Origin of the sequence: Streptomyces sp. NPDC047982 (genome assembly GCF_043204165.1) — a bacterium.
Lineage (GTDB): Bacteria > Actinomycetota > Actinomycetes > Streptomycetales > Streptomycetaceae > Streptomyces.
Genome location: NZ_JBIDBS010000003.1, coordinates 389154 through 444988, shown reverse-complemented (window position 1 = coordinate 444988; position 55835 = coordinate 389154). Strand labels below are relative to the sequence as shown.

The 55835-nt window shown below is 72.4% G+C and carries 48 protein-coding genes and 3 pseudogenes; 25 read left to right on the top strand and 26 right to left on the bottom strand.

What is annotated here, in order from left to right; all coding sequences use genetic code 11:
* Nucleotides 1-624, bottom strand: a 624-nt coding sequence (locus ACGF2V_RS05555; RefSeq protein ID WP_392910858.1) for an RNA-guided endonuclease InsQ/TnpB family protein, incomplete at its 3' end; no start/stop codon positions are given.
* A gap of 152 nt (nt 625-776) precedes the next feature.
* On the opposite strand from ACGF2V_RS05555, the gene ACGF2V_RS05550 reads away from it, so the two are divergent.
* The 13 genes from ACGF2V_RS05550 to ACGF2V_RS05490 all read left to right on the top strand — a co-directional run bounded on the left by ACGF2V_RS05550 (nt 777) and on the right by ACGF2V_RS05490 (nt 11519).
* Entirely contained in the window at nt 777-1421 is a 645-nt protein-coding gene (locus tag ACGF2V_RS05550) for a GNAT family N-acetyltransferase (protein ID WP_362627917.1), read from the top strand.
* A gap of 197 nt (nt 1422-1618) precedes the next feature.
* On the top strand, nt 1619-1702 hold the full coding sequence (locus ACGF2V_RS05545) for a putative leader peptide (protein WP_362628009.1): 84 nt from the start codon (nt 1619-1621) through the stop codon (nt 1700-1702).
* 134 nt (nt 1703-1836) lie between these two features.
* The gene (locus tag ACGF2V_RS05540) at nt 1837-3534 is read left to right on the top strand and encodes a nitrite/sulfite reductase (RefSeq protein ID WP_362710363.1); all 1698 of its coding nucleotides are present in this window, start codon (nt 1837-1839) and stop codon (nt 3532-3534) included.
* Nucleotides 3531-3710, top strand: a complete 180-nt coding sequence (locus ACGF2V_RS05535; RefSeq protein ID WP_362627923.1) for a hypothetical protein — start codon at nt 3531-3533, stop codon at nt 3708-3710. The genes ACGF2V_RS05540 and ACGF2V_RS05535 overlap by 4 nt, the downstream gene beginning before the upstream one ends.
* Nucleotides 3707-4513: a phosphoadenylyl-sulfate reductase gene (locus tag ACGF2V_RS05530; RefSeq protein WP_362710365.1), complete on the top strand. Its 807-nt coding sequence runs from the start codon at nt 3707-3709 to the stop codon at nt 4511-4513. The genes ACGF2V_RS05535 and ACGF2V_RS05530 overlap by 4 nt, the downstream gene beginning before the upstream one ends.
* 95 nt (nt 4514-4608) lie before the next feature.
* A complete protein-coding gene (gene cysC, locus ACGF2V_RS05525; protein WP_362627928.1) occupies nt 4609-5154 on the top strand; it encodes an adenylyl-sulfate kinase in 546 nt (181 codons plus the stop codon).
* Nucleotides 5151-6086 carry a sulfate adenylyltransferase subunit CysD gene (gene cysD, locus ACGF2V_RS05520; RefSeq protein WP_362627931.1) on the top strand — a complete coding sequence of 312 codons (936 nt, stop codon included), beginning with the start codon at nt 5151-5153 and terminating at the stop codon, nt 6084-6086. Before cysC ends, cysD begins: the two co-directional genes overlap by 4 nt.
* Before the next feature lies 1 nt (nt 6087).
* On the top strand, nt 6088-7437 hold the full coding sequence (locus tag ACGF2V_RS05515; protein WP_362627934.1) for a GTP-binding protein: 1350 nt from the start codon (nt 6088-6090) through the stop codon (nt 7435-7437).
* On the top strand, nt 7437-7616 hold the full coding sequence (locus tag ACGF2V_RS05510; protein ID WP_362710424.1) for a hypothetical protein: 180 nt from the start codon (nt 7437-7439) through the stop codon (nt 7614-7616). The genes ACGF2V_RS05515 and ACGF2V_RS05510 overlap by 1 nt, the downstream gene beginning before the upstream one ends.
* Before the next feature lie 203 nt (nt 7617-7819).
* Nucleotides 7820-8932, top strand: coding sequence for an aliphatic sulfonate ABC transporter substrate-binding protein (locus ACGF2V_RS05505; RefSeq protein WP_362710368.1), 1113 nt, complete (start codon nt 7820-7822; stop codon nt 8930-8932).
* Nucleotides 8933-9008: 76 nt separating this feature from the next.
* Nucleotides 9009-9797, top strand: a complete 789-nt coding sequence (locus ACGF2V_RS05500) for an ABC transporter ATP-binding protein (protein ID WP_362627940.1) — start codon at nt 9009-9011, stop codon at nt 9795-9797.
* Entirely contained in the window at nt 9784-10665 is an 882-nt protein-coding gene (locus ACGF2V_RS05495) for an ABC transporter permease (protein WP_362627943.1), read from the top strand. The genes ACGF2V_RS05500 and ACGF2V_RS05495 overlap by 14 nt, the downstream gene beginning before the upstream one ends.
* An 8-nt stretch (nt 10666-10673) precedes the next feature.
* Nucleotides 10674-11519: a CbiX/SirB N-terminal domain-containing protein gene (locus tag ACGF2V_RS05490; protein WP_362627946.1), complete on the top strand. Its 846-nt coding sequence runs from the start codon at nt 10674-10676 to the stop codon at nt 11517-11519.
* Between the two features lie 339 nt (nt 11520-11858).
* Here ACGF2V_RS05490 and ACGF2V_RS05485 read toward each other — a convergent pair whose 3' ends face one another.
* The 9 genes from ACGF2V_RS05485 to ACGF2V_RS05445 all read right to left on the bottom strand — a co-directional run bounded on the left by ACGF2V_RS05485 (nt 11859) and on the right by ACGF2V_RS05445 (nt 20671).
* The gene (locus ACGF2V_RS05485; RefSeq protein WP_362710371.1) at nt 11859-12401 is read right to left on the bottom strand and encodes a GNAT family N-acetyltransferase; all 543 of its coding nucleotides are present in this window, start codon (nt 12399-12401) and stop codon (nt 11859-11861) included.
* A 211-nt stretch (nt 12402-12612) separates the two neighbouring features.
* Nucleotides 12613-14190: a long-chain fatty acid--CoA ligase gene (locus ACGF2V_RS05480; RefSeq protein WP_362627951.1), complete on the bottom strand. Its 1578-nt coding sequence runs from the start codon at nt 14188-14190 to the stop codon at nt 12613-12615.
* 91 nt (nt 14191-14281) lie between these two features.
* The gene (gene hcaB, locus ACGF2V_RS05475) at nt 14282-15154 is read right to left on the bottom strand and encodes a 3-(cis-5,6-dihydroxycyclohexa-1,3-dien-1-yl)propanoate dehydrogenase (RefSeq protein ID WP_362627954.1); all 873 of its coding nucleotides are present in this window, start codon (nt 15152-15154) and stop codon (nt 14282-14284) included.
* Between the two features lie 3 nt (nt 15155-15157).
* Nucleotides 15158-16033, bottom strand: a complete 876-nt coding sequence (locus tag ACGF2V_RS05470) for an alpha/beta fold hydrolase (RefSeq protein ID WP_362627957.1) — start codon at nt 16031-16033, stop codon at nt 15158-15160.
* Nucleotides 16034-16163: 130 nt separating this feature from the next.
* Nucleotides 16164-16727, bottom strand: coding sequence for a 3-phenylpropionate/cinnamic acid dioxygenase subunit beta (locus ACGF2V_RS05465; protein ID WP_362627960.1), 564 nt, complete (start codon nt 16725-16727; stop codon nt 16164-16166).
* A 143-nt stretch (nt 16728-16870) separates the two neighbouring features.
* Complete coding sequence (locus ACGF2V_RS05460) at nt 16871-18091, bottom strand: FAD-dependent oxidoreductase (RefSeq protein ID WP_362627963.1); 1221 nt, start codon at nt 18089-18091, stop codon at nt 16871-16873.
* On the bottom strand, nt 18088-18435 hold the full coding sequence (locus ACGF2V_RS05455) for a bifunctional 3-phenylpropionate/cinnamic acid dioxygenase ferredoxin subunit (RefSeq protein ID WP_362627966.1): 348 nt from the start codon (nt 18433-18435) through the stop codon (nt 18088-18090). Before ACGF2V_RS05455 ends, ACGF2V_RS05460 begins: the two co-directional genes overlap by 4 nt.
* Nucleotides 18432-19739: an aromatic ring-hydroxylating dioxygenase subunit alpha gene (locus ACGF2V_RS05450; RefSeq protein WP_362710375.1), complete on the bottom strand. Its 1308-nt coding sequence runs from the start codon at nt 19737-19739 to the stop codon at nt 18432-18434. Before ACGF2V_RS05450 ends, ACGF2V_RS05455 begins: the two co-directional genes overlap by 4 nt.
* Nucleotides 19736-20671, bottom strand: a complete 936-nt coding sequence (locus ACGF2V_RS05445) for a VOC family protein (RefSeq protein WP_362710378.1) — start codon at nt 20669-20671, stop codon at nt 19736-19738. The genes ACGF2V_RS05450 and ACGF2V_RS05445 overlap by 4 nt, the downstream gene beginning before the upstream one ends.
* Nucleotides 20672-20962: 291 nt before the next feature.
* Between ACGF2V_RS05445 and ACGF2V_RS05440 the strand changes: the two genes are divergently transcribed.
* Nucleotides 20963-21931: a zinc-binding dehydrogenase gene (locus tag ACGF2V_RS05440; protein WP_362710381.1), complete on the top strand. Its 969-nt coding sequence runs from the start codon at nt 20963-20965 to the stop codon at nt 21929-21931.
* A gap of 238 nt (nt 21932-22169) precedes the next feature.
* Nucleotides 22170-23018 (top strand): IclR family transcriptional regulator, encoded by an 849-nt coding sequence (locus ACGF2V_RS05435; protein ID WP_362627978.1) that lies wholly within the window; start codon nt 22170-22172, stop codon nt 23016-23018.
* 84 nt (nt 23019-23102) lie between these two features.
* On the opposite strand, the gene ACGF2V_RS05430 is transcribed toward ACGF2V_RS05435, so the two are convergent.
* From ACGF2V_RS05430 to ACGF2V_RS05420, 3 genes are all read right to left on the bottom strand, one after another.
* The gene (locus ACGF2V_RS05430; protein ID WP_362710384.1) at nt 23103-23708 is read right to left on the bottom strand and encodes an XRE family transcriptional regulator; all 606 of its coding nucleotides are present in this window, start codon (nt 23706-23708) and stop codon (nt 23103-23105) included.
* A gap of 285 nt (nt 23709-23993) precedes the next feature.
* A complete protein-coding gene (locus ACGF2V_RS05425; protein WP_362627984.1) occupies nt 23994-24572 on the bottom strand; it encodes a DUF1697 domain-containing protein in 579 nt (192 codons plus the stop codon).
* A gap of 122 nt (nt 24573-24694) precedes the next feature.
* Nucleotides 24695-25897 (bottom strand): S8 family serine peptidase, encoded by a 1203-nt coding sequence (locus ACGF2V_RS05420; RefSeq protein ID WP_362710387.1) that lies wholly within the window; start codon nt 25895-25897, stop codon nt 24695-24697.
* 584 nt (nt 25898-26481) lie between these two features.
* Between ACGF2V_RS05420 and ACGF2V_RS05415 the strand changes: the two genes are divergently transcribed.
* Complete coding sequence (locus tag ACGF2V_RS05415; RefSeq protein WP_362710390.1) at nt 26482-27348, top strand: aminoglycoside phosphotransferase family protein; 867 nt, start codon at nt 26482-26484, stop codon at nt 27346-27348.
* A 106-nt stretch (nt 27349-27454) separates the two neighbouring features.
* Here ACGF2V_RS05415 and ACGF2V_RS05410 read toward each other — a convergent pair whose 3' ends face one another.
* Together ACGF2V_RS05410 and ACGF2V_RS05405 are read right to left on the bottom strand one after the other, a co-directional pair.
* A complete protein-coding gene (locus ACGF2V_RS05410; RefSeq protein WP_362627993.1) occupies nt 27455-28183 on the bottom strand; it encodes a 3'-5' exonuclease in 729 nt (242 codons plus the stop codon).
* A gap of 76 nt (nt 28184-28259) precedes the next feature.
* Complete coding sequence (locus ACGF2V_RS05405) at nt 28260-29492, bottom strand: SAV2148 family HEPN domain-containing protein (protein WP_362627995.1); 1233 nt, start codon at nt 29490-29492, stop codon at nt 28260-28262.
* Between the two features lie 398 nt (nt 29493-29890).
* Between ACGF2V_RS05405 and glgX the strand changes: the two genes are divergently transcribed.
* Both glgX and treY read left to right on the top strand, forming a co-directional pair.
* Entirely contained in the window at nt 29891-32098 is a 2208-nt protein-coding gene (gene glgX, locus ACGF2V_RS05400) for a glycogen debranching protein GlgX (protein WP_362627998.1), read from the top strand.
* Between the two features lie 442 nt (nt 32099-32540).
* Nucleotides 32541-34982, top strand: coding sequence for a malto-oligosyltrehalose synthase (treY, locus tag ACGF2V_RS05395; RefSeq protein ID WP_362710393.1), 2442 nt, complete (start codon nt 32541-32543; stop codon nt 34980-34982).
* Between the two features lie 256 nt (nt 34983-35238).
* Here treY and ACGF2V_RS05390 read toward each other — a convergent pair whose 3' ends face one another.
* Nucleotides 35239-35808 (bottom strand): DUF1707 and FHA domain-containing protein, encoded by a 570-nt coding sequence (locus ACGF2V_RS05390; protein ID WP_362628003.1) that lies wholly within the window; start codon nt 35806-35808, stop codon nt 35239-35241.
* 186 nt (nt 35809-35994) lie between these two features.
* Here ACGF2V_RS05390 and ACGF2V_RS05385 point away from each other — a divergent pair, with 186 nt between their 5' ends.
* Entirely contained in the window at nt 35995-36963 is a 969-nt protein-coding gene (locus ACGF2V_RS05385; protein WP_362710396.1) for a GNAT family N-acetyltransferase, read from the top strand.
* A gap of 74 nt (nt 36964-37037) precedes the next feature.
* On the opposite strand, the pseudogene ACGF2V_RS05380 reads toward ACGF2V_RS05385, so the two are convergent.
* Nucleotides 37038-37235, bottom strand: a pseudogene (locus ACGF2V_RS05380) (alpha-L-fucosidase); the annotation flags it as partial.
* A gap of 19 nt (nt 37236-37254) precedes the next feature.
* Nucleotides 37255-37761 (bottom strand): annotated as a pseudogene (locus ACGF2V_RS05375) (RNA-guided endonuclease InsQ/TnpB family protein); the annotation flags it as partial.
* A 296-nt stretch (nt 37762-38057) separates the two neighbouring features.
* Here ACGF2V_RS05375 and treZ point away from each other — a divergent pair.
* On the top strand, nt 38058-39908 hold the full coding sequence (treZ, locus tag ACGF2V_RS05370) for a malto-oligosyltrehalose trehalohydrolase (protein ID WP_362710402.1): 1851 nt from the start codon (nt 38058-38060) through the stop codon (nt 39906-39908).
* Nucleotides 39909-40161: 253 nt separating this feature from the next.
* Here the strand turns inward: treZ and ACGF2V_RS05365 are convergent, their stop codons facing one another.
* Entirely contained in the window at nt 40162-41289 is a 1128-nt protein-coding gene (locus ACGF2V_RS05365) for an aminopeptidase P family protein (protein ID WP_362630148.1), read from the bottom strand.
* Nucleotides 41290-41418: 129 nt separating this feature from the next.
* On the opposite strand from ACGF2V_RS05365, the pseudogene fecE reads away from it, so the two are divergent.
* Nucleotides 41419-41511: pseudogene (gene fecE / locus ACGF2V_RS05360) on the top strand (Fe(3+) dicitrate ABC transporter ATP-binding protein FecE); the annotation flags it as partial.
* 80 nt (nt 41512-41591) lie between these two features.
* On the opposite strand, the gene ACGF2V_RS05355 reads toward fecE, so the two are convergent.
* Both ACGF2V_RS05355 and ACGF2V_RS05350 read right to left on the bottom strand, forming a co-directional pair.
* Nucleotides 41592-42251 (bottom strand): response regulator transcription factor, encoded by a 660-nt coding sequence (locus ACGF2V_RS05355; protein WP_362630150.1) that lies wholly within the window; start codon nt 42249-42251, stop codon nt 41592-41594.
* Nucleotides 42239-43468 (bottom strand): sensor histidine kinase, encoded by a 1230-nt coding sequence (locus tag ACGF2V_RS05350; protein ID WP_362710405.1) that lies wholly within the window; start codon nt 43466-43468, stop codon nt 42239-42241. Before ACGF2V_RS05350 ends, ACGF2V_RS05355 begins: the two co-directional genes overlap by 13 nt.
* Nucleotides 43469-43616: 148 nt before the next feature.
* Between ACGF2V_RS05350 and ACGF2V_RS05345 the strand changes: the two genes are divergently transcribed.
* A complete protein-coding gene (locus ACGF2V_RS05345; protein ID WP_392910835.1) occupies nt 43617-44360 on the top strand; it encodes an ABC transporter ATP-binding protein in 744 nt (247 codons plus the stop codon).
* A 170-nt stretch (nt 44361-44530) separates the two neighbouring features.
* Nucleotides 44531-47110, top strand: coding sequence for an FtsX-like permease family protein (locus tag ACGF2V_RS05340; RefSeq protein ID WP_362710408.1), 2580 nt, complete (start codon nt 44531-44533; stop codon nt 47108-47110).
* Nucleotides 47111-47139: 29 nt separating this feature from the next.
* On the opposite strand, the gene ACGF2V_RS05335 is transcribed toward ACGF2V_RS05340, so the two are convergent.
* From ACGF2V_RS05335 to ACGF2V_RS05320, 4 genes are all read right to left on the bottom strand, one after another.
* On the bottom strand, nt 47140-48072 hold the full coding sequence (locus tag ACGF2V_RS05335) for a LysR family transcriptional regulator (RefSeq protein WP_362630161.1): 933 nt from the start codon (nt 48070-48072) through the stop codon (nt 47140-47142).
* 96 nt (nt 48073-48168) lie between these two features.
* Nucleotides 48169-49371: a glycine C-acetyltransferase gene (locus ACGF2V_RS05330; protein WP_362710411.1), complete on the bottom strand. Its 1203-nt coding sequence runs from the start codon at nt 49369-49371 to the stop codon at nt 48169-48171.
* Nucleotides 49372-49496: 125 nt separating this feature from the next.
* Complete coding sequence (tdh, locus tag ACGF2V_RS05325) at nt 49497-50525, bottom strand: L-threonine 3-dehydrogenase (protein WP_362630167.1); 1029 nt, start codon at nt 50523-50525, stop codon at nt 49497-49499.
* A gap of 609 nt (nt 50526-51134) precedes the next feature.
* On the bottom strand, nt 51135-52139 hold the full coding sequence (locus ACGF2V_RS05320; RefSeq protein ID WP_362630179.1) for a hypothetical protein: 1005 nt from the start codon (nt 52137-52139) through the stop codon (nt 51135-51137).
* On the opposite strand from ACGF2V_RS05320, the gene ACGF2V_RS05315 reads away from it, so the two are divergent.
* Together ACGF2V_RS05315 and ACGF2V_RS05310 are read left to right on the top strand one after the other, a co-directional pair.
* Nucleotides 52066-52224, top strand: a complete 159-nt coding sequence (locus ACGF2V_RS05315) for a hypothetical protein (protein WP_362710414.1) — start codon at nt 52066-52068, stop codon at nt 52222-52224. The genes ACGF2V_RS05320 and ACGF2V_RS05315 overlap by 74 nt on opposite strands.
* Nucleotides 52225-52344: 120 nt before the next feature.
* The gene (locus tag ACGF2V_RS05310) at nt 52345-55140 is read left to right on the top strand and encodes an AAA family ATPase (protein ID WP_362710418.1); all 2796 of its coding nucleotides are present in this window, start codon (nt 52345-52347) and stop codon (nt 55138-55140) included.
* A gap of 43 nt (nt 55141-55183) precedes the next feature.
* On the opposite strand, the gene ACGF2V_RS05305 is transcribed toward ACGF2V_RS05310, so the two are convergent.
* Nucleotides 55184-55618 carry a TIGR03668 family PPOX class F420-dependent oxidoreductase gene (locus ACGF2V_RS05305; protein WP_362710421.1) on the bottom strand — a complete coding sequence of 145 codons (435 nt, stop codon included), beginning with the start codon at nt 55616-55618 and terminating at the stop codon, nt 55184-55186.
* Nucleotides 55619-55835: the final 217 nt, after the last annotated feature.

Genomic DNA, 55835 nt, shown 5'->3' with positions numbered 1-55835 from the left:
CCTCGGGTTGGCGATCTTCTCACCGGTGGAAAGCGTCAGGAGGTGGTCCAGACCGACATCGACACCGACCGCCGCATCCGTGGCGGGGAGCGGCTTGACGGTGGGGTCGTCGCACAGCATGGAGACGAACCAGCGGCCGGCGCTGTCCTGGGAGACCGTCACGGTGGACGGCTTCGCCCCTTCCGGGAGCGGGCGCGACCACACGATGTCCAGCGGCTCGGCCATCTTCGCCAGGGTCAGCCTGCCGTCCCGGAAGCGGAAACCGCTGGTGGTGTACTCGGCGGACTTGCGGGACTTCTTGCGGGATTTGAAGCGCGGGTACTTGGCCCGCTTGGCGAAGAAGTTGGTGAACGCGGTCTGCAAGTGCCGCAGCGTCTGCTGCAACGGCACCGACGACACGTCGTTGAGGAAGGCCAGTTCCTCGGTTTTCTTCCACGCCGTCAGCAGGGCCGAGGTCTGGTTGTAATTGATCCGCTCCTGCCGTGTCCACGCCTCCGTGCGGGCCGCGAGCGCCAGGTTGTAGACCTTCCGCACACACCCGAACGTGCGCGACAGCTCCGCTGCCTGCGCATCGGTCGGACAGAAGCGGTACTTGAACGCCCGCTTCACACGGCTCACGGTCACGCTCACAAACTAATGCACCCACACGTGAAGATCAAACCTGCTGGTCAGAGCACTACGATCCGCCCCTGGCGGCGAATCGCAGCCCTTGCCCTGCTCCACAGGAGTCCGTTTCCTCTCCGCCCTGAAGGGCGGAGTATCCACGGAGGAATCAGATGAACAACCCCGCACGCACCGCCGCCTCCGACGACCCCGCCGGCTCCGGCGTCTCCCCCGGCGCCGATGGCTCTCCCGCCACCGCCGAGGTCACCATCTGGTCCCTGGAGCAGACCTCCCCGGACGATCTGCGCCCCGCCGCGCTCCCCGAGGGCGACGTGCGGATCGTGCGGTCCGAGCTGCCGCTGCCCGAGTTCAGCCGGTTCCTGTACACGGCGGTCGGCGGCGACATCCAGTGGACGGACCGGCTGCCGATGACGTACGCGCAGTGGCAGGAGGCCCTGGAGCGTCCCGGGGCGGAGACCTGGGTGGCGTACGAGAACGGGACCCCCGCCGGGTACATCGAGCTGGACCCGCAGGACGACGGCGTGGTCGAGATCATGTACTTCGGGCTGATACCCGCCTTCCGGGGGCGCCGGATCGGCGGTCACCTGCTCTCCTACGGGGTCGCCCGCGCCTGGGACCTGGCGGAGCGCTGGCCCGAGCGGACTCCGACGAAGCGGGTGTGGCTGCACACCTGTTCCAAGGACGGTCCGCACGCCATGGACAACTACCTGCGGCGGGGATTCCGGCTCTTCGACACGAAGGTGGACCTGGAACCCGTGGTGGACACTCCCGGCCCGTGGCCGGGCGCGGAGCGCTGAGAGCTTCGACGGAATCGGTGGCGGGGCGGTGGCACGACGGCACGGGCCCGCAGGGGTGGGCGTCGGGGCCAGTCATGGCCGTAACACCTCGCGCGTGCGGAGTGGCGCAAGGCGCACCATCTCGCATAGCAGAACTTTTTGGTCCGCATCATGGACGGTAGTGGACTGGCCGGAGCGAGGCGTGCCAGGCTGCCGTCATGCCCGGATCTGGAATCGCCCTGGTGAGTCGACGCCACGTCGACCTGGGCCGTATGTCCAGCGCCATCTGTCCGGTGAGCTGAGAGTCCCAGCACCGCCGCGCTCTCCCGTTCTTCCCCTTTTTCTTCCCCTCTGCGATCCCCCGCGCACCGCCGCGCCTCGATGCGAGTGTGCAGGTCAGAGCCGCCCTCCTGCTGTCCCGAAGGACGTATTTGTCATGGCCGCCACCCCGGATCAGCCCGCGACCACCACGCCCCGCCGCAAGGCCGGACGCCACCGTGGCGAGGGTCAGTGGGCCGTGGGGCACCACACTCCGCTCAACGGCAACGAGCAGTTCAAGAAGGACGACGACGGTCTCCATGTGCGGACACGCATTGAGACGATCTATGCCAAGCGCGGGTTCGACTCGATCGACCCCGACGACCTGCGCGGGCGCATGCGTTGGTGGGGCCTGTACACCCAGCGCAAGCCCGGGATCGACGGCGGCAAGACCGCGATCCTGAAGCCGGAGGAGCTGGACGACCGGTACTTCATGCTGCGGGTCAGGATCGACGGCGGCCGGCTGACCACCGCGCAGCTGCGGGTGATCGGTGAGGTCTCGCGGGAATACGCCCGCGGCACCGCGGACATCACCGACCGGCAGAACATCCAGCTGCACTGGATCCGCATCGAGGACGTCCCGGCGATCTGGGAGAAGCTGGAGGCCGTCGGGCTCTCCACCACCGAGGCGTGCGGCGACTGCCCCCGCGTGATCATCGGTTCTCCCGTGGCGGGCATCGCCGACGACGAGATCGTCGACGGCACCCCGGCGGTCGAGGAGATCCACGACCGCTACATCGGCGACAAGGAATTCTCCAACCTGCCGCGCAAGTTCAAGACCGCGGTCTCCGGTTCGCCGGTGCAGGACGTGGTGCACGAGATCAACGACATCGCGTTCGTCGGTGTGGTCCATCCCGAGCACGGCCCGGGCTTCGACGTGTGGGTCGGCGGCGGACTCTCCACCAACCCGCGGCTCGCCGAACGGCTGGGCGCCTGGGTGCCGCTGGACGAGGTCCCCGACGTCTGGGCCGGGGTCGTCGGCATCTTCCGCGACTACGGCTACCGGCGGCTGCGCAACCGCGCCCGGCTGAAATTCCTGGTGGCCGACTGGGGCCCCGCGAAGTTCCGTCAGGTGCTGGAGGACGAGTACCTGAAGCGCCCGTTGATCGACGGGCCCGCGCCCGAGCAGCCCAGCAGGCGCTGGCGCGACCACATCGGTGTGCACCGGCAGCGGGACGGCCGCTTCTACGTCGGCTTCGCCCCCCGGGTCGGCCGCGTGGACGGCTCCACGCTGGCCAAGATCGCCGACCTGGCTGCCGCGCACGGCTCGGACCGGCTGCGCACCACCGTCGAGCAGAAGATGCTCGTCCTCGACGTGGCAGAGGACCGGGTGGACTCGCTGGTCGCCGGACTGGAGGCGCTGGACTTCCAGGTGAGGCCGTCGCCGTTCCGGCGCGGCACGATGGCCTGCACCGGCATCGAGTTCTGCAAGCTGGCGATCGTCGAGACGAAGGCGCGCGGCGCCTCGCTGATCGACGAACTGGAGCGCAGGCTCCCGGACTTCGACGAACCGCTCACCATCAACCTCAACGGCTGCCCCAACGCCTGCGCCCGCATCCAGACCGCGGACATCGGCCTCAAGGGCCAGTTGGTCCTGGACGCCGACGGCAACCAGGTGGAGGGCTACCAGGTCCACCTCGGCGGCGCCCTCGGCCTGGAGGCCGGGTTCGGCCGCAAGGTCCGCGGCCTGAAGGTCACTTCGGCCGAACTGCCTGACTACGTCGAGCGCGTGCTCGTCCGTTTCCAGGAGGAGCGCGAGGAAGGCGAGCGGTTCGCGACCTGGGCGGCGCGAGCGAGCGCGGAGTCGCTGTCATGAGCGGGCGTGCCGTGCCGTTCCACTGCCCGTACTGCGGCGACGAGGACCTGCGCCCGCACGAGAGCGGACACGGCGCCTGGGAATGCGCCTCCTGCAACCGCGCTTTCCAGCTCAGGTTCCTGGGTCTGCTGACCCGGGGGCTGCGAAGCAATGACGGTGAAGAGGACGGGACATGACGAAAGATCAGCAGGACGCTCGCGTCGCGTCCGACGGTCTCCTCAAGACCGACGGCGTCCGCACGGCCGAGGACGGCGAGCACATCGGGAACGGTGACATCGGGAACCAGGACGCCGGGACCGACGGTCTCAGGGCCCTGGCCGAGCGGGCGGGCCGGGAGCTGGAGGACGCCTCCGCGCAGGAGATCCTGAAGTGGGCCGCCGACACCTTCGGCGAGAAGTTCTGCGTCACCTCCTCGATGGAGGACGCGGTCGTCGCCCACCTCGCCTCGCGCGTCCGCCCCGGCGTCGACGTGGTGTTCCTCGACACGGGCTATCACTTCCCCGAGACGATCGGCACCCGCGACGCGGTCGAGGCGGTGATGGACGTCAACGTCGTCACGCTCACCCCGCGGCAGACGGTGGCCGAGCAGGACGCCGCGTACGGGCCGGGGCTGCACGACCGCGACCCCGACCTGTGCTGCCGGCTGCGGAAGGTCCAGCCCCTCCAGGAGGGCCTGACCGGGTACACGGCCTGGGCGACGGGGCTGCGCCGCGACGAGTCCCCCACCCGGGCGAACACTCCGGTGGTCGGCTGGGACGAGAAGCGGCGCAAGGTCAAGATCTCCCCGATCGCCCGCTGGACGCAGAACGACGTGGACGCCTACGTGGTGGAGCACGGCGTCCTCACCAACCCGCTGCTGAGGGACGGCTACGCCTCCGTCGGCTGCGCACCCTGCACGCGCAGGGTGCCGGCGGGCGAGGACGCCCGCGCCGGACGCTGGGCCGGCCGGGGCAAGACCGAGTGCGGACTGCACGACTGATGACGGCCGGCGAACAGCCCGCCGAGGGACGACGGACGACGGCCGCGGGACGGCCGGCTGTGGGACGACTGATGACGACTGATCGGGAGACTTCGATGAGCGTGACGGAGACGGGAGCCACCATCTGGCTCACCGGTCTGCCGAGCGCGGGCAAGACCACCATCGCGTACGAGCTCGCCGGGCGGCTGCGCGGCGAGGGCCACCGCGTGGAGGTCCTCGACGGCGACGAGATCCGGGAGTTCCTCTCCGCCGGTCTCGGTTTCTCCCGCGAGGACCGCCACACCAACGTGCAGCGGATCGGTTTCGTCGCGGAGCTGCTGGCGGCCAACGGGGTCAAGGTACTGGTCCCGGTCATCGCCCCGTACGCGGACAGCCGCGACGCGGTGCGAAAGCGCCACCAGGCGGAGGGCACCCCGTATCTGGAGGTGCACGTCGCCACGCCGGTCGAGGTCTGCTCGGAGCGCGACGTGAAGGGGCTCTACGCCCAACAGGCCGCGGGCGAGATCAGCGGGCTGACCGGCGTCGACGACCCCTACGAGGAGCCCGAGGCGCCGGACCTGAGGATCGAGTCGCACCGGCAGACCGTGCAGGAGTCGGCGGCGGAGCTGTACGCGCTGCTGAGCGAGAGGGGTGCGGCATGAGAGCCGTCGCGAACGTGTCGGAGGGCACCGACAGCCCGTACGCAGTCAGTCACCTGGACTCCCTGGAGTCGGAGGCAGTGCACATCTTCCGCGAGGTGGCGGGCGAGTTCGAGCGACCGGTGGTCCTGTTCTCCGGTGGCAAGGACTCCATCGTGATGCTGCACCTGGCGCTCAAGGCGTTCACGCCGGCGCCGGTGCCGTTCGCGCTGCTGCACGTCGACACCGGGCACAACTTCCCCGAGGTGCTGGAGTACCGCGACCGCACCGTGGCCCGGCACGGGCTGCGGCTGCACGTCGCCTCGGTGCAGGAGTACATCGACGCGGGGACGCTCCGCGAACGACCGGACGGCACCCGCAACCCGCTCCAGACGGTGCCGCTGACCGACGCCATTCAGCAGAACCGTTTCGACGCGGTGTTCGGCGGCGGGCGCCGCGACGAGGAGAAGGCGCGCGCCAAGGAGCGGGTGTTCTCGCTGCGCGACGAGTTCTCCCAGTGGGACCCGCGCCGCCAGCGCCCCGAGCTGTGGCAGCTGTACAACGGCCGGCACGCCCCCGGCGAACACGTCCGGGTCTTCCCGCTCTCCAACTGGACCGAGCTGGACGTCTGGCAGTACATCGCCCGGGAGGGCATCGAGCTGCCGGAGATCTACTTCGCCCATGAGCGCGAGGTCTTCAGCCGTTCCGGGATGTGGCTGACCGAGGGCGACTGGGGCGGCCCCGAGGAGGGGGAGCGAGTCGAGACCCGCCGGGTCCGCTACCGCACGGTCGGCGACATGTCGTGCACCGGCGCGATCGACTCCGACGCCACCACGCTCGACGCCGTGATCGCCGAGATCGCCGCCTCCCGGCTCACCGAGCGGGGCGCGACGCGCGCCGACGACAAGCTGTCCGAGGCCGCGATGGAAGACCGCAAGCGCGAGGGGTACTTCTGAGATGACCACGACCACATCCACCCGGAGCACGGAGCGGCTGTCGGCCACCACCCTGCTGCGGTTCGCCACCGCCGGGTCCGTCGACGACGGCAAGTCCACCCTCGTGGGGCGTCTGCTGCACGACTCCAAGTCGGTCCTGGCCGACCAGCTCGAGGCCGTCGAGCACGCCTCCCGCAACCGCGGCCAGCAGGCCCCCGACCTGGCGCTGCTGACCGACGGGCTGCGGGCCGAGCGCGAGCAGGGCATCACCATCGACGTGGCGTACCGCTACTTCGCGACGCCGCGCCGCCGGTTCGTCCTGGCCGACACCCCGGGGCATGTGCAGTACACCCGGAACATGGTGACGGGCGCCTCGACGGCCGAACTCGCCGTCGTGCTGGTCGACGCCCGCAACGGGGTCGTCGAGCAGACCCGCCGGCACGCCGCGGTCGCCGCGCTGCTGCGCGTGCCGCACGTGGTGCTGGCCGTCAACAAGATGGACCTGGTCGACTACGCGGAACCGGTGTTCGCCACGATCGCCGAGAAGTTCACCGCCTACGCCGCGTCGCTGGGCGTGCCGGAGATCACCGCGATCCCGATCTCGGCGCTGGCCGGTGACAACGTGGTGGAGCCGTCCGCGCACATGGACTGGTACGGCGGGCCGACCGTGCTGGAGCACCTGGAGACGGTGCCGGTCAGCCACGACCTCACCGCCTGCCACGCCCGCTTCCCGGTGCAGTACGTCATCCGGCCGCAGACCGCCGAGCACCCCGACTACCGGGGCTACGCGGGCCGGATAGCGGCGGGCGCGTTCCGGGTCGGCGAGGCCGTGACCGTGCTGCCCTCGGGCCGTACGTCGACCGTCAGCGCCATCGACGCGCTCGGTGAGAGCGTGGACGTCGCCTGGGCGCCTCAGTCCGTGACACTGCGGCTGGCCGACGACATCGACATCTCGCGCGGCGACCTGATCGCGCCGGTCGCCGACGCCCCGGCGGTGACCCAGGACGTCGAGGCGACCGTCTGCCACGTCGCCGACCAGCCGCTCGTCGTCGGACAGCGGGTGCTGCTCAAGCACACCACCCGCACGGTGAAGGCGATCGTCAAGGACATCCCCTCGCGGCTGACCCTGGACGACCTCTCCCAGCACCCGGCGCCGGGCCGCCTCGTCGCCAACGACATCGGCCGGGTGGTGATCCGCACGGCGCAGCCGCTCGCCCTCGACGCGTACGCGGACTCCCGGCGCACCGGCTCCTTCCTGCTGATCGACCCGGCGGACGGTACGACGCTGACGGCCGGGATGGCCGGCACCTCGTTCGCCGCCGCGTCCGGCGACGGGGCCGAGGACACCGCCGACGCCGAATGGGACTTCTGATGGGTATCGACGTCCACGCCACGTCCGGCGACCTGCATCTCGCGTCCGCGGCTGTCCGCGCCACGTTCGCGGACGTCTACTCCACGTTCGCGAAGGAGGGCGGCCGTGTCGGCAGCGGCGCCCTCGGCAGCGGTCAGGGCGGGGTCGCACGATGTGCGCGGTGCGAGCGGTGTGCGTGATGTGCCCGATGACGTACACGCACCGCTCGCGCCGCCGCGCGCACCGACCGCACGGCCGGTTCGTCCGCGCGTACGGTCGATTCATCAGATTCATCCGATTCACCCGGTTTTGCCGGTTCAGACGAAGACCTGCCGACTCCCGGCCGCGTCCCCGTGGATTCCGAGGGACGTGAGCGCCGGGCCGACGAGAGGAAACACCTCCCGTGCCTGCCCTCCGTACCACCGCGCGCCGCCGCCAGGCCGCCGTCGCCGCCCTCCCGCTGCTCGCCGTGGCGCTCACCGCCTGCGGCTACGGCTCCCAGGCGAAGGACGACGGGACGAAGCCGGGCGTCGCCGCAGGCGCGAAGAAGCTCTCCGTGGACACCGTACGGATCGGCTACTTCCCCAACCTCACACACGCCACCGCCCTGGTGGGCGACCAGGAGGGCCTGTTCCAGAAGGAACTGGGCGGCACCGCGCTCAAGACCTCGCAGTTCAACGCGGGCCCGTCCGAGATCGAGGCGCTGAACGCCGAATCGATCGACATCGGCTTCATCGGTCCCTCGCCGTCCATCAACGGATACACCAGGTCCAAGGGCAAGTCCCTGCGGATCATCGGCGGTTCGGCCTCCGGCGGGGTCAAGCTGGTCGTCGACCCGAAGAAGATCAAGACCCTGGACGACCTCAAGGGCAAGAGGATCGCCACCCCGCAGCTCGGCAATACCCAGGACGTGGCCTTCCTCAACTGGATCTCCGGGAAGGGCTGGAAGGTCGACGCCCAGAGCGGCAAGGGCGACGTGTCCGTGGTCCGCACGGACAACAAGGTGACCCCGGACGCCTTCACGTCCGGTTCGGTCGACGGCGCCTGGGTCCCCGAGCCCACCGCGTCCAAGCTGGTCGCCGAGGGCGCGAGAGAACTGCTCGACGAGTCGTCGCTGTGGCCGGGCGACACGTTCGTGATCACCAACATCATCGTGTCGCAGAAGTTCCTGAGTGAACACCCGGACGTCGTCGAGGCGGTGCTGCGCGGCTCGGTGAGGACCAACGAGTGGATCAACGCCGACCCGGACGAGGCGAAGGCGTCCGCGAACGCCGCGCTGAAGAAGCTCACCGGCAAGGCGCTGCCCGCCGAGATCCTCGACCCGGCGTGGAAGTCCATCCGGATCACCGACGACCCGCTGGCCGCAACGCTCGACGCGCAGGCGCGGCACGCGGTGAAGGCCGGACTGCTGGAGAAGCCCGACCTGAACGGCATCTACGACCTGAAGCCGCTGAACAAAGTCCTGAAGGCCGCGGGCAGACCCGAGGTCTCCGACGCCGGTCTCGGCGTCAACTAGCTCCGCCCGAACCCGAATCCGGGACCCGGGACCCGGGACCCGGGACCCGGATTCAGATCCCCAGGAGGTGACGACCATGGCGACCACGCTCACCAGGGCCGAGGACCGTGCTGCGGTCGGGCACGCCGCCCGTATCTCGCACGTCTCCAAGTCCTTCGGCGGACCGGAGGGACCGCAACTCGTCCTGGACGACATCTCGCTCGATGTCGCGCCCGGCGAGTTCGTCACCCTCCTGGGGGCCTCCGGGTGCGGAAAGTCGACGCTGCTCAACCTGGTGGCCGGGCTCGACCGCCCGACGACCGGGGTCATCGAGACGCCCGGCGGGCGGCCGGCCCTGATGTTCCAGGAACACGCGCTGTTCCCGTGGCTGACCGCGGGCCGCAACGTCGAACTGGCGCTGCGGCTGCGCGGCGTGCCCAGGCCCCAGCGGCGGTCGGAGGCGGAGCGGCTGCTCGGACTCGTCCGGCTCGGCGGGGCGTACAAGAAGCGCGTGCACGAGCTCTCGGGCGGCATGCGGCAGCGCGTGGCGATGGCCCGCGCCCTCGCCCAGGACAGCCAACTGTTGCTGATGGACGAGCCGTTCGCCGCACTCGACGCCATCACCCGGGACGTGCTGCACGACGAACTGACCCGGATCTGGCGGGAGACGAACGTCTCGGTCCTCTTCGTCACGCACAACGTGCGCGAGGCGGTGCGGCTCGCCCAGCGGGTCGTCCTGCTGTCGTCCCGCCCCGGCCGGATCGCCCGCGAGTGGACCGTCGGTATCGAGCAGCCGCGCCGGATCGAGGACAACGCGGTCGCGGAACTGTCCGTCGAGATCACCGAACAACTGCGTGGGGAGATCCGCCGCCATGGCCGGCACTGACACCGGGCCCGACGACCTGGCGGCGGGCCTGGAGGCCGGACTCGACGCCCTGGACGCCGTACAGGCGCGCCGCACCCCGGTGCGCGAGGTGCTGCTACGCAAGGCGCTGCCGCCGCTGCTGGCGGTGGGCCTGGTGCTCGTCGTCTGGCACCTCCTCGTCCGGGCCCACGTCACCGACGACTACAAGCTGCCGTCCCCGGCCGCGGTGTGGCGGAGCGCGACCGACATGTGGCTCCGGGGAACCCTCCTGGACGTCATCTGGACCAGCGTCTCGCGCGGTCTGCTCGGCTTCCTGCTGGCCGTGGCGATCGGTACGCCGCTGGGGCTGCTGGTGGCCCGGGTGAAGACCGTACGGGCGGCGATCGGCCCGATCCTGTCCGGGCTGCAGTCCCTGCCGTCGGTCGCCTGGGTGGCGCCCGCCGTGATCTGGCTCGGCCTGAACGACCGGATGATGTACGCGGTGATCCTGCTGGGTGCGGTGCCCTCGGTCGCCAACGGTCTGGTGTCGGGCGTCGACCAGGTGCCACCGCTGTTCCTCAGGGCGGGCCGCACGCTCGGCGCGACGGGGTTGCGCGGGACCCGGCACATCGTGCTGCCCGCCGCTCTGCCGGGTTATCTGGCCGGTCTCAAGCAGGGCTGGGCGTTCTCCTGGCGCTCGCTGATGGCCGCCGAGATCATCGCTTCCTCGCCCGATCTGGGGCTGGGGCTGGGGCAGTTGCTGGAGAACGGCCGCAACAACGCGGACATGCCCGGCATCTTCCTCTCCATCGTCCTGATCCTGTTCGTCGGCATCGCGATCGACCTGCTGATCTTCAGTCCGCTGGAGCGGTGGGTGCTGCGCAGCCGCGGTCTCCTCGTCGAGAACTGAGCCACGCCATGCCCGCCCCGGTCCTCCTCGTCATCGCCCACGGCAGCCGCGACCCGCGGCACGCGGCGACCGTGCACGCGCTCACCGCGCGGGTGCGGTCGCTGCGGCCGGGGCTGCGCGTGGAGACCGGCTTCCTGGACTTCAACGCCCCTTCCGTACCGAGGGTGTTGGAACGCCTCGCGGCACAGGGCGCCGGCCGCGCCGATGACACGGCCGACGTCATCGCGCTGCCGCTGCTGCTGACCCGGGCCTTCCACGCCAAGTCCGACATCCCCACGGTGCTGCGCGAGGCCCGGACCCGGCTGCCCCGGCTGCGCGTCCGCCAGGCCGACGTGCTCGGGCCGTCGCCGCTGCTGAACGCGGCGCTGGAACGACGACTGCACGAGGCCGGAGTCCACCCCGGCGACCGTGCCTCGACCGGTCTCGTCCTGGCCTCGGCGGGCTCCACGGACCCGGAGGCGATCGCAGTGATCGCTGAAATCGCGCGGGAGCTGCGGCACACCGGTTGGTGCGCCGTGCGGCCTGCGTTCGCCTCCGCCGCATCTCCCGCAGGGTTCCCCCGCACCGAGGACGCGCTGCGGGCCCTGCGGGTCGAGGGGGTGCGGCGGGTGGCGGTGGCCCCGTACGTCATCGCCCCCGGCCGACTCCCCGACCGGATAGCGGCGGGCGCGGCCGGGGCGGACGTGCTGGCCGAAGTCCTGGGCCCGGCGGATGAGTTGGCCCGGCTGTTGCTGCACCGGTACGACGAGGCCCGCGCCCCGGCCGGGCGTGGGCGTGCCGCCCCGGCCGCGCGAGCGACGGCGCCGTCCGGGCACGTGGCCGGGTGCGCGCGGACGGCCCCGCTCAGCGCGTAGCCCGGGACCGGACGGTCGCCGGCCGGGCGGGGCCTGTGGCGCGGTCCACGTCCCAGGTGTCCTTGGCCGTCTCCTCGACGTGCCTCGCGTGATCTCGGCAGCGGAAGTGGCCGATCCCCCGAGGTCGGCCTCGCCCTCCCAGACGGCCGGATCGGGCCGGGCGGCACGCGCTGGGCGCCATCCCCGCCCTCTACGGGGAGCGCGAGAAGCACGCACGGGGCCGGGCAACCCGAAACATGCGACGAGACCGACCTGTACCCCGATGCCGGATGTCCGCCAGCGCCTGCGGCAGGCGGGCTGCGCCGCACCTTTCGGGTGGCGGGTTGCCGCTACGGCACGTCAGTGCGGCATGGCGGACAGAGCCGTGGCGATGGTGGTGATCTGCGCGGGCTCGGCCACCATCAGCATGACGGTCCCTTCGCGCACATCGGCCTCGGCCACCGGGCGGAAGCCTCCGGCGGCGTACCGCTCCTGGGCGGCGGTGTCCTCGACGGCCGGGGCCGCTGTGATGCGGCGGCAGGACGGATCGGCCGTGAAGAGGGCCGCGACCAGGGAGTGGAGCAGCCCGGCGGTGTCCTGGCCGCCGTCGGCCGACGCGGTCTGCGTGACGTCCAGCTCCAGCAGCAGATCGTGTGCGCCGACCGGGTAGCAGCCGCGCAGCGGATGGTGCAGCACCCGGTGGATCGTCACGCGGGCGCCCGGCCGGCCGTCGTGCCCGGTGCTCGCCGTGTAGGTGCGGACGGCGCCCGCCGGAGCAGCGCCGAAGGGGGCGGTGGCCCCTGCGGTGGGACTGGACCCGGCAGGGCGCAGGTCCCATCCGGAGACGTGGCCGGGGAGCGTCGGGACGGGCAGCGGGAGGTGGCCGGCGGTGGTGAGCGTCATGGGCGGCGACCCTTCGTGGTGGGGGAACCCGGCATGCGGTGGACCGGGAAGCGCGACGGCCCGAGGTCGGATCGTCGACGGCCCGGGCCGTGAAGCGCGACGGCCCGGGGCCGGTATGCCCGCCCGTCCCCGGCCGGAGGATGAAGGCCCCCGGTCGGAGGGGACGGGCGGCCCGGTGGTGGAGGGGGCCGGGCCGATAGGTGCGTGTCGGTCAGCCGGTGGTCGGCTCGGCCTCGTGGGTGACGAGGTCCCGCACCCGGCCTTTGACCAGCTTGCCGCTTGCGTTGCGCGGCAGTTCGGGAGCGAGGACCACGCGGGTGGGCAGCTTGTAGCGGGCGAGCCGGCCGGACCCGAAGTCGCGCACCTCCTGGAGGGTCGGCTCGACCCCCGGCTCGCAGGTGAGGACGGCGACGACGGTCTCGCCCCACTTCGGGTGGGGGATGCCGACGACCGCCGCCTCGTGGACTCCGGGGAAGGCGCTCAGCACCCGCTCGACCTCGGCGGGGTAGACGTTCTCGCCACCGCTGATGATCATGTCCTTGAGCCGGTCGACGACGTAGTAGTGACCGTCCTCGTCGCGGTATCCGACATCGCCGCTGTGGAACCAGCCCGCGTCGTCGAACGCCTCCCGGGTCGCCTGCTGGTTGTTCCAGTAGCCGGCCACGACGTTCGGGCCGCGCACGCAGATCTCGCCGCGTACATGCGGCTCCTCGATGACGGTGCCCCGGCCCGGGACCATCAGGCAGACCTCGGTGTACGGCATGGGCAGGCCGGCCGACCCGGTCTTCTCCAGCGTGAGCGCGGCGGGCAGGTACGTGGCGAACGGTGCCGTCTCGGTCAGTCCCCATGCCTGCTGCAGCAGCACCCCGTGCGACTCCGCGTAGCCCCGGATGAGCTGAGGGGGCACGGCTGCGCCCGCCACGATCACCGCGCGCAGCGCGGACAGGTCCGCCTCTGCGAAGCCCGGTGCGCGGGTCAGCGCCGAGAACATCGCCGGAACCGCGAAGATGCTGGTGACCCGGTGCGCAACCAGATCGTCCAGGCACTGCTCGGGATCGAAGTGGCGGCGCACGACGACGACACCGCCGCGGGTCAGCGTGCGCAGCGTGAGGGCATTGAGTCCGCCTATGTGGAAGAGCGGTGCCACGGCCAGATTCACGTCGTCGGGCCGGGTGTCGACCATGGTGTCGACGTTCACCGCGTTCCACCAGAGATTGCCGTGGGTGAGCATGACCCCCTTGGGCCGGCCGGTGGTCCCCGACGTGTACATCAGCGCGGCCAGGTCGTCCTCCTGGACCGGTATGGCGGTCTGCGGGTTGGTGTCGGTGGAGAGCACCTCGGACAGCGGGGTCCACACCGCGGGCGGTGCGGGGGCCGCGGGGCAGGACGGGTCGGTGTCCACGAGGACCGATCGGCGGACCGGGACCTCGGAGAGGATCGACTCGGCCAGGGACCGGTGGCCCTCCTCGGCGATCAGCGTGTGCGTACCCGAGTCGGCCAGGATGTGCCGTACCTCGTCGGCGGCCAGCCGGTGGTTGACCGGCACGAACACCGCGCCGAGGTGACTGGCGGCCAGCAGCGTCTCCAGCAGGGTGGCGCTGTTGAGACCCAGGAACGCCACCCGGTCGCCACGCCGCACGCCGAGGGCGGCGAGCCCGGCGGCGAGCCTGCCCGTGGTCGCGGCGAGGGTGCCCGCCGTGATGGTCCGGCCCTCGTAGACGAGGGCCGGGGCGGCTGAGTCGTACCGCGCTCTGCGCTGCACGGCGGCAGCGGGACTGATGTCGACCATGACCCGAGCGGCTCCTTCGGTGGCTGTCGGCTGTGGCGGTGGGGAGACGGGGAGAGCTGTGACGGCGGGGGTGGAGCGTGGCGGCGGCCGGTCAGAGACCGGCGCCGCCGGCCGCGGTGCGGAAGCCGCGTACGGCGATGCCGCCGTCCACGGGGACCACGGCCCCTGTGATGTTGCCACTGTTGCGGCGGGAAGCCAGGAGGACGTACGTCCCGGTGAAGTCCTCCGGCTCCACGCTCGCCTCGTACAGCGGCACGTGCGGGCGTTCGCCCGCGGCCTCGGCACGGGCGAACGAGTCCTCGATCCTGCGCTCGTCGAGACCGAGGCTCTCCGGGCCCCGAAGCTGCGTGCGCATGCCGCCACAGGCGACACCGTTGACCCGGACCTTGGGGGCGAGTTCGTACGCGAACTCCCGGACCAGACCGAGGCAGGCGTGCTTGCTCGCCGTGTAGACGGGGCCGCCGCCGTTGGTGTGGAAGGACGAGTTGGACAGGGTCATGACGATGCTCCCCCGGGTCGCGACCAGCTCGCGCCAAGCCGCCTCCACGGCGAGCAGATAGCCCTTGACGTTGACGGCGAAGACTTCGTCGAACGCCTCTGCCAGCTCCTCGCCGGTGAGCCGGGTGAGACTGCGGTGATAGTCCCAGATCCCGGCGTTGGGAACCAGGACGTCGAGCTTTCCGAACCGCTCGACGGTGGCGGCGACCGCCGCGTGCAGGTCCTGCGTCGAGCGTACGTCACCGGTGACGGCGAGCACCCGGTCCGCGTGCTCTCCCGCGGCCCCGGCCAGGGCCGTCAGCTGCTCGGCGTCCCGGTCGAGGACCGCGACGCGGGCGCCCTCGGCGAGGTAGCGCAGTGCGACGGCCCGCCCGAGGCCGCTGGCGCCGCCGGTGATCAGGGCGACATCGCCGTCGAGCCAGCCGGCGGCCGGTTCCGTGGTGGCGGAGTGTGCCGGGGTGGTCATGGCTCAGCGCTCCTGGAGGAAGTCGGTGACGAGCCGCTCGAACTCGGCCTGTCGCTCCAGTTGCACCCAGTGGCCGCAGCCGCCGAACACGTGGAGTTGGACGTCGCGGATCTGCTTGAGCATGAGCTGGGCGCCGTCGAGTGTGATGGTGCGGTCGTCCCGCCCCCAGAGCAGCAGCGTCGGAGCCTTGATCCGGTGCACGTCGCGCCAGAGCGGATCCATGCCGTGCCGCTTGGCGAAGGCCGCGTTGTAGCGGTGGTAGAACTCGATGTGGCTCGCGTCGAGGGATGCCTCGTACCGGGCCTGGACGGTGTCCTCCCAGCGCTTGGGTTCGGCCGTCATGACGCGGATGAAGTCCCGCATCTTCTTCAGGGTCGGGCCCTCGCCGTTGTAGTAACGGAACATCGCCTTCTGGCCCTCGGTGGGGGTCGGGCCGAACGGCAGCCAGCCGCCGCCGGGGGCCATCAGGACCAGCTTCTCGACCCGGTCGGGCGCCGCGAGAGCGGTGGCGATCGCGGCCGCGCCACCGAGGCTGTTGCCCAGCAGGTGGAACCGGTCGACGCCGAGGGCGTCGAGGGTCTGCAGGAGCGCGTCCACGGTGATCTCGGTGATGGAGCGGGCGTCCAGCTCTTCCTCGGACGGCCGGTAGCTGCCGCCGAAGCCCGGCTGGTCGGGCAGGAGGATCCGGTGATGCGGGGCGAGCGCGGCGAGGTTGTGCCGGTAGTTGGCGAGACCGTCGGCGCCCGGGCCGCCGCCGTGCAGCATGACCAGTACGGGGCCCTGCCCGGCCTCACTGACCGAGATCGTGCCCAGGGACGTCTGGACGGTGTGCTCGGTGATCTCGGGATGTACGGCGTCGTGCGCGCGGACGGACGTCACGGGAACTCCACGGGGATGCGGGACCGGCGGGGCGGGCCTGCCGGTTGGTACGGGGTGGGAAGGGCGGGCGGTCGTTGCCACGGGTGCGGGAGAAAAGGCGAGGAAGGGAGAGGAAAGGAGGGGCGGGCGGTCAGAGGAACGTGCTGATGTTCTTGGCGAGCAGCACGTTCTGATCGAGGAGGATGTGGCGGCGGGCGATCAGCAGCGCCCCGTCCTCGCCTCGGCGCAGCAGGTCCGTGCGGCCGCCCGCGTACACGTCGACCTCGCGTTCCAGCCGGTTGCGGTAGACCAGGAAGTCGGACTCGGCGACGTACGTGCCGGGTTCGTCACCGGGGCTCACGGCGATGTTGGTGATGAGGTGCCGGGTACGTGACGGCGGGTCCTCGGCCCAGGCCATGCCGGAGTCGAACCGCCGGATGCGCCAGGCGAGGCTCGCCTTGGTCTCGTCGAAGACGGCGACCTCGCCCGGGGCGCCGTCGGCGAGCGACTGCTGGCGCCTCAGCCGGTTGGTCCGTACCGGCGCCCAGTAATGCAGGTCGTCGGCGAGCAGCTCCAGCCAGTCGGCGTAGCGGTGCTGGTCGAGCAGACGGGCTTCCAGCGTGTAGAGGCGCTGCACCTCGAAGTGGAGCAGCATGTCGTCCAGCGCCGCACCACCGGTGGGGGCGGCGACGGAGTCCTGGGTGTGGATGCTCATGGATCCTCCTTGAGGGCCGCGCTGCGTCGGCTATCCCATCGCACGGCGGCGGGTGCGGGGAGCGGGTGTGCCGGTCTGCGGCACGGGACCGGCGGTGGAGCGCGGCCGGCTGCCGGACAGCGGGGGAACGGTCGTGACCGGGGTCAGCCGCGCAACAGGCCGCGCAGCTCCACGGACTCGTCGGCGAGCCGTTGCGAGGGGACGGCGACGGCGCGGGCGATGAGCCGCTGGGCGGCCTTGATGTCCTTGGGCCGGTCGATCGCCGCGGCGGCGACCACCTGTCCCGCCCGCAGCCCGAACACGCTGAACGCGCCGGACCCCGCATCGCCGCGGCGTACGGTCTCCTCGGCGTCGGCCATCGAGCCGACCGCCTCCAGGCGGCTGCCGTAGCGGTCGGACCAGAACCAGGAGGCCGGTTCGCCGGGCGCGTCCGTCCCCAGCAGTCCGGCGGCCGCGGCCTGGCCGCCGCGCTGCGCGGCGTCCCAGTGCTCGTGGCGCACCGGGTGGTCGGCCCGGCGGGCGACGTCCCCGACCGCGTGGACCCTCGGGTGCGAGGTGCGCCGGGCGGCGTCCACGACGATGCCGTTGTCGACGGTGAGCCCGGCGGCCTCGGCGAGCGCGGTGTCCGGCCGGATCCCGATGCCGACGACGACCGTGTCGGCGGTGATCGGCGAGGCGTGGCCGCCGACGGTGACGGTGACCTCGTCGGCGCCGGGCGCCCGGTCGATGCGCTCCACACCGCCGGTGACGAGTTCGACGCCCTCGGCGCGGTGCCGGTCGCGCAACGCACCGGCGATGTCGGGCCCGACGACGGCGCTCAGCGGTACGGGCACCGGGTCGATGAGGGTGACCCGGCAGCCCAGTGCGGCGGCGACCGCCGCGGTCTCGGCGCCGATCAGTCCGGCGCCGACGACGGCGATCCTGGCCCCCGGGATCAGCCGGGAGCGCAGGAGTTCGGCCTGGTCCCAGGTACGCAGGGTGTGCACGGCGGGGTCGTCGGCGCCCGGTACCGGCAGGGTGCGGGCGGTGCCGCCAGTGGCGAGGACGATCCGGTCGGCCGTCAGTGCGGTGCCGTCGGCCAGCTCCAGTACGCCTTCGTCGGGGCGCAGCGCCGTCACGGCGGTCGCGGCCCGCAGGTCGATGCGCTGCTTCTCGTACCAGTCGGCCGGTCGCAGGGCCACGTCCTCGCGGACGGCGGCCCTGCCGAGCAGGACGTCCTTGCTGAGCGGCGGACGGTCGTACGGCACGCCCTCCTCGTCGCTCAGCAGCACGATCTCGCCGTCGTAACCGCCGGAGCGCAGCGCGTCGCAGGTGGAGACGGCGGAGATGCCCGCGCCCACCAGGGCGATCCTCTTCATGTTCATGCCGTGGGCTCCTGGCCGGGGTGCAGCCAGATCCCGCCGTCGCGCACCTCGACCTTGTGGGTCCGGGCGGCGAGTGTGGCGGGCATGCACTGCGGCTCGCCCGACTTGAGGCAGAAGCGGGCGCTGTGCAGGGGGCATTCGACCTGGCCGTCCTCGATCCAGCCGTCGGCGAGCGACGCCTGGCCGTGCGAGCAGGTGTCGTCGAGCGCGTAGTAGGCGCCGCCCTCGTGGAAGACGGCGATGGCGTCGCCGTGGCCGGTCCGCTCTGCGGGCACCTGGAGGGCCTCGCCCTCCTCGATGTCGCCGATGTCGGCGACCCGGACCGCGTTGCCGGTGGTGTTCATCGTTCTTCAGCCGCCTTCTCGTGCCAGGCCGGGGTGTTCATCAGGTCGCGCCAGCGGGTGTAGAAACCGCGGGCGGCCCCGTCGGAGTACAGGTGTCCGGTGGTGCCGGGGTGGACGCCGTCCTCGGTGCCCATCCCGATGCCCATCTGGTAGTTGAGCGCCATGCCGCCGGCCACGAAGCCGTGCGCGGTGGCCTGGACCTCGCTCCAGTTCTCGCCGTCGTCCTGCTCGAAGATGCCGGTGGGTCCGAACGTGCGGAGGTTGTAGAGCCGCTGGGCGTTCTTCACCTCGTCGGGCATCGACGTGTCGACGATCGTCCATGCCCAGACCTCCATCCGGTCCGGGCCTTTGGGGTGCCAGACGCGGATGCTGCCGTTCACGGGGAGGTAGGAGAAGTTGGGGAAGACGTTGGCGTGTCCGGTCGTCATGGGGCCCTCGGCGCGCTCCTTGCCGAGGCGCTCGCGCAGCCGGTCGTAGTCGTAGTACTCGTGCACCACCTGGTCGTCGAAACGGCTCTTGGGGTGGGTCGGGAAGCCGGCGCCATGTCCGTTGGGGTCGGTGTACTGGCGGCCCGGGGTCTGCACGATCTCGGTCTTGGGCCCCTTGCCGGTGGGTGACATGACCATCAGCGCGGAGGCGTGCGAGATGTTGACGTGGTACCAGTCGGACGAGAACTGCTCGGCGGCGAGCTTCCAGTTGCCCTCCAGCACCCACTTGTGGACCCCGCCGACGACCTCGGTGCCCTCCGGGTCGCGGTCGAGCATGGCGTCCATGTACCAGGTCATGCCGCCGAGCGCCTCGACCAGCGAGGGGGCGTCCGGGTTCCAGGTCGCGAAGATCAGGCCCTTGTACGTGTCCAGCTGGGCGACCTCGATCAGGCCCCAGCGGCTCTCGTCGAAGTCGTCCGGATAACCCTCACGGTTGGGGACATTGATGAGCTTGCCCGAGGTGTCGAACGACCACCCGTGGTAGTTGCAGGTGAACGCCTTGGTGGCCCCCGCGTCGGCGCGGCAGACCCGCATGCCGCGGTGGCGGCAGGCATTGAGGAAGGCCCGGATGCGCCGGTCCTTGCCCATGGCCACGATGACCGGGTCCTCGCCCATGTACGTGCTGAAGAAGTCACCGGGCTTCTTGAACTGGGACTCGTGGGCGAGGAACAGCCAGCTGGGCGCGAAGACGCGGCGCAGTTCCTGCTGGTAGAGCCCGCTGTCGCTGAAGATCCCGCGGTCGACGAGGCCCTGGTTGATGTCGAAGTACCCGCTGACGTCCACGGAGGGGGCCGGGGCGCGGTTCAGGGCGCTCATGCCGTGGCTCCTTCCGGGGCGTTCGCGGCCGGGGGCACGGCGGGGGCGGGCCTGGGCGGGCGGCGGTGGCCCCAGAGGCTGGTGCCGTCGACGCGGGTCGCGGTCCAGGGGTCGGCGACGGTGATCGCTCCGTGGCCGTACTCGATCTCGAAGCCGGAGGGTGTGACCGCGTAGAAGGAGAGCATCTTGTCGTTGCTGTGCCGGCCGAGGGTCAGCGCGACGGGCGCGGCGCCTTCCAGGCAGCGGTCGTAGGCATGACCGACGGTGTCGAGGTCGTCGACCTCCAGCATGAAGTGGAACAGCTCGCCCGGGTCGACATCCTTGCGCGGCTTGCGCTCGGGCTCGATGACGAGCCCGGCGAAGGCGAGCGAGTGGTGGCGCGGATTGGTGTGCAGGAACGCGATGCGCTTGCGGCCGAGGTCGCAGAAGTCGGAGAGCCGGAAGCCGAGCAGCTCCGTGTAGAACCGGAGCGTCGCAGCGTAGTCGTGGACCGAGAACACCACGTGGCCCAGGCCCTGTTCCCCGGTGACGAAGCGGGCGCCGGTCGGCGAGACGAACGGGGTGACGGCGGTGCGGGCACCGTAGAAGATCTCGACCCGGACACCGTCGGGGTCCTCGACGTGGAAGAGGCCGAGCACGTCACGCTCGCGCAGCAACTGCTCGTCCGCGTGCGTCACTTCGACACCGGCGTCGGCCAGCTCCGCCGCGGCGGCGGCCAGTTCGGCGGGGCCGGGTACTTCCCAGCCGACATAGCCGAATTCCTCGGTGTCGGCCTCGTGCAGGGCGATGCGCCAGGCCCGGTCGTCCGCGCGCAGTCGCAGCCCGTCCTCGGTGGTCCGTGCCGACAGGCCGAGCACGTCCTCGGCGAAGGTGCGCCATCGGTCGACGTGCCGGGTGCGGAGTCCGAAGTATCCCAGTCCGCTGAGTTGCATGACGGGCCGTCCCTTCAGGTCTGGTCAGGGTGTACGGGCGAGGGCCGGACGGGCTGTCGGTCCGTACGGGCAGCACCCAGCAGACGACGTCCCGGACGGCGCTGCCACGCGTTGTGCCGCCCTGTGGAACGCGCCCTGACCACGACCGACGGGCCGGCCGGCGGGCGTGCCACGTCCCGGCACGACCGCTGGCCGCCGGCGCCCCGTCCGGGAAGGGTCGGGGTCCGCGCTGTGCGCCGGTGCGCGCTCCGCGCGCCGATCCTTGATGTCGCCCCGCCCCCAGGAGGACCGATGCTCGCCGCCGTCGCCGTACGCCAGGACCCCGCCGATCCGCTCGGCGGGCTGGAGCTGCGCGAGGTCGCCCCTCCGGTGGCCCCGCCCGGCTGGACGGTGGTCCGGGTGGTCGCGGCCGCGCTCAACCACCACGACATCTGGACGCTGCGCGGCGTCGGCCACCCGGCGGACCGGCTGCCCATGGTGCTGGGCTGTGACGCGGCCGGGTACGACGAGGACGGGAACGAGGTCGTCGTCCACCCGGTGATCGGCGACCCGCAGGCCGGGGGCGGCGACGAGACCCTGGACCCCGGCAGGGCGCTGCTGTCGGAGCGGCACGACGGGGCGTTCGCCGAGTTCCTGTGCGTACCGCGGCGGAACCTGATCCCCAAGCCGGCCGCGCTGTCCTTCGCGGAGGCGGCCTGTCTGCCGGTGGCCTGGCTGACGGCGTACCGGATGCTGTTCACCCAGGCCCGGGTACGTCCCGGCGACCGGGTGCTGGTGCAGGGCGCGGGGGGCGGTGTGGCCTCGGCGGCCATCGCGCTGGCGCGGGCGGCCGGTGCCCGGGTCTACGCGACCAGCCGCTCGGAGTCGAAGCGGGACGCGGCCCTGGAGATGGGCGCCCATGTGGCCCTGCCGACCGGTGAGCGTCTCGCGGAGAAGGTCGACGTGGTGGTGGAGACGGTCGGCGAGGCGACCTGGTCCCACTCCCTGCGCTCGCTGCGGGCCGGTGGCACGGTGGTGGTGGCCGGCGCGACCAGCGGGGCCAATCCGCCGGCCGACCTGAACCGGGTCTTCTACCTCCAGCAGAGGGTGCTGGGCTCCACCGGCGGGACCCGCCAGGAGTTCGTGTCGCTGCTGCGTTTCATGGAGAGTGCCGGGGTGCGGCCCCGGATCGACCGGGAGATCCCGCTGACCGCCATCCACGAGGGCTTCCGCGCCATGATCGACGGTGAGGTCACGGGGAAGGTGATCGTCCGCCCCTGACCGGGACCGTTTCCGGGCAGGGGCGCGCCGCGATGGCCGCGGCGGTCGCGTCGGCCCGGTTCGGCGGGTGAAGCGCCTCGTACGTCCCCGCGATATGACAGGTGTCTCCCGGATATGACATGCGAGGCGCCGCTTTCTCCGTTTTGCCGAGCCTTTGCTCTTCACGATGCCGAGAGAGTCATCTAAAGTGGACGTACGTCCACTGAAGTGGTCGCCGGAGAATGTTGCGGAGGCGGACATGCTCGACCCCATCTCGACCACCGATGCCGGGAGCCCGTCGGGCACCGGCCCCTCGCAGGACCAGCAGACCGCCGTGGACAAGGCGCTGACCCTGCTGATGTCGCTGGCCGAGGAGGACCGCGAGGTCGGCGTGAGCGAACTCGCCCGCCGCACGCGACTCACCAAGTCGACGGCGTTTCGACTGCTGGGCATCCTCCAGCGCAACGACGTCGTCGAGCGCGTCGGGAGCAGTTACCGGCTCGGCCCCCAGCTCTTCGACATCGGGCGCCGGGCCTACGGGCCGACGCCGCTCATGCTCCAGGAGAGGCTGCTGCCGTTCCTCACCGAGCTGTACGTCCTCACTCACGAGACCGTGCACCTGGCGGTGCTGCACCGCGCCGACGTCATGTACGTCAACAAGCTGCACGGCCACCGCCGGGCCCGTACGCCCACCCGGATCGGCTCGCGGTTGCCCGCGTCCTGCACCGCGGTCGGCAAGGCGCTGCTCGCCTTCGACCACGACGCGGCGGAGCTGGCCATCGCCCAGGGGCTGCCCGCGCCGACGGAGCACTCGGTGACCGATCCGGCGGAGTTCCGGGCCGAACTGGCCCGGGTCCGGCGCGAGGGAATCGCCTACGAGCGCGAGGAGATCCTGCCGGGCGTCACCTGCGTGGCGGTGCCGGTCATGGGCGCGGCCGGCCGACCGGTCGCCGCGATCTCCGTCTCCGGCGCACTGCACCGCTTCGAGCCCGCCCGGGTCGCACCGGAGCTGCGCCGGGTCGCCTTCGAGGCGGCCAGGGAACTGGGCGCCGCGGCCCGTCCGCGCGGTCGCCGCCGCCCGGCACCGGCGGAGCCCGCGGCCGCCTGAGCCGCACTCTCGCGCCCGGACGCCGGCGCCGTCGCGGAGTACCGTGCCGTCGGGGCGCCGGCGGCGACGCTCGCCCGTCCGGGGTCAGCCCTCGGTGGCCACGCCGTTCTCGCGGCGCTCACCGCCGTGTACCCCGCCGGTGCCCGGCTGGACCCGCGGCACGCTCACCACGATGTGCACCACGCTCTCCCCGCCGAGGGACGCGTACAGATGCGGCCGGTCGCCGGGAAAGCGTACGAAGTCACCGGCGTCCAGCTCCACGGGACTGTCCTGCGGGCCCACCCTGACCCGGCCGCTGATGACATAGAGGTGCTCGAGAGTGCCCACCGGGTGGGGCTGCGCGTGCCCCTCGCCCCGGATCCGCAGCACATAGTTCTCGATGACACCCGAGCCGTAGACGTGGTCGAGGCTCCGGACCTCGTAGCCGGACTGCTCCTGCCAGGCCGCGTCCCGGCCCCGACGCACCGTCATGATCTGCTCGCGTTCGGCCACCAGGCGCGTCACCGGCACCCCGAGGGCGGCTGCGACCGCGAAGAGCGTCTCCACCGTGGGATTGCCGGTGCCCAGCTCGACCTTGGAGAGCGTCTGCTTGGCCAGACCGGCCTGGCGGGCGAGTTCGGCCAACGACAGCCCGCGCTGCTCTCTGAGGAAGCGCATGTTGCGCGCGACCACGGTGATTCCTGTCGACACCGCACCACCATAGGCCACCTGGGCCCACGCCCGTGCCGGACGCAGCCGGCCGGGACACCGAAGGCGACCGGCCGCTCCCCCGGTATCCGGGCTGGGTGTTGCCGCAGCTCCAACAGGTCCACCAGCCGCCGACGTTCCGGCTCATCTGTTTACCGCATCTGGGACACTGCACAGCGCCTCCCGCTCTCTCGCTGTGTGGTTACCCACCCCCGGGCGCCCATGCCCCGGCGAACGGAGCGGGGCGGTCCGGCTCCACCGCCGCGGCCACGCCGGGGAGCGTTCCGGTCATGCGCCGGCTCCATGGGGCGCGGTCGCCGCCTCGGCCGCCGTCATCTCCACCAGCTTGACCACGGTGTTCCAGTTGCGGGAGGTGGCGGTGACGCCCGGGGCGAGGGAGGGGCGGGACAGGGCGTCGGCGAGCCTGGACCGGCCCAGCCCGTCGGGGGCGTAGAGGTACAGCGCGCGGTCCCCGAGCCGGAACTCCTCGGGGAGGTGGTCCGCCGCCGCGATCCGGTCGAAGCGCGTCGCGTCCACGGGCCGGCCGAAGTAGGTGACGTGCAGTTGCCTGCCCTCGAGCTCGGCGGCCGGGAACGGGCAGGCGGCGGCGACCGCCGCGAGGTACGCGCCGTCGCGGACCAGGCAGGGTACGGGGAACCCGAACCGCTCCTCGATGGCCCCTTCCAGCTCGGCGGCGAGCAGGTTCTCGTCGTCCGACGGGCTGCTGAAGACGGCGTTGCCGCTCTGCAGATGGGTACGGACGTCTCCGTGGCCCAGTTCGGTGAGCAGCGTGCGCAGTTCCGCCATCGGCACCCTCTTGTGGCCGCTCACATTGATCCCGCGCAACAGCGCCGCGTACATCGTCATGGGCACACCATAGGACGGTGTGCCCGCGCGGAGCGGCCGCCGCGCCCCGTGGGGGCAGGCACGGCGGCCGTGGGTCCCCGGGTGGGGCCGGTGTCCGGACACCGGCCCCACGCGGGTGGCGACTACTCGACGATCTTCAGCAGCTTGTTGGGCGTGCCCTCGGTGGCGTTGGAGATCGCGTCGGGGGTGGCGCCCTCGGTCAGCGCCGTGGCGACCTCGTCCGGGGTGGCGTCCGGGTGTCCGGCGAGGTAGAGGGCGGCGGCACCGACGACGTGCGGGGTCGCCATGGACGTGCCCGAGATGGTGTTGGAGCCGTCGTCGCTGTCGTTCCAGGACGAGGTGATGTCCGACCCGGGTGCGTAGATGTCCACGATCGAGCCGTAGTTGGAGAAGGACGACTGCTCGTCGTCCACCGTGGACGAGGCGACGGTGATCGCCTCGGGGACGCGCGCCGGCGAGGTCTGGCTCGCGTCGGAGGACTCGTTCCCGGCGGCCACGGCGAACGTGACCCCGGAGGCGATGGCCTTCTGGACCGCGGCGTCGAGGGCCTCGTCCGCGCCGCCGCCGAGGCTCATGTTGGCGACGGAGGGGCCCTCGTGGTTGGCGGTGACCCAGTCGATTCCCGCGACGACCTGCTCGGTGGTGCCCGAGCCGGAGTCGTCGAGGACCCGGACGGCCACGATCTTCGCCTTCTTGGCGACACCGTAGGTCGCACCGGCGATGGTGCCGGCCACGTGCGTGCCGTGGCCGTTGCCGTCGTCCGCGCTGTCGTCGTCGTCCACCGCGTCGTAGCCGGAGGTGGCCCGGCCCTCGAACTCGCTGTGCGTGGTGCGGACACCGGTGTCGATGACGTACGCGGTGACACCCTCGCCCGCGCTGTCCGGGTAGGTGTACGCGTCGTCGCCCGCCGTCTCGGTCTGGTCGATCCGGTCCAGCCCCCAGGACGGCGGGTTGTCCTGCGTGGCGTCTATGTGGAACTTCTTGTTCTGGACCACCTTGGAGACGGCCGGGTCGGCCGCGAGGCGCTTGGCCTCGGTGAGCGAGAGGCCGCTGGCGGAGAAGCCGTTGACGGCGGACGTGAAGTTCCGGTCCAGCTTGCCGCCGTACTTCTTGGCGAGCTTCGACTTGTCGGCCTTGTGGTCCAGCATCACGATGTAGCTGCCCTGGACGGCGTTCGCCGCGTCGGCGCCGTAGACGACGCCCATCGCGGGAGCGGACGCGGCTCCGGCGACGGGCGTGTTCAGCAGGGTGACTCCGGCAGCCGCGGCCACCGCGGTCATCGCGGCGGTGAGCTTGATCCGGCGTGCGCGCTTGTGGATAGCCATGAAGAGGGGTCTCCTCGTCATTCTTTGTGGGGGGATTGGCCCCCGGCCGGAAGATCTCCGGGGGTTGGCTCGAAACCCTCGCGGATTGACGCGCTCAGATCAAGACCTTCTCGCGGCTGTGACTTACTCAACAAAGTTCTGTAATAAGAATTCGGCCAGGCGCGCCCAAGTCGGGTGCGGGCGCGGCACGTTGGATCACCCGCCCGGCCGCGACACCCGCGCGAGGGCGACCTGCACGCTTCGCAGGCGGGAAGGCGGACCGCGCCCAGCCGCGCGCGCCGACGAGGACTCGGCTTGATTGCATCCCCTGCCGCCGACGCCGCCCCGAACCGCACGCGCACCGGTCGGCCGAGCCCCGGACCGCACTCACCCCGATCCACCCCGGGTTGCGGCGCTCGGCGCCGGACAGCCCGACCCCGGCGCTCGGTCCCGTGCGATCCAAATCCGAGAGAATGTCACGAATGAAATGCTTTTGCATCATTCGATCGAATTCCTACCAATCTGACCGCTCAGGTGATTCTCGTCATCGTGCTGACCGTCGCCTGCTCGCCGACCAGGTGGGTGCGGGTGCGAAAATCGGCATCATGGACGAAATGCGTGCGCGTGAAGTGCTGACCGCTGCCGGACTGTCCGGCCGTGCGGAGCTGCTCGCGCTGGGCGAGAACGCGGTGTTCGCCGTGGACGATCTGGTGGTCAAGGTCGGCCGGGACGCCGTGCGCAGCCCGGAGCTGCGGGACCGGGCCGAGCGCGAGGTGGCGGTGGCGCGGTGGCTGGCCGCGGCCGGTGTCCCCGCCGTCCGGGCCGCGGAGCCCGGGGTACGGCTGGTGCGGGGCCACCCGGTGACGTTCTGGCACCGGCTGCCGCAGGCCGTGCGCCCCGCCGAACCGCGCGATCTTGCGGGGCTGCTCACACGCGTGCACGCCCTGCCCGCCCCGGACGGGCTCACTCTTCCGCGCCGGGAACTGCTGGGCGGCGTCGAGCGCTGGCTACGACTCGCGGGCGACGCGATCGACCCGGCCGACGCCGACTATCTGCTCGAGCGCCGTGACGGCTTCGCCGCTGCGGCGGCGAACCTGGTTCCGCACCTGCCGCCCGGGCCGATCCATGGCGACGCCCTCCCCCGCAACGTGCACGTCGGCCCGGACGGGCCGGTGCTGGTCGACCTGGAGACCTTCTCGGCGGATCTGCGGGAGCACGATCTGGTGGTGCTCGCGCTGTCCCGGGACCGGTACGGCCTGCCCGCCGAGGCGTACGACGCCTTCACCGCCATGTACGGCTGGGACGTCCGCGAGTGGGACGGCTGCGCGGTACTGCGCGGCGCCCGGGAGACGGCGAGCTGCGCGTGGGTGTCGCAGCACGCGGCGGCCAACCCGAAGGCACTCGTGGAATTCCGCCGCAGGGTGGCGTCGCTGCGCGACGGCGACACCGCCGTGCGGTGGTATCCGTTCTGAGGGCCCATCTGCTCGTTCCCGGCAGGGCCGAAGGCCGTCGGCGCCACTCCCGGCGGTGCGGGCCGCTTCGTGAGCCCCGGCGGGGGGCAGGGCGCGGTCCGTACCCTCAGCCGGCCACCCGGGCGGGCTCCCGCAACGGCCAGTGGCCGTCCACCACCGCGTCCGCGGTGCCCTTGCGGCGCAGGAACTCCTGGAAGTCGGCCGCCCATCGCGCGTACCACTCCACCTGGCGCTCGTGCAGTTCGGCGGCGGTGAGACCGGCCACCGAGTCGTGCCGCTCGGCTATCGCGTACGCCACCCGGACCGCGGCCAGCGCGTCCGCCGTCGCGTCATGGGCGCCATCGTGCACCACCCCGTACTCGACGCAGACCGCTTCGAGGGTCCGCTTCCCCTTCCGGTAGCGGTCGACAGCCCGGTCGATGGTGTACGGGTCGATGACCGGCCCGATCCCGGCGCCGTCGAGGCGGTCGCTCAGCGAAGGCAGCCCGTGCCGGTGGAGTTCGGCCGTGAGCAGCGTCAGGTCGAAGGCCGCGTTGTAGGCGACGACGGGCACGCCCCGGCGCCACTGGCCGGTGAGCGTGTCGGCGATCTCGTCGGCCACCTCGCGCACCGGTCGCCCCTCGGCCGCCGCCCGCTCGCTGCTGATGCCGTGGATGGCGGACGCCTGCGCGGGGATCCGGATACCCGGATCCGCCAGCCAGGTGCGCTGCCGCACCGGCCCCCCGTCCCTGCCCTCGACGCCCACGACCGCGGCCGTCACGATCCGGGCCTCCAGCGGATCCGTGCCCGTCGTCTCCAGGTCGAAGCCGACCAGCGCCTCCCGGTGCCAGCTCATCGGGTACCTCCTTCGTGTTCCTCCCCCATGTGGTGACCACCCTCGCACGCACCACTGACAACGGGCTCACGGCCTCTCAGGAGACGGGCCGGGAGTCCGTCCACACGGACTCGAACTCCTCGCGGTACGTCTCGAACAGTCCGTGCTCGCTGTCCTGCCCGGTCCGGACCACCGTGCGCCCGCCGCCGCGCAGCACCAGCACGGGCGACTCCATGCCGCGTGCGCGCCGCAGATACGGCTGCACGACCCCGACCGCGTCCGTCCCGTCGCCGTCCACGAGGTAGGCCGTGAAGCGCGGCGTCTCGTCGAAGACGTGGATCTCGAACGCGCCCGGGTCGCGGAGCTTGGAACGGACGCGGCGCATGTGGAGGATGTTCATCTCCACGGACCGGCTCAGCTCGCCCTTCTTGATGCCCAGTTCCCGCTCGCGCCGCTTGACCGCGCTGCTGGCCGGATTGATGAAGAGCAGTCGGACCCGGCAGCCGGACTCGGCCAGCCGGATCAGTCTGCGACCGGAGAAGTTCTGCACCAGCAGGTTGAGTCCGATACCGATCGCGTCGAGGCGCCGCGAGCCGCCGAACAGGTCCTCGGCGGGCAGCTGGCGCTGGAGCCGCACCCGGTCGGGGTGGACGGACACCACGTCCGCGTACCGGTCACCGACCAGCTCCTCGACGGCGTCGACCGGGAGCCGGTCGGCCGACGGGACCGCGGCGCCGCCGCCCAGGATCTCCAGGAGCCGGGCGGAGGCTCGCTCGGCCTGGGCGAGGACCGCCTCGTTCAGCGCGCGGTTGCGGGAGACCACGTTCCGGGCGACTTCCAGCTCGTCGAGCGCCAGTTCGACCTCTCGGCGGTCGTCGAAGTAGGGCTCGAAGCACGGCCAGTGCTGGATCAGCAGTTCCCGCAGCTGAGGCAGGGTGAGGAAGCTGAGCACGTTGTCGTCGGCCGGATCGAGCAGATAGCCCTTGCGCCGGGAGACCTCGCGCACCGCGACGGCACGCTGCACCCACTCCTGCCCGGCGGGCCCGGCGGCGGCCACCACCCACTCCTCGCCGTGCACCGGCCCGTAGATGGGCCGGAGCACCGCGGCGACCACGGCCCGCAGCCGTTGCTCCACGAAATTCAGCCAGATGTAGGCGCGCCCGGCCCGCTGGGCGCGGGTGCGCACCTCGCTCCAGGCGTCCGCGCCCCAGTCCAGTTCCGCGCCGATCTCCACGGGCCGGACAAGCGAGACCGCCCCTGGTGGGGCATCGGTGGATTCCCCCTCGTGACCTGTGTCACCCGGGGGCAGCTCGAAGCCTTCCGAGCTCACCCGTGCACCGCCTTCCACTCCCCCACCAACGATCAAGGAAGGGTACTCCGCGAGTGCGATCCGACGCAGCCGGATGCACAGGCTGCTTTCGTCAACTCCCCAACGCAATAAGCGCGTTCCCGGTGACGAGTTCTGCCGTAGTGAGCGGATTCATAGCGATTGAACCCCCGCCCGAGGCTTCGTTCCGGGGCCGGAGCGATTTCGGGGCGCGGGAATCCGGCCCCGGGGGCGACACGGAGCGGACCGATGTTGACCGGCCCGGGCGACGTCCTAGGCAGCCGCACCTGTTTCGGGGAAGATTCGAGAGGATCGGCAAAATACGGAATATTCATAAAAGACCGTGCCCGAACGACACATAACCACCAGTCACCCGGATCAGAAGTGGAAGAGTCGAAGCTATGCAGGTCTGGCCGGGACAGGCGTATCCCCTCGGAGCCACGTACGACGGCGCCGGGACCAACTTCGCGGTCTTCTCGGAGGCCGCCCACCGAATCGAGTTGTGCCTGCTGCACGACGACGGTTCCGAGACGGCGGTGGAGCTCAGGGAGACCGACGCCTTCGTCCGCCATGCCTACGTGCCGGGGGTGATGCCCGGTCAGCGGTACGGCTTCAGGGTGCACGGGCCGTACGAGCCCGAGCGCGGTGTCCGCTGCAATTCGGCGAAGCTGCTGCTCGACCCGTACGCCAGGGCTGTGGCCGGACAGGTCCGGTGGGGCGAGGCGGTGTACGGCTATCCGTTCGGCCGGCCGGACGCGCGCAATGACCTCGACTCGGCGCCTCACACCATGACCTCGGTCGTGGTGAACCCGTACTTCGACTGGGGCGACGACCGGCGGCCCCGCACCGACTACCACCGCACGGTGATCTACGAGGCCCATGTGAAGGGCCTGACGATGCTCCACCCGGGACTCCCGAAGGAGCTGCGCGGGACGTACGCGGCACTGGCCCATCCGGAGGTGATCGCCCATCTGACCGAACTGGGCATCACCGCGATCGAGCTGATGCCCGTTCACCAGTTTGTCCAGGACCACCGACTGGTCGACGCGGGGCTGGCCAATTACTGGGGCTACAACACGATCGGGTTCTTCGCCCCGCACAACGCGTACGCGTCCTGGGGCGACCGCGGAGAGCAGGTGCTGGAGTTCAAGCAGGCGGTGCGGGCGCTGCACCAGGCGGGCATCGAGGTGATCCTCGACGTCGTCTACAACCACACCGCCGAAGGCAACCACCTGGGGCCGACGCTCTCCTTCCGGGGCCTGGACAACGCCTCGTACTACCGGCTCGCGGACGACCAGCGGTATTACATGGACACGACCGGGACGGGGAACTCCCTGCTGATGCGGTCGCCGCACGTGCTCCAGCTGATCATGGACTCGCTGCGCTACTGGGTCACGGAGATGCACGTCGATGGCTTCCGGTTCGATCTGGCGGCCACACTGGCCCGGCAGTTCCACGAGGTGGACCGGCTGTCGTCGTTCTTCGACCTGGTCCAGCAGGATCCGGTGGTCAGCCAGGTGAAACTGATCGCCGAGCCGTGGGACGTGGGCGAGGGCGGATACCAGGTGGGGAACTTCCCGCCGCTGTGGACCGAGTGGAACGGCAAGTACCGGGACACCGTGCGGGACCTGTGGCGGGGCGAGCCGCGGACGCTCGCCGAGTTCGCCGGACGGCTGACCGGCTCGTCCGATCTGTACCAGGACGACGGACGGCGGCCACTCGCCTCGATCAACTTCGCCACCTGCCACGACGGGTTCACGCTGCACGACCTGGTCGCGTACAACGACAAGCACAACGAGGCGAACGGCGAGGGCAACCGGGACGGCGAGAGCTACAACCGGTCCTGGAACTGCGGGGTGGAGGGCGAGACGGACGACCCGGAGGTCCTGGGGCTGCGGATGCGGCAGATGCGGAACTTCGTCGCCACGCTCATGGTGTCCCAGGGCGTGCCGATGCTGAGCCACGGCGACGAGTTCGGACGCACCCAGCGCGGCAACAACAACGCGTACTGCCAGGACAACGAGTTGGCGTGGGTGCACTGGCCGGCCCCGGCCGACGCCGCACGGAGCGGCCCGCAGCACGGCGCCGGGGACGGCGAGGCCGTGTGGGGGGACGCGGACGGGAACGCCGAAGGCGGCGAGGACGGCCTGGGCAGCAGCCTGCTGGAGTTCACCCGGGCGATGGTCTGGCTCCGTCGCGACCATCCGGTCTTCCGCCGCCGCCGGTTCTTCCACGGACGTCCTGTCGAGGGCACGCACGACGAGCTGTCGGACATCGCGTGGTTCACGCCCGGGGGCCGGGAGATGACGCAGCGGGACTGGCAGGCGGCGCATGCCAAGGCGCTGACGGTCTTTCTCAACGGTCACGCGATCTCGGAGCCGGGGCCGCGCGGCGAGCGGATCTCCGACGACTCGTTCCTGCTGATGTTCAACGCGAGCGCCGAGACGCTGGAGTTCCGCGTGCCGGTGCATCACGGGCGACAGTGGATGGTGGTCGTCGACACGGCCCGCCCGGCCGGGGTCCTGCCGGGCTGCGGACCGAAGGTCTCGGCGGGCGAACGGGTGACGCTGGTCGGGCGGAGCATGGCGGTGCTCCAGCGCCCGGCGTAGGCGCCGACCACGACTGCCCGGTATGGACGTTTCGCACGCCCGCTCGTACGCGGGACGCGGGGACGTCGGGGACGCGCGTACGCAGGGAGGCGGGGACGCGGGGCGCGAGGGTGTCCGGCGTACGCGCGGGCGCGGGGCGTGAACGGGTCCCCGCGCGCGGCGTGCGCAGGCACGGCGCCGGCTCGGGGCGCATCCGGACGGCGTGGGCGTGGGGTGTGGGGGATGCCCGGCATACGCGGCCGGCGCCGTGCACGGTGCGCGTCTGGCAGGTACACGCCCGGCACGTGTGTCCGGTGCCGTGACGATGCCCGGCGTACGCGCCCCGCGCGGGCGTCCGGCGCGCACGCGGACGGCGCGTCGGGGGCGGGGCGCGACACCGCCGGTCGAGCCCATTGCGGCGTTCCGTGACACAGCGGTACGCGGGCCGGGTACGTAACGGCGCATGACGCCCACCGCCACCTATCGGCTTCAGCTCCAGCCCGACTTCCCGTTCCCCGCCGCCGAGGAGGCCGTGCCGTACCTCGCCGCGCTCGGGGTCTCTCATCTGCATCTCTCCCCGGTCCTGGAGGCCGTGCCGGGCTCCCGGCACGGCTACGACGTCGTCGACCACGGGCGGGTGCGCGCCGAGCTCGGCGGCGAGGAGGGGCTGCGGAGGCTGGCCCGTACGGCCCGGAAGCACGGTCTGGGGCTGGTCGTGGACATCGTGCCGAACCACATGGCGGCCGTGCCGCGGCTCAACCGCCCGCTGTGGGAAGTGCTGCGCGAGGGCGCCGGGTCGCCGTACGCGCGCTGGTTCGACATCGACTGGGAGGCGGGCGGCGGCAGGGTGCTGCTGCCGGTGCTCGGCGGGCGGATCGGCGACGAGCTCGACGCGTTCCGGGTCGACGGCGAGGTGCTGCGCCACGGTGAGCAGGAGTTCCCGCTCCGGGCCGGTACCGCGCACCTGCCGCTGCCCGAGCTGCTGGACGCCCAGCACTACCGGCTCTGCTGGTGGCGGCTGGCCCGCACCGAACTGAACTACCGCCGGTTCTTCACCATCTCCGGCCTCGTCGGGGTCCGGGTCGAGGACCCGGAGATCTTCGACGCCACCCACGGCAAGATCCTCGAACTGGTCCGGGACCGAGTGATCGACGGTCTGCGGGTCGACCACCCCGACGGGCTCGCCGATCCCGGGTCCTATCTGGCGCGGCTCTCGGCGGCGACCGACGGACGGTGGACGGTCGTGGAGAAGATCCTCACCGGTGACGAGCGGCTCCCTGCCGACTGGCCCGTCGCGGGCACGACCGGGTACGACGCGCTGCACCGGATCGACGGCCTCTTCGTCGACCCGATGGGAGCCTCCGAGCTGATCGGACGTTACCGGGAGCACGCGGGACCGGCCATGGACCGCGGCGGTTCGTGGAAGGCGACCGTCCGGCGGGCCGCGAACGAGGTCGTGACGCATGAGCTGGCCGCCGAGACGGGACTGCTGACCAGGCTCGCCGCACGCGTCTGCGCCCAGGACCCCGCGCTGCGCGACCACGCGCCGTGGGCCCTGCACGCCGCCGTCCGCGAGCTGCTGGTACGCATGCCGGTCTACCGCCCCTACGCGACGGCGGGCGGTCCGTGCCCGGAGACGGGCTCCGCGGTGGCGCCTGTGGCGGCCCCCGTTCCGGCCCCGGAGACGCTGCCGGACGTGGTCGTGCGCGACGCGAAGGCGGCGTTCGTCGTGCCGGAGGAGGCGTCGGCGGTGGACGTGGTGCGGGACCTCGCGCTGGGGCGGCTGGGCGGGGGGCCCGACCGGGCCGCGTTCTGCGCCCGGTTCGCGCAGACCGCGTCGGCGCTGCGCGCCAAGTCGGTCGAGGACACGGCGTTCTACCGGTACGTCCCGCTGGTCTCCGCGAACGAGGTGGGCGGTGACCCGGGTCGGCCGGCCGTGACGCCGGAGGAGTTCCACGCGTTCTGCGCCCGGCTGGCCCACGACCGGCCCGCCACGGGCACGGTGCTGACCACGCACGACACCAAACGCAGCGCCGATGTGCGGGCACGGATCGCGGTCCTGACGGAGTGCCCGGAACAGTGGTCCTGGCTGCTGGTGGAGCTCGCGCGGACGACTCCCACGACCGCGCCGGACGAGCAGTTCGCCTGGCAGGCGTGGCAGACGGCCGTGGGGTGCGCGCGGCTGTCGGCCGGGGAGGCGGCGGGGCGGCTGGAACCGGCGCTGCTGAAGGCCGTGCGTGAGGCGGGGCTGTTCACCGGGTGGACCGAGCGCGATCCGGGGTACGAGCGGGCGGTGACGGACTTCGTCGCGGCCGGGCCGGCGGCGGACGGCGGTGTGGTGCGCGAGATGCTGGACCGGTTCACGGCCGCGCTCGACCCGTACGCGCGGGCCAATGTGCTCGGCGCGGCGCTGGTGCACCTGACGATGCCGGGGGTGCCGGATCTGTACCAGGGCACGGAACGGGAGTACGTGGCGCTGGTCGACCCGGACAACCGGCGGCCCTTCCGCCTCCCGCCCGAGGACGGCCCCTGCGGGGAGAAGGCGGACCTCACGTCGGTGGTGCTGCGGCTGCGGCGCGAGCGGCCCGGGGTGTTCGGGGAGACCGGTACCTACGTCCCGCTGAGCGCGCGTGGCCCGGCGGCCGCGCACTGTCTGGCGTTCTGCCGCTCGGACGAAGTGGTCACGGCGGTGACCCGGCTGTCGCTGCGCCTGGCGGAGTCGGGCGGCTGGCACGGTACGGAGCTGGTGCTGCCGGACGAGGGGCCGTGGACCGATCTGCTGACACCCGGCCGGAAGTTCACCGGGCCCTCGGTCGCGGTGGCCGAGCTGTTCGCCGAACTGCCGGTGGCGCTCCTCGGCCGGGCCGGGACCGGCCGAGGGCTGCCCGACGGAACCGGTGACTGACTCCTTGTCCGGTTGTCGCACGACGGCCCCGGAAGGCCGGCCCGTGCGCAGCCGCCCACTCTTCGGCCGCCGGTCCGACGATCCCGCAAGGCCGCACCACGCGGCCCGGAAGCAGAACCACACCTCGCAGGGCGACCGGCTCCGCCACGGCGACCGTCACCGCCGCCACCACGGCCATGGCCGTCCGCAGGCGCGCCGAGGCGGCGGACACCGGCCGCTCGGCCACTGTGCCGCCGGTGTCGGCGGGGCGCCTCTGTCAGGCGGGAGGTTCGAGGACGGGCGCGGTGAGCCGGAAGCTCATTCCCCCGAAGCTCACCTGGTCCCCCTCGCGGACCTGGACCACGCCGACGACCCGCTGCCCGTTGACGCAGGTGCCGTTGGTCGAGCCGAGATCGCGGAGCATCCAGCGGCCGTCCCGCGTGGTGAGCTCGGCGTGCAACCGGGAGACGGACTCGTGGTTGAGCCGCAGTCCGTTGCCCGGATCGCGGCCGATCCGCAGCGGGTACGGGCTGGGGGCGGGCAGCAGGAGCCTCGGCAGCCGTTCGGTCCGCCAGACCCGGCGCACCCGGCCGGGGAAGCCGGACATCCCGCCCACGGCCTTGAGCAGCCGCCGCGTCCAGCGTCCTTCATTCCCCTCCACGTCCGCGGTGAGGGCGGACAGTTCCTCCGGGCTCCGGGCGACAAGAGCGAGTTCCATGCGGCGCAGGAAGGTGTCGTGCGACAGCTTGCCCTGTGCGGCGCCCTCTCTGAGTACGCCGAGCACACGGTCGCGCTGGGCGTCCGACAGCCGCGCGGGATACGTGTGGGAGTCGAAGGGGGACGTCACGAGGCCAATTGTCGGCCCGACCTCCCCGGAGTGTCCAGAAGAGCCCCGGCCCGCACGGCAACGCTCCCTTCCGGGCGGCGCGCCCGGCGCGAGTCCCGGAGCCGCGCCGGGGAAGCGGCTGCTACCGTCTCCCGCCGCGCCGCACGTGATCCCCGGGCGGCCTTCCGCACCCGTCGAGGAGACCTCGTGCCCCCTGCGCCACCGGAACCGGCGTCACAGGAACTGGCCATCCGTCCGCTCACCGGCCCGGAAGAACTCGGGCTCTTCCTCCGTCTGTCCTACCTCCTCGACCACGAGCTGGCCGACGACCTGGAGAGCGGACGCCGCCGTCCCGGGTGGATGTGGGTGGCGCTGCGCGGTGAGCGGGTGGTGGCCCGGATCGCCTGGTGGAGCCGGGACGGGGACGCGCCGCTGCTCCTGGACGTCTTCGACCTCGACGACACCCTGCCGGGGCCCGAACGCGAGGAGGCGGGCCTGCGGCTGCTGGAGACGGCGACGGCGGCGGTCGTACCGGCCGGCGTGCCGCGCCCCGAGTACGGACGCTACGTCCCGCCGGACTGGCGCGAGGACCCGGTCGTCCGCGAGAGCGTCGGGACGCGGATCCGGGTGATGGAGCGCTCCGGAGCGCGGATGCTGGTGGAACGGCTGCGCCTGGAGTGGCGCGCCGGTACGCCGGTGCCGCCGGACGACGGGCGGCTGCGGTTCCGCCCGGTGGAGGGACGGGAGGATCTGCTCGCGCTGATGACGCCGGTGATGGAGGGCACTCTGGACGCCCACGGCCGGGCCGATCTGGCGTCCGGGCTCAGCGCCCGCGAGGCCGCCGAGAAGCACTACGACGAGGAGTTGGCCACGTACGCCACCCCGCGCGCGTGGTGGCGGATCGCCGAGCTGCCGGACGGCGAGCCCGTCGGGTTCGTGATCCCGGCGCGCAACGACTACAACCCGGTCATCGCCTACATCGGCGTGCTGCCCGCCCGGCGCGGCCACGGGTACGTGGACGACATCCTCGCCGAGGGGACCCGGGTGCTGGCCGGGCAGGACGGGGTGGACCGGATCCGGGCCGCGACCGACCTCGGCAACGCCCCGATGGCGGCGGCCTTCGCACGCCTCGGGTACGTGGACTTCGGCCGGTCCTTCGGCATGGTCTGGGACTGATCCCGCCAGGCGACGGGCCCGCCGGTCGGCGCCTGGGCCGGCCGGCGACGCGTCAGCCGGCTGCGGGCGGGTCGCTAGGGCCGGTCCTGCTCGGGCCCACCGCTGAGTTGCGCCAGCCACTCCAGGCGGAGGCGCTGTTCGGCGGGGATCGTCGCGTCCTCGCCGCGCGGCCCCACGTTGAGCAGTACGTTGCCGTCTTCCTCCGCCGTCTCGCGGACGAGAGTCTCCAGCGCGTCCCGGCCGAGGAACGCCTCGGGCGGGGAGTTGCGGTTTTGACTTCCGCTCCCCGGGCTAGAGCCCGGGGATTCCTACCACGGTCGGCTGACCGTCTCGGTGGGTTCCTGCTTCACCGCGCTGGGCCGGTACGAGTACCGGTCTTACCTGCGCTCCACGGGCTGACACCGCCAGTCCGGCGGCCTTGGCGACGTTGACCGCCGCGTTGATGTCCCGGTCGAGGACGGCCCCGCATGCCCCGCATGCCCACACGCGGATGTGGAGGGGCTTGGGGCCGTCCTTGACGCCGCACTGCGAGCAGACCTGGGAGGTCGGCTCGAACCGTCCGATGCGGAGGAATCTGCGGCCGAACTTCGCGGCCTTGTACTCCAGCATCATCACAAACGCGGACCATCCCGCGTCGTGGACGGACTTGGCCAAGCGCGTACGGGCGAGCCCCTTCACCGCCAGGTCCTCGACGGCAATCGCTTGGTTGTCGCGAATGATCCTCGTTGAGAGCCGGTGGTGGAACTCGCGCCGTGCGTCGGCCACCTGCGCGTGAGCGCGGGCGACCTTGATGCGGGCCGAAGCCGGGCGGGAACGCGGGCACGGCGGACGCGGACGTCCCGGACACGTCCGGCACCGGCACATTCGGCATCGGTGCGTTCGACGCCGACACCTTCGACCGCGGCACGTTCATCTCGGCCTCCACAGCCGTAAGTAGGCAGTGCGTAGGGATGCGTATTGAGCGGAAGCGGGCAGGGCAATGATCAGGACCAGACCTTAATCCCCTGTAACGGGCTCGATCCAGTGTCGAGAGCCAGCCTTCGCGGCTGTTGCCGACGACGGGGCACGGGGCGCGAGAAGACGAGGAGCGTTGCATGCTGTTCGAGGTATGGGCACCGGATGCGGATTCGGTCGACCTGTGGCTGGCGGGCACACGGCGGGCGATGGCACGCGACGACGAGCGGGCCGGCTGGTGGACGGTGGAGGCCGAGGCGTCGGACGGGGACCGTTACGGATTCGTCCTGAACGGGGACGGGGACGGGAACGGGGCCGGGGACGGGAACGGGGCCGGTGGCGACAGGGACGGGGACAGGAAGGGTGCCGGGGACGGGGCCGGACGGGTGCGCGTGCTGCCCGATCCCCGTTCGCGCCGCCAGCCGGACGGGCCGGACGGCGCGAGTGCCGTCGTCGACCACTCGGCGTACGCCTGGCGCAACGCATGGGCGGGACGGGGGCTGCCGGGCGCCGTCCTGTACGAGCTGCACATCGGTACGTTCACACCGGAGGGCACCTTCGACGCCGCGGCCGCCCGACTCGGCCATCTCACCGCACTGGGCGTCACCCATGTGTCGCTGATGCCGGTGTGCCCCTTCCCGGGGACCCGGGGCTGGGGATACGACGGGGTGGCACCCTGGGCCGTGCACGAGCCGTACGGCGGCCCGGTGGGCCTGAAGCGCTTCGTCGACGTCGCGCACGGTCTGGGGCTCGCGGTGGTCCTCGACGTGGTGCACAACCACCTCGGTCCGTCGGGCAACCACCTGACGGCCTTCGGCCCGTACTTCACCGACACCCACCACACCCCGTGGGGCGCGGCGGTCAACCTCGACGCGCCGGGCTCGGACGAGGTGCGGGCGTATCTGCTGGGCAGCGCTCTCGCCTGGCTGCGGGACTACCGGCTCGACGGGCTGCGGCTGGACGCGGTCCACGCGCTGGCCGACTCCCGGGCGCTGACCTTTCTGGAGGAGCTGTCCGCGGCGACCGACCTTCTCTCCGCCGAGCTGGGCCGCCCGCTCCCGCTGATCGCCGAGTCCGACCGCTGCGATCCCCGGACGACCACACCGCGCGAGTCGGGCGGCATCGGACTGCACGCCCAGTGGAACGACGATTTCCACCACGCCCTGCACACCGCACTGACCGGCGAGTCCCAGGGGTACTACGCGGACTTCGCCGCCGCTCCGCTGGCCGCCGTCGCCAAGACGGTGACCAGCGGGTTCTTCCACAACGGTACGTACTCCGCCTTCCGCGGCCGGACCCACGGCCGCCCGGTCGACATCGCCCGCACCCCGGCCCACCGTTTCGTCGGCTACGCCCAGACCCACGACCAGATCGGCAACCGGGCACAGGGCGACCGGCTCGCCGCCACGCTCTCCCCCGGTCTGCTGGCCTGCGCCGCCGCGCTCGTGCTGACCGGTCCGTTCACCCCGATGCTGTTCATGGGCGAGGAATGGGGCGCCCGCACTCCCTGGCAGTACTTCACCGACCACACGGATCCGGCGCTCGCCGAGGCGGTCCGCACCGGCAGACGACGCGAGTTCGCCGCACACGGCTGGGCGGCGGACGACGTCCCCGATCCGCAGGACCCGGCCACCCGTGACCGCTCCTGCCTGGACTGGAGCGAACCGGACCGGGAGCCGCACGCCCGCCTGCTGGCCTGGTACCGGCAACTGATCGCGCTGCGCGGCGCGTTGCCCGACCTGGCCGACCCCGATCTGGCGTCGGTGCACACCGCCTTCGACGAGCGCGCGCGCTGGCTGGCGTACCGGCGGGGCGATCTGCGGATCGCGGTCAACCTCGACGGAAGGGCGGCCACGATCCCGCTGGGCGACGGGCGGCGCGGAGGCGACACCGGCCGGGTGGTGGCCGCGTGGGAGCCCGTCGAGGCACCCGGGAGCGACGGGCTGCTGCGTCTGCCGCCGGAGTCGTGCGTGGTGCTGGCCGATGACTGAGACGCCGTTGGCGCTCCACTGACGATGCTCGGTCGACTCCCTTGCCGCGCAGGGTGCTTCAGCTCGTACGCTCCCGGCGGGAATGGCACGGGAGGACCCCACGAAGCGGCGATTCCTCGGGCGCGCACAGGTGGCCGGTCGGGGCACGCACACGTGGCGGTGGCCGTGGCAGTCCCAGTGGCCGTGGCCGTAAAGGCACGCACGCCGTCACCACGGGTGCGCGCCGCAGCGTCCGCGCGCGCCCGGGTCGCGGCTACTCGACGATCGCCAGTTCGCGCGCCGTGTTGTTGAGGCGTCGGCCGCCGTCCTCGGTCACGGTCACGATGTCCTCGATCCGTACGCCGAACCGGCCCGGCAGGTAGATGCCCGGCTCCACCGAGAAGCACATCCCGGGCACCAACGGCCGTTCCTCGCCTTCGATCATGTACGGCGGTTCGTGGGTGGTGACGCCGATTCCGTGGCCGGTGCGGTGGATGAAACGCTCGCCGTAGCCGAACTCGGTGATGACGGCGCGGGCGGCCCGGTCGATCTCCTGGCAGGCGACCCCGGGCCGGACCGCGGCGCAGCCCGCCTCCTGCGCCTGCCGCACGATGTCGTGGACCCGCTGCTCCTCGGCGGTGGGTTCGCCGACATGCACCGTACGGGAGGTGTCGGAGCCGTAGCCGTGCTTGAGACCGCCGAAGTCGAGCACCACCATGTCGCCCGGTTCGATGGTGCGGTCGCCCGCCTCGTGATGCGGGTTGGCGCCGTTGGGTCCGGATCCGACGACGGTGAAGTCGACCTGGGAGTGCCCGAACCGCTTGAGCAGGTCGGCCAGTTCGGCGGCGATGTCGGTCTCCCTGCGCCCCGAGAACCGCACCTTGAGGATCTCCTCGTACGTGGCGTCGGCGGCGGCCCCGGCAGCCGCGAGGCGCTCCAGCTCGGAGGCGTCCTTGACCGCGCGGAGCATCGGCAGGGCCTCGGTGAGGGAGACGTACGAGGTGTCCGGGAGCGCGTGCCGGAGTCCGAGCAGATGCATGGCCCAGGCGTTGTCGCTGATCCCGTACCGCCCCCGGTCCTGGAGGAGCGGGGCGGCGACGGCGTACGGGTCCTTGCCGTCGGTCCAGTCCCGCAGCGTGAGGGCCGGTCCGCCGACGGCCTTCGCCGCATCCGGGGCCTCCAGGGTCGGGACGACGAGGACGGGGTCCTGACCGGGAGTGAGGACGAGGAGCGTGAGACGTTCGGTGTTCACGGGCTGGTAGCCGGTGAGGTGGACGAGGTCGGGGCCGGGGGCGACCAGCACCCCCGCGAGCCCCGCCTCGGCGGCGGCGTCGGCCGCGCGCGCCATCCGGGCCCGGTAGTCGTCGGCGGTGAAGGGCACGGGCTGGTTCGGGCTGGACATACGTACCTCCTGGCGGGCGCGGAACGTCGAGACGAGACATGACACGGCGTACGCATCCTGCCCCTACCCACCGGGTCGACGCGAGCGCGGCCCGCGGGGACACCCGCAGCGGCGCCCTGCCGCGACACGCGGCGCGGCGCCGCCCATCGCATCGCCCTGCTGCCGCAGTCCCCGCATGCTCCCGAGGCGGTGACCATGGTGCCCGTGGCGCGTTCGCCCCGCGAGCAGCGGATCGCGCCCGCCGGCAGGTAGCGGGCGCCCACGCCGCACCCGTGCGGCGCTGCCCGGTCACGGGGGCGGGGTCAGCGTGCGCCCCTGCCCTCCAGGTAGGCCAGCACCGCGAGCACCCGCCGGTGCACCGTGCCGTCGTCCGCTTCCAGACCGAGCTTGAGGAAGATCGACCCGATGTGCTTGCTCACGGCCCGTTCGGTCACCACCAGTTCGTCGGCGATGGTGCCGTTCGCCTTGCCCTGTGCCATCAGTTCCAGGACCTGGCGCTCACGCGGGGTGAGGGTGCGCAGGGGCTCGGCCGACGACTTGCGGGTCAGCAGCTGCGTCACGACCTCCGGATCGAGTGCCGTACCGCCACCCGCGACCCGTTCGAGCGCCTGGAGGAACTGGTCGACACGACCCACCCGGTCCTTCAGCAGATAGCCGATGCCCTGGGCACCCCGGGCGAGCAGCTCGGCGGCGTACGTCTCCTCGACGTACTGCGACAGGACCAGGATCGGCAGGCCGGGGAGCTGTTCACGGGCGGCGAGCGCGGCGCGCAGCCCCTCGTCGCGGAAGGTGGGCGGGAGCCGTACGTCGAGCACGGCGGCGTCCGGGCGATGCTCAAGCAGGGCGGGCAGCACCTCGGGGCCGGTCGCCGCGTCCGCCACCACCTCGTGGCCCGAGCTGGTGAGCAGCAGAATCAGGCCCTCCCGCAACAGCGCGTTGTCCTCCGCGATCACGATCCGCACGGCAGCTCCACTTCGATCTCCGTCGGCCCCCCGGTGGGGCTGCTGATGCGGGTGGTGCCGTCGAGGGCGGCGATCCGCCGTCTGATGCCGACCAGCCCGCTGCCGGCGCGTTCGTCCGCGCCGCCGCGACCATCGTCGCCGACGGCCACCCGCAGGGTGCCGGGGACCCGGTCGATCCGCACGGTCGCGGCGGTGGCACCGCTGTGCTTGCCGATGTTGGTGAGGGCCTCGGCGACCACGAAGTACGCGGCGGCCTCGATCGCGGCCGGAAGCCGTCGCCCGTCGTCCACACCGTCCACGTCCGTGCTGACGGGCACGCCGACGTCGGCGGCCAACGCCCTTACCGCGCCCGCGAGTCCACGGTCCGTCAGCACCGGCGGGTGGATGCCGCGCACCACGTGCCGCAGTTCCGCCAGGGCCTCCTCCGCCCCGTCCTGGGCCTCGTCGAGCCGTCGGCGCGCGGCGGGCGGGTCGCTGTCGAGGAGCTGTTTGGCGAGGCCGATACGCATCGACAGGGCGACGATCCTGGCCTGGGCCCCGTCGTGCAGGTCCCGTTCGATGCGGCGCAGTTCGGCACCGTGCGCCTCGATCGCCCCGGTCCGGCTCTCGGTCAGCTGGTCGATCCGGCCGGCGAGGACGGCTGACGGCGAGGGCGTGAGCAGGGACCGCGACCAGCTCGCCGACAGGTCGGCGAGGACCCCGTGCCAGCGCAGCGCCCAGCCGTGGCGCACCGGCGGCGGCGTCCCCCACTCGTCCGCCCTCCGCCGGTCCAGCCGGTGCTGGACCGGCAGCACGACCCCGTCGACGAGGAGCCCGACCGGCCACAGCACCATCGCGAGACATCCGAGGCCGTTCCCCGCGAGCGCGTGGAACGGCATCCAGCGCGCGGCGCGCCAGACCGTCGGATCGTTGAGGACGCGCCGTACCCGTTCGGAGAGTTCACCACCGTCCGGAGGCGGCCAGGGCGCCGGTGCGTACGGCACGCCGAGCCTCTCCGCCGCCCTGCGGCGCTCGAACTCCACCAGCGCGCGCAGCGGCTTCACCGCCTCGGGCAGGGCGGGCAGCCCGATGAGCACCGCCGCGAACAACAGGACGGCCACCACCAGGAAGGTGCCGACGTAGCAGACCAAAGCCGTCCCCATGCCGATGAGCAGGTGGCGCGAGGCGTCCCAGGAACGCCGGACGGCGATCGTCAGCGGGGCGGGAGTGGTGCTCATGGCGCACCACGTTACGGGGCGCCGCCCGCCCCCGGAGTGGTGGTCTCCCCCGGGCTCCTGGTGTAGCGGGCTCCACCCCGGTCCGGGTGTGCGCGCCCTCGTCCCGCGATCCCCGCTCCTCCTAGCGTTTACGCAGGTCAGCAGAGGAATGAAAGAGGTAACGGTGGGATCGAGGGTGGATACGGTCACAACGGTCGCGGGGGTTCGGGCGACCGCGCTGAGCCTGGAGTCGGTGACCCGGCGCCATGGGCGGCGCGGCGGCCGGGAGACGCTCGCGCTCGACGCGGTGAGCTGTACGGTCCCGGCCGGGAGCTTCACCGCGGTGGTGGGGCCCTCGGGGTCGGGGAAGAGCACGTTCCTGCAGTGCGCGGCGGGCCTGGACCGCCCGACCTCGGGGACGGTACGGGTCGGGGGGACCGATCTCGGCTCGTTGTCCGAGGCCGCGTTGACCCGGCTGCGCCGGGACCGGATCGGTTTCGTGTTCCAGTCGCACGCCCTGAACCTGGTGCCGTCGCTGAACATCGTGGAGAACGTGGTGCTGCCGCTGGTGCTGGCGGGCGCCGGTCCGGCGGACGAGCGGGTGCTGGCCCGCGGCCGTGATCTGCTGGCCCGGGTCGGCCTGGCGGGCCGGGGCGGGCAGGGGCCCTCGACCCTCTCGGGCGGTCAGCAGCAGCGGGTCGCGGTGGCCCGGGCGCTGGTGACCACGCCCGAAGTGATCTTCGCGGACGAGCCGACGGCCTCCCTGGACCCGGAGTCGGCGCGGCTGGTGCTCGGGCTGTTGCGGGACGCGGTCCGGGCCGAGGGGCGCACGGTCGTCATGGTCACCCACGATCCCGAGGCGGCGAGCTGGGCGGACACCGTCCTGACGATGGACGGCGGCCGGCTGCGGTGAATACGCACACGAGGAGGAGGCCGGGTACGGGCGCCTTCCCCGTACCCGGCCCCGAGGACGCACGGAACGGGGCCGCACCCGGGAGCGGGAGCGAGCCCGGGTCCGGGAGCAGGTCCGGAGCAGGGAGCGGGGGTGAGTCCGGGAACGGGTCCGGAGCAAGGAGCGGGGACGTGCCCTCCCGGGTGCGCAGGGCTTCGGCGTTCCTCGCCCGGCGCTCGCTGCGGACCCATCGCGGGGCCTGGGCCGCGGTGTTCGCGGCGACGGCGGCCGCGGTCGCGCTGATCGGCGCGTTCGCCCTCGTCCTCGGTTCGCTCCTGTTGGCCGCGCCGCCGGTGGAGCGGTACGCCGGGGCGGACGCGGTCGTCGTGGCCGACCAGCGGGTGACGTACACGGCGAAGCCCTGGGGCAGCGAGCCGAGGACCGTCGAGACGTATCTGCCGGAGCGGGTGCGTCTCGACCGTTCGGTGGTGGCGAGGGTGGCCACCGCCGAGGGCGTCGCGAAGGCCGTCGCGGACGATTCGGTACCGGTGGCCGTGGGCTCCCGGACCGGTGACGGCGGGGCGCGGAACGCGGTCCCGGCCGTGGGACGGTCCTGGGTGTCCGCCGCGCTCACCCCGTACCGGCTGAGCGGCGGTCGCGCACCGGGCGCCCCGGACGAGGTGGTCGTCGACCGTGCCCTGGCCGCCGCGACCGGCAGCGGACCCGGCGGCCGGGTGACGGTGAACGTCGACGGCACGCCACGTCCGTACACGGTCAGCGGCGTCGCCGAGTCCTCGCACCGGGGCGGGGGCGCCCCCGCCGTCTTCTTCACCGAACGACGGCTCACCGCCCTGGCCGGGCACCCCGGCACGGTCGACGCCGTCGGCGTCGTCGCCGAGCGGGGTGTGCCGGTGGAGGCGCTGAGCGCGTCGCTGGACGCCGCGCTGGCGGACCGCGTCCACGGCGACCGTGCCGTCCGGGTCCTCACGGGACCGGAGCGCGGGCAGGCCGAGTACGTCGACGCGCTCGGCGCGCGCGGGGAGTTGCTGCCGCTGCTGGCCTCCGTCGCGGCGACGGTCCTCATGGTGGCGCTGCTGGTGATCGCGACCGCCATCTCCCAGGCGGTCCACCAGCGTTCGGGCGAACTGGCGCTGCTGCGCGCGGTCGGGGCGACACCGCGTCAGCTGAGGTCTGCCGTCGGGCGCGAGGTGAGCCGGGTGGCCGGTGCGGCGTCGGTGCTGGGCGGGGTCGGAGCCGTACCGCTGGGGTTGTTCATGCGGTCGCTGCTGACCACGGACGCGTTGCCGCTTCCCGTGCCGGTGTGGCTGCCGTGCGCGGCGGGCGCCGCGGCGGCGGGCCTCGTCACGCTCCTGGCGCGGCCGGTGTCGATGCTCGCGGCCAGGTCCATCACCGGGCTGCGGCCCGCCGCGGCACTGGGCGCCGCCGGTGCGCCGGAGTCGAGCGAACCGGGCCGGGTGCGGACGGTCGCCGGTGCGGTGCTGGCCGTCGCCGGGGTCGGCTCGGCCGGTGCGGCGACGGCACAGGGCGGGCAGGCCGCCGCGGTCGCCGCGTCGGGCGCCGCGACCTCGTTGATCATCGCCGTGGCGCTCCTGGGTCCGTGGATCGCCCGGGTGGCGTTGCGGGTGCTCGGCGGGCCGGTGCGGGTGCTCGGCGGGGTCTCCGGCTTTCTGGCCGCCAGGTCGGCATGCGCGCACCATCGGCGCCTCGGCGCGGCGATCACCCCGATCGTGCTGGTCGTCGCGTTCGTCTGCGTCCAGCTGTCGGCGGGCTCGACGCTGGAGCGGGCGGCCGACCGGCAGGCCGCCGCCGCACTGCGGGCGGACCTGGTGGTGACGGGCCCGGCCGCCGGGCTGCCGGAGGGCGCGGCCCGTGCGGTGCGCGAGGCCCCCGGTGTGACGGCCGCGACCGGCGTACTGCGCTCCGGAGTCGTCCTCGCCCGCCGTGAGCTGGGCGATCCGGTGCTGGAGCGGCTCCCCGTACTGGGGGTGACGGCGAGTCAACTGGCCGGCACGCTCGATCCCCGCGTCACGTCCGGTGACCTCGCGGACCTCACCGGCCGGGACACGATCGCGGTCGGCCGGGACCGGGCGGCCGATCTGGGCGTCGGCACCGGCGACACGGTGGCGCTCCGCCTCGGCGACGGCACGAAAGCGCGCCTCCGCGTGGTGGCGCTGTACGAACGGTTTGTGGGGCTCGGCGAGTTCATGCTGCCGCGCGAGGCCCTGACCGGTCATGTCGGGTCCCCGCGCGGCCTGCGGATCCTGGTCCGCACGGCGGACGGCGGTGCCGAATCGGCCGCCGCGGTGCGACGCGCGCTCGCCCCGTACGCGGGTGTACGGGTCCGGGCCGCGACGGCGGACGACGTACGGATCGCCCCGGCGTCCTCGGACCAGGGCGACGCCCTGATCGTCATCGGGGTCGGCGTGATCGGCGGCTTCGCGCTGCTCGCGGTGATCAGCACGCTGTCCCTGATCACGGTGGGCCGAGGCCCGGAGTTCCGGCTGCTGCGGATGGTCGGCGCGGGCCGCCGCCAGGTGCGGCGGATGCTGGTCCTGGAGACGGGTCTGGTCGCGGTGGCCGGTCTGGCGATCGGCACGCTGGTCGCGGCGGTGCCCCTGGTGGCGTTCGCGGTGTCGATGACCGGTTCGCTGCCGTATCTGTCCCCGCAGAGGTACGGGGCGCTGGCGCTGGCCGTGGTGGTGGCGGCCGGTCTGGGGACGATGCGCCGCGGCTCGTCCGGAGGGCGGTGAGGGCCATGCGTCAGGCACATGCCCGCGCGTCACGGCTTCGTGGTCGGTGGCAGGGACGCCTCCCGTGCCGCGGCGGCCACCAGCGCGTCGAGGACCGGTGCGATCAGCGGGTGTCCCTCCGCTCCGTGCCGTACCGCGGCGAAGACGCGGCGGGTGGGCGCGCTGCCCCGCACGGGCCGTACCACCACGCCCGTCAGTTCCATCCCCCGCAGGGCCGAGCGCGGCACCAGCGCCACCCCGGCGCCCGCGCCGGCCAGGGCGACGACGGCCCGGAAGTCGTCCGAGGAGTGCTCCATCCTCGGCTGGAATCCGGCGAACTCGCAGGACAGGACCACCACGTCATGGCAGGGGTTGCCGGGGTACGGCCCGATCCACGGATCCTTCTCCAGGTCCGCGATCGACACCGCGTCCTGCCCGGCCAGCCGGTGGTCCACCGGCAGCACAGTGTCGAAGGGTTCCGAATAGAGCGCCACCCGGGTCAGCCGGCGGTCGTCCTCACCGGGCGCACCCCGGTACTCGACGGCGACCGCCACGTCCACCTGCCGGTCCAGCACCATCGGCACGCTCGCGTCGCCCTCGGCGTCCTGGACGCGGACCCGGATGCCGGGTGCGGTGCGGGCCAGTCCGGCGATCGCCGGGGCGAGGACCAGGCCGATGCCGGTGGCGAACGCGGCGACCGTGACCGTGCCGGCGTCCCCCGTGCTGTAGGCGGCCAGTTCGGCCTCGGCCCGCTCCAGCTGGGCCAGCACCGCGTTGGCGTGGGTCAGCAGGATGTCCCCGGCGGGGGTGAGCCGGGCGCCGCGCGCGTTGCGTTCGACGAGGCGGTGCCCGGTCTCCTGCTCCAGCGCGGCCAGTTGCTGGGAGACCGCCGAGGGGGTGAGGTACAGCGCGGCGGCTGCGGCGGTCACCGTGCGGTGGTCCGCCACCGCACGGAGAATGCGCAGCCGCCGTGCATCGATCATGTTCCTCATTGTCCCAGGTCACGAAGAAGGTCCTGACTCCGGGAGAAGCGAGGTCCTGACTCCGGGGAGGAAGTTCCCGGCTCCGGGAAGCGGGGACTACTCCCCTGCTCCCCCCAGCGCGGTCCGCGCGTCGACGAACGCGTCCACGGCCCGGTTCACGTCCTCGGTGGAGTGCGCGGCCGAGAGCTGGACCCGGATGCGGGCGGCGCCCTGCGGGACGACGGGGTACGAGAACCCGATCACGTACACCCCGCGCTCCAGGAGCAGTTCCGCCATCCGGCCCGCCTTCGCCGCGTCCCCGATCATGACGGGGGCGATGGCGTGGTCGCCGGGCAGGACGTCGAAGCCCTCCTCGGTCATCCGGGTACGGAAGAGCTTGGTGTTGGCGGCGAGCCGTTCGCGCAGGTCGTCGGCGCCCTCCAGCAGGTCGAGGACCTTGAGCGAGGCCGCCGCGATGACCGGGGCGAGGGAGTTGGAGAAGAGGTACGGGCGGGAGCGCTGGCGCAGCAGCGCGACGATCTCGGCGCGCGCCGCGACGTAGCCTCCGGACGCGCCGCCCAGGGCCTTGCCCAGGGTGCCGGTGATGATGTCGACGCGGTCCATCACGTCGTGCAGCTCGGGCGTGCCCCGGCCGCCGGGGCCGACGAAACCGACGGCGTGCGAGTCGTCGACCATGACCATGGCGTCGTGGCGCTCGGCGAGGTCGCAGATCTCGCGCAGCGGGGCGACGTACCCGTCCATGGAGAAGACGCCGTCCGTGACGATGAGGCGGCGTCGGGCCCCGGACGCCTCCTTGAGCTGGGTCTCCAGGTCCGCCATGTCGCGGTTGGCGTAGCGGAACCGCCTGGCCTTGGAGAGGCGGATGCCGTCGATGATGGAGGCGTGGTTGAGGGCGTCGGAGATGACCGCGTCCTCCGGGCCGAGGAGGGTCTCGAAGACGCCGCCGTTGGCATCGAAGCAGGAGGAGTAGAGGATCGTGTCCTCCTGACCGAGGAACGCGGAGAGCCGCCGCTCCAGCTCCTTGTGGACCTCCTGGGTGCCGCAGATGAAGCGGACCGAGGCCATGCCGTAGCCCCAGCGGTCCAGGGCCTCGTGTGCGGCGGCGACCACGTCGGGGTGGTCGGCGAGGCCGAGATAGTTGTTGGCGCAGAAGTTGAGCACCTCGCCGGGGCGGCCGCCCGCGGTGACGGCGACGCTCGCCGACTGCGGGGTGCCGATCACACGCTCGGGCTTGTGCAGCCCGGCGGCCCGGATCTCGTCGAGGGTGGTGCGCAGGTCGTCGCGTACGGAGTCGAACATGAGGGGTGTCTCCCAGCTGGTCGCGAGGGTTCGCCGTGTACGGGCGTGGGGTGTCGGGCGTCGGGCGCCGGGCGCCGGGCGCCGAACGTCGGGTGGCTTCGAGGGGACGGGAAGCGGGAGGCCGATCAGGACGCCCAGTCGAGGATGATCTTGCCGCCCCGGCCGCTCGCCGCGTCGTCGAAGGCCGCCTCGAAGTCCTGGAACCCGTACCGACCGGTGATCACGGGGGCGAGGTCGAGGCCGCCCTCCAGCAGCACGGACATGGCGTACCAGGTCTCGTACATCTCACGGCCGTAGATGCCCTTGATGGTGATCATGGACGTGACGACGTGGGCCCAGTCGACGGGGAACTCCTCGGACGGCAGTCCGAGCATGGCGATCCGGCCGCCGTGCGTCATGTTCGCGATCATGTCGCGCATCGCCTCGGGACGCCCGGACATCTCCAGGCCGATGTCGAAGCCCTCGCGCAGGCCGAGCCGCCGCTGCCCGTCCGCGATGGTCTCCTCGGCGACGTTCAGGGCCAGGCTGACGCCGACCTTCCTGGCCAGCTCCAGGCGGGCCTCGCTGACGTCGGTGATGACGACGTTGCGGGCGCCCGCGTGCCTGGCGACGGCGGCGGCCATGATGCCGATCGGCCCGGCGCCGGTGATCAGCACGTCCTCGCCGACCAGCGGGAACGACAGCGCGGTGTGCACGGCGTTGCCGAACGGGTCGAAGATCGCGGCCACGTCCAGGTCGACGGGGACCCGGTGCACCCAGACGTTGGACGCGGGCAGGGCCACGTACTCCGCGAACGCCCCGTCCCGGCCGACGCCGAGCCCGACGGTGGAGCGGCACAGGTGACGGCGTCCGGCCAGGCAGTTGCGGCACTTCCCACACACCAGGTGGCCCTCGCCGCTGACCAGGTCACCGACCTCGATGTCGACGACGTCGGCACCGGTCCGAGCGACCTCGCCGACGAACTCGTGACCGAGGACGAGGGGGGTGCGGACGGCCTGCTGGGCCCAGCCGTCGTAGTTCCGGATGTGCAGGTCGGTACCGCAGATGCCGGTGCGGAGCACCTTGATCAGCACGTCCGAGGGGCCGATCTCCGGCTCCGGCACGTCCATCAGCCAGAGTCCCGGCTCGGCCTTCTGCTTCACGAGTGCCTTCACGGCGGTGGCTCCCTGCGCTGTACGACGTCGAGTTCCCCGGACCGGCGCATTCGTGGGGGAATCCGCGGGCCCGGGGACGTAGATGAGGGACGGCATGGCAGCGCGTCGATCGGCTGCCGTGCACCATCCTGCGCCGTCCCGGGGAAAATCTGCCGCACCCCGCGCCCGAGGTCCATCGAGGATTTCTTAAGCGCGCCCGCAGCTCCGCTTCACGCCCTGCCCCGTACCCGCCCGTTCTCGCCCCCTCGACGCCCCTCGCCGCCCCGTCCTCCTCGGTCCGGTGCGGGAAGGAACCGTGCGACCGGTCGACGCCCGGCGCCGAGGTGCGCTGGTACGTGGACGGCGCGTGTACCACCGGGGGCCACATGAACGTCGCCATGGGCGGGAGGCTCCCCGTCCGCCGACGGCGCCACGGTGGGTCCGGACACCGACCCGGGTCTCCCGATGCGTGTCCGGCACGTGACGGTGCCGGTGCGGGAGGGCGCGCCGTGTGCGGGCACCCCTCCGCCTCGGCATCGCACCCACCGGAGCGCCGCACGGCCCGAATCCGGCCGGACGAGGGCCGTGCGATAACGGGCCCAGCCGGCTCAGGGCTTGCTCAGGGCTTGCTCAGGGCTTGCTCAGCCTCTGGAACAGTGCATCGATCTCGTCCTTGTCGGCTATCAGCGGCAGCGTGTCGAAATACAGCTCCCACTCTCCTCCGGCGCCGAACCGTTCGATGATCCCGAAGGGCACCTTCTCGCCCTTGACGCTGCTCACCGTGCCGTGCCACTCCACGTAGGTCGTGGTCCGCCCGAACGCGACCTGGCCCGCCTTCAGCCTGACGTCGGCGTGGTCGAAGAGGCGTTTGAGATAGGCGGACTTGCCCGCGGGGGTGGCCAGCGGCGCGGACAGTCCGGGGCCGGTCAGCCGCGCGTTCCCCATCCGGCCTGTCAGTGCGGCGATGTCCTCACCGTTCCACGCCGCCAGCCGGTCCGTGATCTCGTCGGCCCGGAACCGCTCCGGCGCCGTGCCGGCCCCCCGCCCCTCGTCGACGACCCCTTCGAACAGGTTCCGCAGCTCGGGGGCAGCCGGCCGGTACACCGTGCAACGGTCGTAGTAGCGCCGGGCCTGGATGGTCTTCCCGTCGTCGGACAGCAGGTTGCGGGCGATCTGGGGGTAGGCGACCTTGTGCCCCTTGACCGTGACCTCGTTCCACTGACCGAACATCATCACCGCGCCGTCGGCCACCACATCGGTGCCCCGGTAGCGCAGGTCGGGAACGAGCCGCAGCGACCCGATGATCGAGGTCCCGATCGAGGTGTGGCCCCGTTGCGGCGGGCCGCCCGCTTCCCACAAGGTCGCCTCCGGGTCGAAGATGTCCAGGTACGCGGAGATCCTCGGGTGGCCGAAGTCGCCGGGGCTCGGCGGCGTCCCGGTCGGTGTCTCCCCGAAGGCGATCTGCCGCTTGAGGAATGCGCAGCCGTTCGGGGTGAGTCGGCCCTCCAACCGGTCGAGCTTGTCGCGGGCCTCGGCGCACTCGACGCCCCCCGATGTCACGGTGGTCGACTCCGACGGACCGGCGGTGGCCGTGCCGAGGGACGCCACGGTGACGAGCGCCGCCGTGAATGCCACGGTCCGTGCCTTCGCCGCTCCCGGACGTCGTCCCCGCCGACTCGCGATCATGGTGATCCCCTTTTCGTTCGTTCCGCTGTGCTGAGAGCCGGGCCCGGTCTCGTGATCACGACGGTATGCGGGCCCGGAGGCCGGGGAATCGGTCAGGACTTAGGTAATTGCTCCTGGTGGTCACCTCGGCCGGAGGGCGCGATAGGGTCCGCGCATGTTGTACGGGCGGCAGAACGAGCAGGTCAGGCTCGAAGGGGTGCTCGCTGCCGCCACCCGGGGCGCCAGCGCGGCCCTGGTCGTGCGCGGTGAACCCGGCATCGGCAAGACGGCGCTCCTGAACCACGCGGTCTCGCTGGCCGCCGGTGTGCGGGTGCTCCGCGGTCAGGGGATCGAGGCCGAGGCCGAATTGCCGTTCGCCGGCCTGCACCTGCTGCTCCACCCCGTTCTGGGAAAGGCGCAGACCCTGCCCGGTCCGCAACGCCGTGCGTTGCTGGGGGCCTTCGGCCTGACCGCGCCCGAGGAGCCGGTGGAGCCGCTGTTCGTGGGCTTGGCCGTACTGTCCCTGCTGTCCGAACTGGCCGAGCAGGGCCCGCTGCTGTGTGTGGTGGACGATGCCCAGTGGCTGGACCGCGGCACCGCCGAAGCGCTGATGTTCGCCGCGCGGCGCATGCGTGCCGAGGGCATCGTGATGCTCTTCGCCGCGCGCGGTAGCCGGGACGTGTTTCCCGGTCAGGGACTTGAGGAGCTCCACCTCGATGCCCTGGCACCCCAGGACGCGGCCCGGCTGCTGGACCACAGTGGGCAAGGGCTGCCCGCCGCGCTGCGCGACCGCGTCCTGGCCGCCGCGCACGGCAACCCGCTGGCGCTGCTCGAACTCCCCACTGCCATGGCGCGCGAGACCGCGGACGGGCAGTCGCTCGCCGGAGCGCCCGAGGGCGCGCTGCCGCTCACCGACCGGCTGCGGCACACCTTCGGCGGCCAGGTGGACGCATTGCCCGCCGCCACCCGAACCCTGCTGCTCCTCGCCGCGGCCGAACACCACGGAGACCTGCACCTCGTGGTGCGCGCCGCCGCGCCGCTGGGCGCCGGCCCCGCCGACTTCGCGCCCGCCGAACGGGCCGAGCTCGTCCGGGTGGCCGGACAGAGCATCGTGTTCCGGCACCCGCTGGTACGGGCCGCCGCATACCGGCGGGCGTCGTACGGCGAACGGCTCACCGCACACCGCGCACTCGCCGACGCGCTGGCCGGCGGCCCCCAAGCGGCCGAGACCGGAGCCACCGGTCCCGGTGCGAGGGGCTCCGACCTGGCGGACCGCCACGCCTGGCACCTGGCTGCCGCGACGCACGGTCAGGACGAAACGGCAGCCGCGGGCCTGCAGGCCGCCGCCGAACGGGCCCGGGCCCGGGGCGGCTACGCCGCCGCGGCGGCGGCACAGGCGTACGCCGCCCGGCTCACCCCGGATTTGGGCAGACGCACCCGCCGGCTTGCCGTCGCGGCTGCGACGGCCGCGGAGGCCGGCGACTTCGACCAGGCACGCGGCCTGGCGGAACAGGCACTGACGCATGCCGACGACCCCTCTCTCAGAGCCCGGTTGCTCCAGGTCCGGGCGGCCGCGGACTTCGGCAGGGGCGCCCTTCGCGACGCCAACGTCCACATGGTCGAAGGAGCGGCGCTCGCCGCCGACCACGATCCGCGCCAAGCACTCACGATGACCCTTGAGGCAGTGCACATCGCCTGGTTCATCGAGGATGGCGGCGTACGCCCCAGGACCGCCCGGCAGGTGGCCGCCTGCCCCATTCCGTCCGGGGACCCGCTGGCGCCGGTCGCGACACTGCTGCAACGGCTGGTGTCGGTCTGGGAGGACCGGAGCGAGACCGCGCCGTCCTTCGCCGAGGTCGTCCGCGACGCTCAGGGCGCCCTGGCCGACGAACCACGCGGCCTCGTCCTGGTCAGCGCCGCCATGCTGGCTGGAGCGCAGGACGAGGAGCTGTACGAGCTCGCCTCCACGCTCGTGTCCCTGGGCCGAGAACACGGCAGAATCGGCTGGCTCCCGCCCGCACTGAGCTATCTCACCGCGGCGCAGTTCGCCCTGGGCCGGCCCCGCGCCGCGCTCGACAGCGCCAGTGAGGCACTGCGCCTGGCCCACGACACCGGACAGACCCAATGGACCGGACAGCTGAACGCCGTCCTCGCCGTCATGGCCGCCGCCGCGGGAGACGGGGAACGTTGCCGTGCTCTCGCCGCGGGGGCACTCGACGGCACTCCGGCGCCCAACATCGGCGGCGCGCACTGGGCCCTGGGCCTGCTCGCGCTCGGCGACGGGCGGGCTGCGGAGGCACTGCCCCACCTCGAAGCGCTCGCCGAAGGCCCGGAGCGCTATCTGGCCCACTCCACGCGCAGTATCCCCGACCTGGTCGAAGCCGCGGTACGAGCAGGTGAGACACACGCCGCGAAGCGCGCCTTCACCCGCCTGAGCAACTGGGCCCGCTGGGCACAGCAGCCGGTTGTCGACGCATTGGTGATGCGCTGTCAGGCGCTGCTGTCCACCGGCGAGGAAGCCGAGAAGTACTACTCGGCGGCCCTGGAACTGCACGAGCGGGCGCCCCGGCCGTACGAGGAGGCACGCACCCGGCTGGTGTACGGGGAATGGCTGCGGCGCGACCGGCGCAAAGCAGAAGCCGGCGTGCAACTGCGGTCCGCGCAGCGCGCGTTCGACCGACTGGGCGCCGAGCCCTGGGCCCGCCGGGCCCGTACCGAGCTGGGCGCCACCGGCACCTCGGCCCCGGACCGGCGCCCCGTCGGCGCCCTGTCCAGCCTGACCCCTCAGGAGTCGCAGATCGTGCGCATGGCCGCCCGCGGACTGTCCAACCGGGACATCGCGGCCCGGCTCTTCCTCAGCCCCCGGACGGTCGGTCACCACCTCTACAAGGCGTACCCCAAGCTGAACGTCGCCTCCCGGGCGCAGCTTCCGGCTGTCGTCCCCGCCGACGACAGCCCACCGGAGCCCTGACGGCCGGAATTCCGGGCCGCCCGGCACCTACACGCGGCACCACTCATCGCCACGAAGCGCGCCACCCGCTCCAGCGCATGGCCGCCACCACGATCACGGGGCCCTCGGGCGGCCGACCCGCGTACTGGGGGTACTTCGCCGCGAGCACCCCGACGCGCCGGGCCGCCTCGGCGGACCGGTCCGGCGGCGGGAGCACACGGGCTTCCCCGTCACCCCGGACCCACCACAGGCGGTCCCAGTCGTCCTCGTAGTGATCGGCGAGGAGGCAGACCGACGGGTTGGCCGTGATGTTCGCCAAGCGTTTCAACCGCGTCGTCCGCTTCGGCTTGTGGTCCACGGCCAGCACCACCGCATCACCGTCCAGGGCGAACACCACCGGCACCAGATGCGGGCGAGCCGCCGTGTCGGCCGTCGCCAGGCGCGCGACACGCGCCGCGGCGAACAGTTCCCGCGCCTCGACGCTCGTCAGAGCCGGCATCGCACCTCTTGGGTCGTGTGCGGGACGGGCACGGGAGGGAACGGACAGCCTCGTTCCCGCTGGCCACTTGCCCCGGGTGATCCCGCCCCATGACCACCCGGGAGAACCATCACCGCCCCCGGGGGGGGGGGGGGGGGGGGGGGGGGGGGGGGGGGGGGGGGGGGGGGGGGGGGGGGGGGGGGGCGGGGCGCGGGGGCGGGGGGGGCGGGCGGGGGGC

What these genes read in the sequence shown, in the direction of transcription:
- ACGF2V_RS05550 (WP_362627917.1), top strand. Translation starts at nt 777, where the DNA reads ATGAACAACCCCGCACGCACCGCCGCCTCCGACGACCCCGCCGGCTCC.
- cysD (WP_362627931.1), top strand. Translation starts at nt 5,151, where the DNA reads ATGAGAGCCGTCGCGAACGTGTCGGAGGGCACCGACAGCCCGTACGCA.
- ACGF2V_RS05485 (WP_362710371.1), bottom strand. Translation starts at nt 12,401, where the DNA reads ATGACGCTCACCACCGCCGGCCACCTCCCGCTGCCCGTCCCGACGCTC.
- ACGF2V_RS05310 (WP_362710418.1), top strand. Translation starts at nt 52,345, where the DNA reads ATGTTGTACGGGCGGCAGAACGAGCAGGTCAGGCTCGAAGGGGTGCTC.
- ACGF2V_RS05545 (WP_362628009.1), top strand. Translation starts at nt 1,619, where the DNA reads ATGCCCGGATCTGGAATCGCCCTGGTGAGTCGACGCCACGTCGACCTG.
- ACGF2V_RS05515 (WP_362627934.1), top strand. Translation starts at nt 6,088, where the DNA reads ATGACCACGACCACATCCACCCGGAGCACGGAGCGGCTGTCGGCCACC.
- ACGF2V_RS05455 (WP_362627966.1), bottom strand. Translation starts at nt 18,435, where the DNA reads ATGAACACCACCGGCAACGCGGTCCGGGTCGCCGACATCGGCGACATC.
- ACGF2V_RS05420 (WP_362710387.1), bottom strand. Translation starts at nt 25,897, where the DNA reads ATGGCTATCCACAAGCGCGCACGCCGGATCAAGCTCACCGCCGCGATG.
- ACGF2V_RS05530 (WP_362710365.1), top strand. Translation starts at nt 3,707, where the DNA reads ATGACGAAAGATCAGCAGGACGCTCGCGTCGCGTCCGACGGTCTCCTC.
- ACGF2V_RS05330 (WP_362710411.1), bottom strand. Translation starts at nt 49,371, where the DNA reads ATGTTCGACTCCGTACGCGACGACCTGCGCACCACCCTCGACGAGATC.
- ACGF2V_RS05535 (WP_362627923.1), top strand. Translation starts at nt 3,531, where the DNA reads ATGAGCGGGCGTGCCGTGCCGTTCCACTGCCCGTACTGCGGCGACGAG.
- treZ (WP_362710402.1), top strand. Translation starts at nt 38,058, where the DNA reads ATGCTGTTCGAGGTATGGGCACCGGATGCGGATTCGGTCGACCTGTGG.
- ACGF2V_RS05435 (WP_362627978.1), top strand. Translation starts at nt 22,170, where the DNA reads ATGCTCGACCCCATCTCGACCACCGATGCCGGGAGCCCGTCGGGCACC.
- ACGF2V_RS05465 (WP_362627960.1), bottom strand. Translation starts at nt 16,727, where the DNA reads ATGAGCATCCACACCCAGGACTCCGTCGCCGCCCCCACCGGTGGTGCG.
- ACGF2V_RS05350 (WP_362710405.1), bottom strand. Translation starts at nt 43,468, where the DNA reads ATGAGCACCACTCCCGCCCCGCTGACGATCGCCGTCCGGCGTTCCTGG.
- ACGF2V_RS05500 (WP_362627940.1), top strand. Translation starts at nt 9,009, where the DNA reads ATGGCGACCACGCTCACCAGGGCCGAGGACCGTGCTGCGGTCGGGCAC.
- ACGF2V_RS05540 (WP_362710363.1), top strand. Translation starts at nt 1,837, where the DNA reads ATGGCCGCCACCCCGGATCAGCCCGCGACCACCACGCCCCGCCGCAAG.
- ACGF2V_RS05345 (WP_392910835.1), top strand. Translation starts at nt 43,617, where the DNA reads ATGAAAGAGGTAACGGTGGGATCGAGGGTGGATACGGTCACAACGGTC.
- ACGF2V_RS05425 (WP_362627984.1), bottom strand. Translation starts at nt 24,572, where the DNA reads ATGACGATGTACGCGGCGCTGTTGCGCGGGATCAATGTGAGCGGCCAC.
- ACGF2V_RS05440 (WP_362710381.1), top strand. Translation starts at nt 20,963, where the DNA reads ATGCTCGCCGCCGTCGCCGTACGCCAGGACCCCGCCGATCCGCTCGGC.
- glgX (WP_362627998.1), top strand. Translation starts at nt 29,891, where the DNA reads ATGCAGGTCTGGCCGGGACAGGCGTATCCCCTCGGAGCCACGTACGAC.
- cysC (WP_362627928.1), top strand. Translation starts at nt 4,609, where the DNA reads ATGAGCGTGACGGAGACGGGAGCCACCATCTGGCTCACCGGTCTGCCG.
- ACGF2V_RS05510 (WP_362710424.1), top strand. Translation starts at nt 7,437, where the DNA reads ATGGGTATCGACGTCCACGCCACGTCCGGCGACCTGCATCTCGCGTCC.
- hcaB (WP_362627954.1), bottom strand. Translation starts at nt 15,154, where the DNA reads ATGACCACCCCGGCACACTCCGCCACCACGGAACCGGCCGCCGGCTGG.
- ACGF2V_RS05410 (WP_362627993.1), bottom strand. Translation starts at nt 28,183, where the DNA reads ATGAGCTGGCACCGGGAGGCGCTGGTCGGCTTCGACCTGGAGACGACG.
- ACGF2V_RS05415 (WP_362710390.1), top strand. Translation starts at nt 26,482, where the DNA reads ATGGACGAAATGCGTGCGCGTGAAGTGCTGACCGCTGCCGGACTGTCC.
- ACGF2V_RS05495 (WP_362627943.1), top strand. Translation starts at nt 9,784, where the DNA reads ATGGCCGGCACTGACACCGGGCCCGACGACCTGGCGGCGGGCCTGGAG.
- ACGF2V_RS05365 (WP_362630148.1), bottom strand. Translation starts at nt 41,289, where the DNA reads ATGTCCAGCCCGAACCAGCCCGTGCCCTTCACCGCCGACGACTACCGG.
- treY (WP_362710393.1), top strand. Translation starts at nt 32,541, where the DNA reads ATGACGCCCACCGCCACCTATCGGCTTCAGCTCCAGCCCGACTTCCCG.
- ACGF2V_RS05445 (WP_362710378.1), bottom strand. Translation starts at nt 20,671, where the DNA reads ATGCAACTCAGCGGACTGGGATACTTCGGACTCCGCACCCGGCACGTC.
- ACGF2V_RS05450 (WP_362710375.1), bottom strand. Translation starts at nt 19,739, where the DNA reads ATGAGCGCCCTGAACCGCGCCCCGGCCCCCTCCGTGGACGTCAGCGGG.
- ACGF2V_RS05480 (WP_362627951.1), bottom strand. Translation starts at nt 14,190, where the DNA reads ATGGTCGACATCAGTCCCGCTGCCGCCGTGCAGCGCAGAGCGCGGTAC.
- ACGF2V_RS05460 (WP_362627963.1), bottom strand. Translation starts at nt 18,091, where the DNA reads ATGAACATGAAGAGGATCGCCCTGGTGGGCGCGGGCATCTCCGCCGTC.
- ACGF2V_RS05335 (WP_362630161.1), bottom strand. Translation starts at nt 48,072, where the DNA reads ATGATCGATGCACGGCGGCTGCGCATTCTCCGTGCGGTGGCGGACCAC.
- ACGF2V_RS05490 (WP_362627946.1), top strand. Translation starts at nt 10,674, where the DNA reads ATGCCCGCCCCGGTCCTCCTCGTCATCGCCCACGGCAGCCGCGACCCG.
- ACGF2V_RS05305 (WP_362710421.1), bottom strand. Translation starts at nt 55,618, where the DNA reads ATGCCGGCTCTGACGAGCGTCGAGGCGCGGGAACTGTTCGCCGCGGCG.